This is a genomic window from Streptomyces albus subsp. albus, from assembly GCF_000719865.1.
In the GTDB taxonomy this organism is placed as follows: Bacteria; Actinomycetota; Actinomycetes; order Streptomycetales; family Streptomycetaceae; genus Streptomyces; species Streptomyces albus_E.
In genome coordinates this window covers 399,844-456,370 of sequence record NZ_JOID01000001.1, presented here as the reverse complement: position 1 = coordinate 456,370, position 56,527 = coordinate 399,844, and the positions used below count along the sequence as shown (strand labels likewise).

At 73.6% G+C, this 56,527-nt stretch carries 47 protein-coding genes and 3 pseudogenes (2 of these 50 running past the window's edge); 18 read left to right on the top strand and 32 right to left on the bottom strand.

The window, feature by feature from the left end:
* The 6 genes and pseudogenes from IF83_RS30990 to IF83_RS29725 all read right to left on the bottom strand — a co-directional run.
* Positions 1-689, bottom strand: the beginning of a protein-coding gene (locus IF83_RS30990) for a lipopolysaccharide biosynthesis protein (RefSeq protein ID WP_030542252.1). 3,952 nt of this gene lie to the left of the window's left edge; 689 of the gene's 4,641 nt are visible here — the first part of the coding sequence; it begins with the start codon at positions 687-689; its stop codon lies beyond the left edge, outside the window.
* Complete coding sequence (locus IF83_RS31525; protein ID WP_030542312.1) at positions 682-1,455, bottom strand: polysaccharide deacetylase family protein; 774 nt, start codon at positions 1,453-1,455, stop codon at positions 682-684. Before IF83_RS31525 ends, IF83_RS30990 begins: the two co-directional genes overlap by 8 nt.
* 288 nt (positions 1,456-1,743) lie before the next feature.
* Positions 1,744-2,808 (bottom strand): annotated as a pseudogene (locus IF83_RS0102045) (glycosyltransferase family 2 protein); the annotation flags it as partial.
* A complete protein-coding gene (locus tag IF83_RS0102040; RefSeq protein ID WP_030542251.1) occupies positions 2,805-3,665 on the bottom strand; it encodes a glycosyltransferase family 2 protein in 861 nt (286 codons plus the stop codon). The pseudogene IF83_RS0102045 and the gene IF83_RS0102040, both read right to left, overlap by 4 nt.
* Positions 3,666-4,040: 375 nt before the next feature.
* Positions 4,041-5,162, bottom strand: a complete 1,122-nt coding sequence (locus IF83_RS0102035) for a GNAT family N-acetyltransferase (RefSeq protein WP_030542250.1) — start codon at positions 5,160-5,162, stop codon at positions 4,041-4,043.
* A gap of 1 nt (position 5,163) precedes the next feature.
* Positions 5,164-5,562, bottom strand: a complete 399-nt coding sequence (locus IF83_RS29725) for a hypothetical protein (RefSeq protein ID WP_037678156.1) — start codon at positions 5,560-5,562, stop codon at positions 5,164-5,166.
* A 353-nt stretch (positions 5,563-5,915) separates the two neighbouring features.
* Here IF83_RS29725 and IF83_RS0102025 point away from each other — a divergent pair, with 353 nt between their 5' ends.
* Together IF83_RS0102025 and IF83_RS0102015 are read left to right on the top strand one after the other, a co-directional pair.
* Positions 5,916-6,719 (top strand): SGNH/GDSL hydrolase family protein, encoded by an 804-nt coding sequence (locus IF83_RS0102025; RefSeq protein WP_030542248.1) that lies wholly within the window; start codon positions 5,916-5,918, stop codon positions 6,717-6,719.
* Between the two features lie 367 nt (positions 6,720-7,086).
* Positions 7,087-7,359: a hypothetical protein gene (locus tag IF83_RS0102015; protein WP_030542247.1), complete on the top strand. Its 273-nt coding sequence runs from the start codon at positions 7,087-7,089 to the stop codon at positions 7,357-7,359.
* A gap of 79 nt (positions 7,360-7,438) precedes the next feature.
* Here IF83_RS0102015 and IF83_RS0102010 read toward each other — a convergent pair whose 3' ends face one another.
* The 4 genes from IF83_RS0102010 to hmgA form a co-directional block, all read right to left on the bottom strand.
* Complete coding sequence (locus IF83_RS0102010; protein WP_051722353.1) at positions 7,439-8,704, bottom strand: CaiB/BaiF CoA transferase family protein; 1,266 nt, start codon at positions 8,702-8,704, stop codon at positions 7,439-7,441.
* Between the two features lie 70 nt (positions 8,705-8,774).
* Positions 8,775-10,100: a type ISP restriction/modification enzyme gene (locus IF83_RS0102005; RefSeq protein WP_394297293.1), complete on the bottom strand. Its 1,326-nt coding sequence runs from the start codon at positions 10,098-10,100 to the stop codon at positions 8,775-8,777.
* 602 nt (positions 10,101-10,702) lie between these two features.
* The gene (locus IF83_RS0101995) at positions 10,703-11,449 is read right to left on the bottom strand and encodes a GntR family transcriptional regulator (RefSeq protein ID WP_030542243.1); all 747 of its coding nucleotides are present in this window, start codon (positions 11,447-11,449) and stop codon (positions 10,703-10,705) included.
* Positions 11,450-11,918: 469 nt separating this feature from the next.
* Positions 11,919-13,262: a homogentisate 1,2-dioxygenase gene (gene hmgA, locus IF83_RS0101990; protein WP_030542242.1), complete on the bottom strand. Its 1,344-nt coding sequence runs from the start codon at positions 13,260-13,262 to the stop codon at positions 11,919-11,921.
* 348 nt (positions 13,263-13,610) lie between these two features.
* Here hmgA and IF83_RS0101985 point away from each other — a divergent pair, with 348 nt between their 5' ends.
* The 3 genes from IF83_RS0101985 (at position 13,611) to IF83_RS0101975 (ending at position 18,993) form a co-directional block, all read left to right on the top strand.
* Complete coding sequence (locus IF83_RS0101985) at positions 13,611-15,836, top strand: molybdopterin oxidoreductase family protein (protein WP_030542241.1); 2,226 nt, start codon at positions 13,611-13,613, stop codon at positions 15,834-15,836.
* Positions 15,837-16,187: 351 nt separating this feature from the next.
* Positions 16,188-17,606 (top strand): aldehyde dehydrogenase family protein, encoded by a 1,419-nt coding sequence (locus IF83_RS0101980; protein ID WP_030542240.1) that lies wholly within the window; start codon positions 16,188-16,190, stop codon positions 17,604-17,606.
* 307 nt (positions 17,607-17,913) lie between these two features.
* Positions 17,914-18,993 carry a Zn-dependent alcohol dehydrogenase gene (locus IF83_RS0101975; RefSeq protein WP_030542239.1) on the top strand — a complete coding sequence of 360 codons (1,080 nt, stop codon included), beginning with the start codon at positions 17,914-17,916 and terminating at the stop codon, positions 18,991-18,993.
* A gap of 189 nt (positions 18,994-19,182) precedes the next feature.
* Here the strand turns inward: IF83_RS0101975 and IF83_RS0101970 are convergent, their stop codons facing one another.
* On the bottom strand, positions 19,183-19,926 hold the full coding sequence (locus IF83_RS0101970) for a VIT1/CCC1 transporter family protein (RefSeq protein ID WP_051722352.1): 744 nt from the start codon (positions 19,924-19,926) through the stop codon (positions 19,183-19,185).
* 199 nt (positions 19,927-20,125) lie between these two features.
* Between IF83_RS0101970 and IF83_RS0101965 the strand changes: the two genes are divergently transcribed.
* Positions 20,126-20,404: a metal-sensitive transcriptional regulator gene (locus tag IF83_RS0101965; RefSeq protein ID WP_030542237.1), complete on the top strand. Its 279-nt coding sequence runs from the start codon at positions 20,126-20,128 to the stop codon at positions 20,402-20,404.
* Between the two features lie 247 nt (positions 20,405-20,651).
* Here IF83_RS0101965 and IF83_RS0101955 read toward each other — a convergent pair whose 3' ends face one another.
* The 3 genes from IF83_RS0101955 to IF83_RS0101945 form a co-directional block, all read right to left on the bottom strand.
* Complete coding sequence (locus IF83_RS0101955; RefSeq protein WP_030542236.1) at positions 20,652-22,058, bottom strand: MBL fold metallo-hydrolase; 1,407 nt, start codon at positions 22,056-22,058, stop codon at positions 20,652-20,654.
* Positions 22,059-22,208: 150 nt separating this feature from the next.
* Positions 22,209-24,350, bottom strand: coding sequence for a SpoIIE family protein phosphatase (locus IF83_RS0101950; RefSeq protein ID WP_051722351.1), 2,142 nt, complete (start codon positions 24,348-24,350; stop codon positions 22,209-22,211).
* Between the two features lie 310 nt (positions 24,351-24,660).
* A complete protein-coding gene (locus tag IF83_RS0101945; RefSeq protein ID WP_030542234.1) occupies positions 24,661-25,338 on the bottom strand; it encodes a TetR/AcrR family transcriptional regulator in 678 nt (225 codons plus the stop codon).
* 107 nt (positions 25,339-25,445) lie between these two features.
* Here IF83_RS0101945 and IF83_RS0101940 point away from each other — a divergent pair, with 107 nt between their 5' ends.
* Positions 25,446-26,594, top strand: coding sequence for an acyl-CoA dehydrogenase family protein (locus tag IF83_RS0101940; protein WP_030542233.1), 1,149 nt, complete (start codon positions 25,446-25,448; stop codon positions 26,592-26,594).
* 213 nt (positions 26,595-26,807) lie between these two features.
* Positions 26,808-27,431 (top strand): TetR/AcrR family transcriptional regulator, encoded by a 624-nt coding sequence (locus IF83_RS0101935; protein ID WP_030542232.1) that lies wholly within the window; start codon positions 26,808-26,810, stop codon positions 27,429-27,431.
* Between the two features lie 32 nt (positions 27,432-27,463).
* On the opposite strand, the gene IF83_RS0101930 is transcribed toward IF83_RS0101935, so the two are convergent.
* Positions 27,464-27,925, bottom strand: a complete 462-nt coding sequence (locus IF83_RS0101930) for a MaoC family dehydratase (RefSeq protein ID WP_030542231.1) — start codon at positions 27,923-27,925, stop codon at positions 27,464-27,466.
* A 188-nt stretch (positions 27,926-28,113) separates the two neighbouring features.
* Between IF83_RS0101930 and soxR the strand changes: the two genes are divergently transcribed.
* Positions 28,114-28,587, top strand: a complete 474-nt coding sequence (soxR, locus tag IF83_RS0101925) for a redox-sensitive transcriptional activator SoxR (protein ID WP_030542230.1) — start codon at positions 28,114-28,116, stop codon at positions 28,585-28,587.
* A 71-nt stretch (positions 28,588-28,658) separates the two neighbouring features.
* On the opposite strand, the gene IF83_RS0101920 is transcribed toward soxR, so the two are convergent.
* Positions 28,659-29,276 (bottom strand): hypothetical protein, encoded by a 618-nt coding sequence (locus IF83_RS0101920; protein WP_030542229.1) that lies wholly within the window; start codon positions 29,274-29,276, stop codon positions 28,659-28,661.
* A 251-nt stretch (positions 29,277-29,527) separates the two neighbouring features.
* On the opposite strand from IF83_RS0101920, the gene IF83_RS0101915 reads away from it, so the two are divergent.
* Positions 29,528-32,377, top strand: a complete 2,850-nt coding sequence (locus IF83_RS0101915) for a penicillin acylase family protein (protein ID WP_030542228.1) — start codon at positions 29,528-29,530, stop codon at positions 32,375-32,377.
* 143 nt (positions 32,378-32,520) lie between these two features.
* Here the strand turns inward: IF83_RS0101915 and IF83_RS0101910 are convergent, their stop codons facing one another.
* Positions 32,521-33,804, bottom strand: a complete 1,284-nt coding sequence (locus IF83_RS0101910) for an exo-beta-N-acetylmuramidase NamZ family protein (RefSeq protein ID WP_030542227.1) — start codon at positions 33,802-33,804, stop codon at positions 32,521-32,523.
* 302 nt (positions 33,805-34,106) lie between these two features.
* On the opposite strand from IF83_RS0101910, the gene IF83_RS0101905 reads away from it, so the two are divergent.
* On the top strand, positions 34,107-34,700 hold the full coding sequence (locus IF83_RS0101905; RefSeq protein WP_030542226.1) for a TetR/AcrR family transcriptional regulator: 594 nt from the start codon (positions 34,107-34,109) through the stop codon (positions 34,698-34,700).
* 89 nt (positions 34,701-34,789) lie between these two features.
* Here IF83_RS0101905 and IF83_RS0101900 read toward each other — a convergent pair whose 3' ends face one another.
* The 4 genes from IF83_RS0101900 to IF83_RS0101885 all read right to left on the bottom strand — a co-directional run bounded on the left by IF83_RS0101900 (position 34,790) and on the right by IF83_RS0101885 (position 37,872).
* A complete protein-coding gene (locus IF83_RS0101900; protein ID WP_030542225.1) occupies positions 34,790-36,004 on the bottom strand; it encodes an acyl-CoA dehydrogenase family protein in 1,215 nt (404 codons plus the stop codon).
* A gap of 4 nt (positions 36,005-36,008) precedes the next feature.
* Positions 36,009-37,031: a phosphotransferase family protein gene (locus IF83_RS0101895; RefSeq protein WP_030542224.1), complete on the bottom strand. Its 1,023-nt coding sequence runs from the start codon at positions 37,029-37,031 to the stop codon at positions 36,009-36,011.
* Between the two features lie 110 nt (positions 37,032-37,141).
* A complete protein-coding gene (locus IF83_RS0101890; RefSeq protein WP_030542223.1) occupies positions 37,142-37,456 on the bottom strand; it encodes a DUF202 domain-containing protein in 315 nt (104 codons plus the stop codon).
* Entirely contained in the window at positions 37,456-37,872 is a 417-nt protein-coding gene (locus IF83_RS0101885) for a YidH family protein (RefSeq protein WP_051722350.1), read from the bottom strand. The genes IF83_RS0101890 and IF83_RS0101885 overlap by 1 nt, the downstream gene beginning before the upstream one ends.
* A gap of 354 nt (positions 37,873-38,226) precedes the next feature.
* Between IF83_RS0101885 and IF83_RS0101880 the strand changes: the two genes are divergently transcribed.
* The 3 genes from IF83_RS0101880 (at position 38,227) to IF83_RS0101870 (ending at position 42,833) form a co-directional block, all read left to right on the top strand.
* A complete protein-coding gene (locus tag IF83_RS0101880; protein WP_030542221.1) occupies positions 38,227-39,195 on the top strand; it encodes a hypothetical protein in 969 nt (322 codons plus the stop codon).
* Positions 39,196-39,262: 67 nt separating this feature from the next.
* Positions 39,263-40,831 carry an APC family permease gene (locus IF83_RS0101875; protein ID WP_051722349.1) on the top strand — a complete coding sequence of 523 codons (1,569 nt, stop codon included), beginning with the start codon at positions 39,263-39,265 and terminating at the stop codon, positions 40,829-40,831.
* A 169-nt stretch (positions 40,832-41,000) separates the two neighbouring features.
* The gene (locus IF83_RS0101870) at positions 41,001-42,833 is read left to right on the top strand and encodes an AMP-dependent synthetase/ligase (protein ID WP_030542219.1); all 1,833 of its coding nucleotides are present in this window, start codon (positions 41,001-41,003) and stop codon (positions 42,831-42,833) included.
* A 66-nt stretch (positions 42,834-42,899) separates the two neighbouring features.
* Here IF83_RS0101870 and glxA read toward each other — a convergent pair whose 3' ends face one another.
* The 5 genes from glxA to IF83_RS0101845 all read right to left on the bottom strand — a co-directional run bounded on the left by glxA (position 42,900) and on the right by IF83_RS0101845 (position 48,978).
* Positions 42,900-44,825, bottom strand: a complete 1,926-nt coding sequence (gene glxA, locus IF83_RS0101865; protein ID WP_030542218.1) for a radical copper oxidase GlxA — start codon at positions 44,823-44,825, stop codon at positions 42,900-42,902.
* Positions 44,813-46,810 (bottom strand): glycosyltransferase family 2 protein, encoded by a 1,998-nt coding sequence (locus IF83_RS0101860; RefSeq protein WP_078843062.1) that lies wholly within the window; start codon positions 46,808-46,810, stop codon positions 44,813-44,815. Before IF83_RS0101860 ends, glxA begins: the two co-directional genes overlap by 13 nt.
* An 848-nt stretch (positions 46,811-47,658) precedes the next feature.
* A complete protein-coding gene (locus tag IF83_RS0101855) occupies positions 47,659-47,847 on the bottom strand; it encodes a DUF397 domain-containing protein (protein WP_030542216.1) in 189 nt (62 codons plus the stop codon).
* A gap of 7 nt (positions 47,848-47,854) precedes the next feature.
* On the bottom strand, positions 47,855-48,046 hold the full coding sequence (locus IF83_RS0101850; protein WP_030542215.1) for a DUF397 domain-containing protein: 192 nt from the start codon (positions 48,044-48,046) through the stop codon (positions 47,855-47,857).
* Complete coding sequence (locus IF83_RS0101845) at positions 48,043-48,978, bottom strand: helix-turn-helix domain-containing protein (protein WP_030542214.1); 936 nt, start codon at positions 48,976-48,978, stop codon at positions 48,043-48,045. The genes IF83_RS0101850 and IF83_RS0101845 overlap by 4 nt, the downstream gene beginning before the upstream one ends.
* Before the next feature lie 436 nt (positions 48,979-49,414).
* On the opposite strand from IF83_RS0101845, the gene IF83_RS33560 reads away from it, so the two are divergent.
* Positions 49,415-49,579, top strand: coding sequence for a hypothetical protein (locus tag IF83_RS33560; RefSeq protein ID WP_158710974.1), 165 nt, complete (start codon positions 49,415-49,417; stop codon positions 49,577-49,579).
* A 30-nt stretch (positions 49,580-49,609) separates the two neighbouring features.
* Here the strand turns inward: IF83_RS33560 and IF83_RS0101835 are convergent, their stop codons facing one another.
* Positions 49,610-50,461 carry a helix-turn-helix domain-containing protein gene (locus IF83_RS0101835; RefSeq protein WP_030542213.1) on the bottom strand — a complete coding sequence of 284 codons (852 nt, stop codon included), beginning with the start codon at positions 50,459-50,461 and terminating at the stop codon, positions 49,610-49,612.
* A gap of 10 nt (positions 50,462-50,471) precedes the next feature.
* The gene (locus IF83_RS0101830) at positions 50,472-51,224 is read right to left on the bottom strand and encodes a DUF6879 family protein (protein ID WP_030542212.1); all 753 of its coding nucleotides are present in this window, start codon (positions 51,222-51,224) and stop codon (positions 50,472-50,474) included.
* Positions 51,225-51,587: 363 nt separating this feature from the next.
* Between IF83_RS0101830 and IF83_RS0101825 the strand changes: the two genes are divergently transcribed.
* The 3 genes and pseudogenes from IF83_RS0101825 to IF83_RS34480 all read left to right on the top strand — a co-directional run.
* Entirely contained in the window at positions 51,588-52,088 is a 501-nt protein-coding gene (locus IF83_RS0101825) for a hypothetical protein (protein WP_030542211.1), read from the top strand.
* 72 nt (positions 52,089-52,160) lie between these two features.
* Entirely contained in the window at positions 52,161-52,817 is a 657-nt protein-coding gene (locus IF83_RS0101820; RefSeq protein WP_030542210.1) for a class I SAM-dependent DNA methyltransferase, read from the top strand.
* Positions 52,818-53,151: 334 nt separating this feature from the next.
* A pseudogene (locus IF83_RS34480) lies at positions 53,152-53,479 on the top strand (hypothetical protein); the annotation flags it as partial.
* Here the strand turns inward: IF83_RS34480 and IF83_RS0101815 are convergent.
* The 4 genes and pseudogenes from IF83_RS0101815 to IF83_RS0101800 all read right to left on the bottom strand — a co-directional run.
* Positions 53,456-54,046: an SMI1/KNR4 family protein gene (locus IF83_RS0101815; RefSeq protein WP_030542209.1), complete on the bottom strand. Its 591-nt coding sequence runs from the start codon at positions 54,044-54,046 to the stop codon at positions 53,456-53,458. The pseudogene IF83_RS34480 and the gene IF83_RS0101815 sit on opposite strands and share 24 nt — an antisense overlap.
* Positions 54,047-54,366: 320 nt before the next feature.
* Positions 54,367-54,534: pseudogene (locus IF83_RS33990) on the bottom strand (nucleotidyl transferase AbiEii/AbiGii toxin family protein); the annotation flags it as partial.
* Positions 54,531-54,893 (bottom strand): hypothetical protein, encoded by a 363-nt coding sequence (locus tag IF83_RS0101805; protein ID WP_030542207.1) that lies wholly within the window; start codon positions 54,891-54,893, stop codon positions 54,531-54,533. The gene IF83_RS0101805 and the pseudogene IF83_RS33990, both read right to left, overlap by 4 nt.
* Positions 54,894-55,215: 322 nt before the next feature.
* Positions 55,216-56,527: the 3' portion of a DUF2599 domain-containing protein gene (locus tag IF83_RS0101800; protein WP_030542206.1), read on the bottom strand. It continues 677 nt past the right edge of the window; the window shows 1,312 of its 1,989 coding nt (coding positions 678-1,989); the start codon falls outside the window, past its right edge; the stop codon is at positions 55,216-55,218.

Genomic DNA, 56,527 nt, shown 5'->3' with positions numbered 1-56,527 from the left:
AAGACCAGCAGTGCCAGCGGCACCACGGACACCGCGATCGCGGCCACCCAGGAGACGAACACCCCGGCGGTCGGCAGCGAGGCGGCGATCAGCACCAGCAGGACGAGCTTCACCGCCGAGAACGCGGAATTGCCGACGGGCACCCAGAAGGCGCTCCGCAGCCCGGTCAGCACCCCGTCCTGGAGGGTGAGCAGGGACCACAGCACGACGGCGGCCACGAACCCCAGCCCGTTCAGCGTGCCGTGCAGAAAGCGGTACGAGGGCCCCCACACGTCCAGGGTCAGCAGGAAGACCAGCGCCGCGAGGGCCACCACCACGGAACTCGCCGCGTAGGTGCGCAGCACCAGCCTTCCCGTCGCCCGCCCCGCCACCGGGATGAAGCGCGCCATCGCCCCGGTGAGCGTCAGCGCGGTCAGCCCGGCCAGCAGTTTCATCGCGGCGATGGCCGCCGAGCCCTGGCCGACCGCCTCCTCGGTGTAGTACCGGGCGGCGGCCAGCCAGAAGCCGAGCCCCAGGACGGCGGAGATCCCGGTGTTCACCATCAGCGCGTACGCGTTGCGGAACAGCGGGCTGCCACCGGCCGGCCGCGGGAGCAGCCGCCGCAGCCGGCCCGGCCGGGCTTCGCGGGGGGCGTCCGGTCTCCGTCCGGTGCGCTCCCCCGCGGGGACGGTGGTGGTCGTGTCAGTCACCGGCGCGGGTCACCTTCCGGACAGCTTGCCGTGAGCGGCGGACCAGGGCGTACCCCTTCGTGAGGGCCCTGTCCCGGGCGAAGACGCGGCCCAGGGCCCGCCCCTCGACGAGTCGTTCGAACTCCTCGATCCCGGTGCTCCGGCGGACGGTGACCCGCCGCAGCGCGTACGGGCCCTGCCGCCGCTCCGCCGGCGCGTTGCCCACCGCGAGCGACTGCCGGAAGCCCGCCGCTCGCACGGCGTGCCGCACCTGTCTGCTGGAGTAGCCGTACGGATAGGCGAACGACACCGGGCACCGCCCCAGCTCCCCGGCGAGGAGGTCCCGGCAGTGCGCCAGTTCGGAGCGGAGCCGGGGCGCGGTGAGGGCGTCCAGCTGCGGATGGGTGTGGCTGTGCCCGCCGATCTCCAGCCCGGCCCGGGACAGATCGCGCAACTGGTCCCAGTCGAGCATGAGATCGAGGGCGCCCGGTGTCTCGTGCGCGCCGCGCAGCCAGCCGGTGGTGGCGAAGACGGTCGCGGTGAAGCCGTGCTCCCGCAGCGCGGGGAGGGCGTAGCGGTGCACGCCCTCGTAGCCGTCGTCGAAGGTGAGGAGCACGGGCCGGGGCGGCAGCGGCCCGCCGGACCGCCAGGCGTCCGCCAGCTCCCGGGTGGTGACGGGGGTGAACCCGCGGTCCGCCAGCAGGTCCAGCTGCGTCCGCAGTGCCCCGGGCGCGACCGACAGCCCGTACGCGGCGGGGGCGGGCGTCTCACCGACCGCGTGGTACATCAGGATCGGCACCGGTCCGGGCGGTCCCGGCGGCCCGGACGGACGGGGAGGCCGGCCCGGACCGCTCCGCCGCGGCCCGCTGCGGAGTCCGCCCGGGGGACGGCCGGCCGCCCCGCCGCCCCCGCCCCGGTTCCCGGCCGCGCTCCCGCCGGGCCGCGGACGCAGGAGTCCTCCCGCGGCCGCTGCCCGTTCGAGAGGGGTGCCGTTCGCCGCCCCGGCGCCGCCGGCCGGCTCGTCCCGTCCGCACCCCGTTCCGTGCCCCGAGCCGTGCCCCGAGCCGTTCAGCGAGCCGGGGCCGGGGCCGCCGGTTCCGGCGGGAACCGGTCCGGCCGCCGCGGCCCCCGCCGCTCCGCCCGCCGGCTGCCGGGGCAGTACGCGGCGCCGGACGGTGCCCACCGCGTAGCCGCAGGCGGCGGCGGCCAGGCCGGCGGCGATGGCGCCCGCCCGGCCCGCTCCGCCGGGCCGGCCCAGCAGGGCGTCCCGCAGCCCCCGCGCGAGGCCCGCGGGCAGGACCCGGGTGGCGTACCGGCGCTCCGTCTCCAGCCCGGCGCGGGCCCCCACGCTCCGGGTCACCTGGGCCTTCGAGAGGCCCTCGGCGTAGGCGCGGCCGCGGAAGTAGCCGAACTCCTCCCGGGCGGCCGGCACCTTGTGGTGGATCACCGCGCGGTCCTCCAGGAGCAGTACGGCGTCCGGCCGGGCCGCCGAGAGGCGGATGCAGAGCTCCGTCTCCTCGCAGCCCAGCGGCCGGGCGTCGCCGTCCCGCCCGATCCCGGTGGTGAAGCCCCCCGCCAGTTCGAACGCCTCACGGCGGAAGGAGGCGTTGCCGCCGAGGACGTTGCGCACCCGGGCCCGGCCGGGCGGCAGCCCGCGGTAGTAGCAGCCCACCACCCAGTCGAACTCCTCGGGGAACCAGGCGGGCCGGCGGCCGGACGCCCAGACGGGCAGTGTCCGGCCGCCGACCGCGAGCACGGCCGGATCGGCGTACGGGTCGGTCAGCCGGCGCAGCCAGTCCGGTTCGGCGACCGCGTCGTCGTCGAGGAAGGCCAGGATGTCGCCGCCGGCGGCGGCGATCCCGGTGTTGCGGCCGGCGGAGAGGCCGCGGGGGCCCGCGTTGGCGAGCACCCGCACCTCCCCGGTGTCCGCGTAGCGTTCGGTGAGCCGCCGCAGCAGTTCCGGATTGTGGTCGACCACCAGCAGCGTCTCGAGCGCCGGCCGGGACTGGCCGCGCACGGAGTCGACGGCCGCCAGGATGTCCGCCCAGCGGTCCTCGGTGTAGACGCAGATCACGACGGAGACCCGGAGCTCCCCGGTGTCCCGGGGGCCGCCGCCGTCCCGGGGCTTGTCGGTCCTCAACGGGCCTCCCTCCGGCCGGCCCGCATCGCGACCACGGCGGGATGGCGGCGGGACCGCCGGGAGGCGCGCTCGCCGAGGATCACCTTGAGCACCCGCAGCCCGTCCCGGACGGCGCGCAGATTGCTGTCGCCGTGGATGCGGTGGTACTCGTGGCTCGGGATCTCCTGGACTCTCAGCCCGGCCTTGACGACTCTGATGTTCATCAGGGTCTCCACCTCGAAGCCCGCGCAGTCGAGGTTGATCTCGTCCAGGCAGTGCTTCCAGAAGGCGTTGTAGCCGTAGCACAGATCGGTGTAGCGGGCCCCGAACTTGGCGTTGACGAGCGCGGTCAGCACCCGGTTGCCGAGCTTGCGGATGCCCGTCATGTCGTCCGTGCCGCCGCCGTTGGCGAACCGCGAGCCCTTGGCGAAGTCGGCGCCGGCCACCAGCGCGGAGACGTAGGCGACGATCTCGGTGCCGTCCGCCGAGCCGTCGGCGTCGACCATCACGATGATCTCGCCGGTGCAGGCGGCGAAACCGGTGATGAGGGCGTCGCCCTTGCCCTTGCCCCGCTGGGCGACCACTTTGACGTCGGGCCGGAGTTCACGGGCCACCCGTACGGTGTCATCGGTGGAATTGCCGTCGACCAGAACCACTTCGTGAATCCAGCCCGGCAGGGTCTTGAAAACGTACGGAAGGTTACCGGCTTCGTTCATCGCCGGAATGACGACGCTCACCGGCGGGGTGATCGCGAGATGACAGGAGACCGGGCGGTACCGGTCCGTTGTCCGGTCGTGGTGGTCCGGGTTGTCGCCGGCCGGTGACGGCGGACCTAATGGGTCTTCATCCGACCGGGCCGGGCGCAGAAATGAGCTCATTCGACTTTCCCTCTCGTCCGGTGGGCCGCCCGCCCCGCGGGGGCCCGGTGGTGTGTCCGGTTCGAAAGGGGGGTTCTCCCGCACGCGGCGGGACGGCACGGACCGCCCCAGGGCATGCGTGAGCTGTGTGACTACCACCGTGCGCGGCCCGTGCTCCGGCGGACTCCTGCGCCGCCGACACGGCACCCCCCTACCGCGCCCCGCTCCGGCGTCATCGCGGTTCCGGGCCCTCCCCTGAGCCGTTTACCGATGAACCGATGCGGGTGGTTGATAAGACCGTATGGACAATCGGGACCGCATGGCAAGTCCCCTAAGGCTCCCACCCCCTTCTCTGTTTTTTTGATCGTTCTTCCGCGCGGACCCGGGAAATTCCGGTCAGGAATCACGCGGATGTGATCGCCGGGCGCGGGAGCGGAATCTGCCGAACTCTCTGAGAATCCGATCGGTCGGCTTGAACAGTTCGGGTCGCGCGAGCACGGTATTGCGGAGCGCGCGCACCGGCGCACGCCGGGCGCGATGGCCCAGGGCCACCGGGTGGGGCCGGGTCACCCAGCCCTCGGAGACGGTGATCTCACCGGTCTTCAGCTCGTCCTTGTAGCGCTTCGCGCCCCGTCCGAGATCGATCAGCTCCAGTCCCTGGGCCGCCGAGCCCTCGGCCATCCGCAGATGGAGCACGAGCCCGGGTGAGAAGGCCCCGTACTCCGGGTCGTAGGCCGGGAACCAGCTGCTGAGCACGCGGCCGGTGCGCGGGCCGAAGTGCGCGGCCACCGGCCGCCCGCCCGCGTAGAGCACCGACAGCTGACCGCGGAAGCCGTCGGTGCGGGTGTGGAAGAGCTGGTCGACCAGCTCGGTGATCCAGGGCTGGGCGAACCGGTCGCTGCGCCCGGTCCTGCGGTACTGGGCGGACTTCCAGCGCATCAGGGTGCGCAGCGCCGCCGGATCCCGTTCGTCGTGGACGTAGGACACCTCGCCGGCCCGGCGGCCGAGCCGGCGCTCCTTGGCCAGGGTGGACTTGAGGAAACCGGGGGACGTGGCGCGCAGCCGGGCGAGGTACGCCTCGTAGCCCCGCCCCACCTCGATGACGGGGGACGGGAAGGAGGCGCCGACGCCGTCCGCGAACGGCTCCTGTCCCTCGACCAGATGGTCGAACTCCCAGACGGCCAGCCCGCAGGCGCGCAGCAGTTCCCGCGCGTCCCAGCGGAATCCCGGGCGGTGCACGACGCCCTGGCAGTCCGACACCCCGAGGCCCACGGCGCGGCCGACTCCGGCGGCGGTCCGCTGGAAGGGGAAGAAGGCCGCCGGGGCACCGCCCTCGCGCAGCACGGCGATCCGGGTGTCGCGCCGGGCGCGGCCCACGGCGAGCGCGAACTCCGGTGAGAGGAAGGGGTTGGCCAGCCCCGGCCGGCCGGCCGGCGGGCGGGACCGCGCCTGGAAGGCCGTCCACGCCGCCCGGTCGGCGGCCGTCAGCTCGCCGGGGCGGCAGACGCTGATGTCCACGTCAGAGGATCCGGCTTCTCGCCGCGGCGTGCTCCCGGTGGCGTCGCAGAGCGGCGTACAGGAGGAGGGCGGCGCTGACACCGGCGATCACGGTGATCCCGCCGCGCACCGTCCAGAGCCGCAGGGCCAGCATGCCCTGGGCGACCAGGACGTCGACGGCGATGGCCCCGGACACCGCGATCACCCAGCGGCTCAGCGGGTCGGTGCCGGTCAGCACGGCGGCGATGGCGGCCGCCGGAGCGGCGAGCAGGAAGAAGAGGGTGAACGGGGCGCGCAGCGGCGACTCCGAGCCGGTGAGGGCGAGCGCCGCTCCCAGCCCCGCGACCCCTGCGGCCGCCCCGGCCAGCAGCGGCCGGGCGGTCTCCCGTACGGACCGTTCGCGGTCACTCAGTGTCTGCATTGGCGACTTTGCCCCCCGACGCGCCGGATGCCGGGCTTCAATGTGGCGCAACCGGCGCAAGCCCGTCAAGGCGGAACGATCCTCGCGGGTCTGCTGGGACTGCTGACCGGAAAGTCATGATAGATCCCTTCACGCCGTCAGATCCCGGCCGACGGGGAAACTTTCACCCCCGGCACGCGCGTAGACCGGATGTTTCGGGGGGATGTCATATCCATGCCACGCAGGTTCGCCCCCACGGCCGGTTGCATTGTCTGAATTGACGTGACCCCGTCAAAAAGACTTGGCATGGCCACGACAGTTCAGCGCCACCGACTGCCCTGAATACCCCACAGATCCTGCTCCCCGGAGGTCCCGTGAGACTCTTCCGCCGTGCGGCCACCCTGTCCGCACTCCTTCTCTCCGCCGCACTGACCCTGACCGGCGCCGGCGCCGCCCACGCCGGCGAACAGGCCGCCACCGGATATGTCGCCCTGGGCGACTCGTACGCCTCCGGCCTCGGGGCCGGCAGCTACGACAGCGCGAGCGGCGACTGCAAGCGCAGCAGCAAGGCCTTCGGGCCCCTGTGGGCCGCCGCCAACAACCCCTCGTCGTTCCACTTCACCGCCTGCTCGGGCGCCAAGACCGGTGATGTGCTGAACAACCAGCTCGGCCCGCTCAGTTCGTCGACCGGCCTCGTCAGCATCAGCATCGGCGGCAACGACGCCGGCTTCGCCGATGTGATGACCACCTGCGTCCTGAGCTCCCAGAGCACCTGCCTCGACCGGGTCGCGGAGGCACGCGCCTACATGAACAACACGCTCCCCGGCAAGCTGGACCAGGTGTACTCCGCGATCAGGGCCAAGGCCCCCTCGGCCCGCGTCGTCGTGCTCGGCTACCCGCGTCTCTACAAGCTCAACGGCAGCTGCATCGCCGGGCTGAGCGAGACGGAGCGCTCGGCGCTCAACGCCGCGTCCGACAACCTCAACGACGTGACCGCCAAGCGGGCCGCCGACCACGGCTACGCCTTCGGCGACGTCCGGCCCACCTTCGCCGGGCACGAGATCTGCTCGGGGAGCTCCTGGATCCACAGCGTGACCTTCCCCATCAACCACTCCTACCACCCCACCGCCTCCGGGCAGTCGGGCGGCTACCTGCCGGTGCTCCGCTCGCTCGCCTGACGGGCCGGCGGATCACCTGACCCCCGCCCGCCGGCGGGACCCCGCTCGGGAGGGTCCCGCCGGCGGGCGCCGTCCGGTACGGACGTGCCGGGGCCCTCCGGGGCATGCCGGGCGCGCCGGGTGCACCGGGGCGCGGGCGGCGGCGCGCCACCGCGGCCACGCCCGCCGCCGTGCCGCGACACGCCGGGCGCGCACCGTCCGCCGCACACCGCGGCGGAGTGCCGCGGCGCAGGGCGGGTAGCCATCGGGATACGTCAACCGCCTTACCGGGCAGCCGAGTCAGGGATACGCGGATGCGCGGGTGACGTGCCGGGGCGGTAGGGTTAACCTGCCCGGGCCGGGTGCCCTCGTTTGGGTGGGGAGAGTCATGGAACAGATAACAATGCGGAGCAGGCCCCGAGTGCCTGCCATCAACTGCGGGAGCAGCGCGAGCAGTTCGCGTCTCGACCGCCATCTCGCCGTGCTGGCCGGCCCCGCCGTGCCGCAGCGGGAGACGGAGGAGGCCACCCTGCTGATGCGGGAACTCACGGCGCGCGACGCGCGGCACGCCACGTCGAGCCGGGGCGCGCGGGTGTCGCGGGTCTCGCTCTTCGCGCCGCTGCGGCGGCTCAAGCGGTCCCTCTTCGGCAACCACGGCTAGCCCCGCCGCCCCCGCCCACGCCCAGACCCCCGGTCCGTACCGCATCCGGCCCCGCCCGCGGACCCGACGGCCCGGGGGCTCAGCGGATCACGCCCTCCCGGCGCAGCGCCGTGATCCGCTCCTCCGGCAGCCCGAGCGCGCCCAGCAGCGTGTCGGTGTGCTCGCCGAGTGCCGGCACCGGACCCAGCCGCGGCGGCTCCCCGCCGGGCAGCCCGATCGGTGGCAGCAGCGTCCGCAGCGCGCCCACCGGTGACTCCACCTCGCGCCACCGGTCCCGGGCGGCCAGCTGCGGATGCCCGGCCAGCTCGGCCACCCCGTTGAGCCGGGCGCAGGCGATGCCCGCCCCCTCCAGCCGCGCCACCGCCTCCTCCGCCGTGAGCGCGGCGAGCGCCTCCGCGACCACCGCGTCGGTCCGGGCGCGGTTCCCCGTACGGGCCACATTCGTCGCGTACGCCGGGTCGTCCGCCAACTCCGGCCGCCCGAGCACCTGTTCAGCGAGCCGGCGCCATTCCCGGTCGTTCTGGACCGACAGCAGCACCGGCGTGCCGTCCGCGGTCGGATAGGCGTCGTACGGGGCGATGACGGCGTGTGCCAGACCGGTGCGGGCCGGCGGCGGGCCGCCGTGCATCCCGTGGTGCAGCGGATGCCCCATCCACTCGGCCAGCGCGTCGAACATCGACACCTCCACCGGTCCGCCCCGTCCCGTGGTGCCGCGCCGCAGCAGGGCCGCGAGCACGCCGGAGAAGGCGTACATCGCGGCGGCGATGTCGGCCGCCGGAATCCCCGCCTTGACCGGCTGCTCCGGGGTGCCGGTGACCGAGACCAGGCCCGCCTCGCACTGGACGAGCATGTCGTAGGCGCGCTTGTGCGCGTACGGGCCGCCGGGGCCGTAGCCGGAGATGTCCACGGCCACCAGCCGGGGGTGGCGCGCGCACAGCGCCGCCGCGTCCAGGCCCAGCCGGGCGGCGGCGCCCTGGGCCAGGTTCTGCACGAAGACGTCCGCGTCCCGGACCAGCTCCTCCAGCAGCTCCCGGCCGCGCGGGTCCTTGAGGTCCAGGGCCAGGGACTCCTTGCCGCGGTTGGCCCAGACGAAGTGCGAGGCCAGGCCGCGGGCCGCGGTGTCGTAGCCGCGGGCGAAGTCGCCGCCGTCGGGCCGCTCCACCTTGATGACGCGGGCCCCGAGATCGGCCAGCTGCCGGGTCGCGAACGGCGCGGAGACAGCCTGCTCGACGGCGACGACGGTGATGCCGTCCAGGGGCAGCGGCTGCGGCCGCGGTGGCGTCGGCTGCGGCGGGGGCAGCGGTGCCGTCGGCTGCGGCGCGGGGCGGTCCGGGGCGTTGTCCATGCTCACAGGTCCTACCCCGCGCCACGCCCTCCGCGCCAGAGGCAGTGATCTTGCTCACCACCGGCCGGCTCTAGAGCAGGGCGAACTGCCCGTTCGGGCCCTCCTCGGGGCGGTCCAGTACGGAGGCGGGGCGGCGGGCGGACGCGGGCGCCGGCAGGACGCCGCCGCGGCGCAGCTCCGCGGCGGTGAGGCGCGGGCCGGCGGCGAGCCGCTCCGCCAGCCGGCTCCGCTCCGGGCGGAGTTCGCCGAGCAGGGCCAGCACGGTGACCAGTTCGAGCAGTTCGGAGGTCAGGGCCGGCGGCCAGCCCGCAGGGCGGACCGCGCCCAGGGTGCCCGGTTCCGCTGAGGCCGTGCGCCGTTCGTACCACTGGGCGAGCACGGGGACGCCCGAGGCCTCGAACCGCCAGGCGGCCGGCGGCACCGGCGCGATCCGGCCCTCCCCGAGCAGCAGGGCCTCCTCCTCCGCGTCGTACACCGGTTCGCCGGGCAGGGCGTGCGGACCGGCGGGGAGCGCGGCGCGGACGTAGGGGCGCCGGCCGCCCGGGAGCTTCGGGCGGGCGTCCGGTGTCTCCCCGCAGCGCGCGCCGAAGGTGTGCAGCCAGAGGATTCTGCGGCCCAGGGCGACACCGTCCCGCCAGACCTCCGCCGACAGCGGCAGCGGCACGGAGCGGCCCTCGCCCCGGGGCCGGGCCGCGGCCGCCGTCCAGGCCAGCACGTCCACCGCGTCCACCGGGACGCCGAGCCGCTCCGTGAGCAGCTCCGTCAGCCCCGGCGCGAGGTTGGGCTCCCGGCCGCCGGGGCGGCGGAACAGCGGCCGGATGCGGCCGGGCCGGCCCGCCGGGGAACGGCCCTCGGGGAGCAGCGCGGAGAAGACCAGCGGCTCCTCCTCCGGGACGTCCGCGCCGCCGGGGCCGCCCGGGCCGCCGGCGCGGGCGGAGGCGGGGGAGCGGGGTGCGGCGCCCGGCTCGACCACGAACAGCTGGTGCTCGTCGGCGACCCGCCACAGCTCCGGCCGGGCCGCGTCCAGCAGGCGCTGGTCCGGGATCAGCCACTGCCGGTCGAAGGGCGCGTGCAGGATCCGCACCGGCTCCGGGCAGGGTCCGGTCTCCTCCGCGAGAGGGCCGGTGCCGCCGCCGTGGCCGGGCAGCTGGGGGAGGGCGGCGTGGAGCCCGCGGGCCCGGGAGGGCCGGAACAGCCGCTCCCGCTCGGCCCGGTCCTCGCTGCGCAACAGGCGGTCCCAGCGCGCGGTGAGCGTGCCGGGGTCGGGGGCCAGCGCCCAGGAACGCCCGGTGCGCAGGGGCGGGACCGACCAGGGCATGAGGTCGGCGAGCAGCGGGTTGTCCCCGGGAGAGGGGCCGGGCACGGCCGCCGCGGAAACCGCCTGTCGCGCCGTCACGCGGCCCCCCTCCCGTACGGTTCCCGTCGCCCCGCCGTGCCCTCGGCGGTCCCCGCCGCACCTCCGGCGGGGACCGGTTCGGTGCTCCGCGTGCTGTCCGGGACGCCGTGCGGCCCGGTGGCAGCGGGAGAGCCGTCCGGCCCGGGGCCGGCGATGCCTTGTGGCTCGGAGCGCGGTCCGGCGGCGGGCGCGGAAATGCGCTGCGGTGCGCCGGACACGGTGCGGGCGGAGCCGGTGCGGTGGCCGGCCGGGGAGGCCGTGGTGTCCCTTCGCGTGGTCACGCAGCCGCCCTCCCGTGCGGTTCCCGTCGCCCCCGCCGAGCCCGTGGCGGAAGCCCTTTCCGGGGCCGGGGCCTCCGGTCCGTACCCGGCTGTTCCGGGGCCGCGCCCCGTCGCCTCGCGGAGTACGGGGACCGCTGCCGGCCCGTCGCCGGGGCCGGGACCGCGGGGCCCGCCCGGTCGGCCATCGTAGTCGCGACCGCCGACATCATGGGGTCCAGGGGCGTCCGGGCCCGGCCGGGGAAGCCCCCGCGCCGGGCGGCCGGGCGGCATCCCGCTGTTCGGGCTCTTCCGCTCGGACGGGCAGGCGTGAACGCCCTCCGCTCAGGCCTCCACCGTCACCGTGAAGGAGAACCGGTCGCCCCGGTAGCGGATCCGGGCCACGTCCACGGCGCGGCCGGTCTCGTCGTACACCACACCGGTGTAGTGCAGGATCGGGCTGAGCAGCGGCACGTCCAGCAGCTTCGCCGTCTCCGGGTCCGCGAGCCGCGCCTCGACGGTGTCCGTGATCCTGCTGATCCGCACGCCCGCCCCGTCGCGCAGCACCTTGGTCATGGGCTGCCGCGCCAGGTCCGCCGGGTCGATGCGCTCCGCGATCTCCGGACGCACCGCGTTCTCCGCCCAGTTGGTGGGTTCGCCGGTCTTCTCGTCGCGGCGCAGCCGGCGGAACTCAACGACCTCCTCCAGGTCCGGGAAGTGCTCCGCCACCTCCGCCGGTACCGGCACTGGGCCGTGGCCCAGGAGCGTGGCGGTCTCGCCGGACTGCTGGGCGACGATGCTGTCCACCGAGCCGAGCAGCTGTACGGGCGCGCCGCGCCGGGCCGCGGGCTCGATGAACGTGCCCCGCCGGCGGTGCCGGCTGATCAGGCCTTCGTTCTCCAGCTCCTTCAGCGCCTGCCGCATGGTGAGCACGCTGACGCCGTAGTGCTCGGCGAGCCGGTCCTCCGGCGGCAGCCGCAGGGGCGCGGTGGGATGGCGGCCCAGTATGGAGGCGCGCAGTGACTGCGAGACCTGGTACCACAGGGGCAGCTTGCGGTTCAGGACCAGGGAGTCGGGCGAGAAGACGGTCACGGCTGCGGCTCCGGCGGGGTCTGCGGGACGGTCGTGCGGGACTGCGGGACTGCGGGACTGCGGGACTGCGGGACTGCGGGACTGCGGGACTGCGGGACTGCGGGACTGCGGGACTGCGGGACTGCGGGACTGCGGGGCGGTCGCGCTGGTGTGCGGGCGGTCGTGCGGGACGGCGGCGCCGTGGGACACAGGTGTACCGCACCGCGGCGCCGCGGTGGCCGGCGGTCCGGTCCGCGGCGGTCCGTTCCGGTCCGGTCCAGGCCGAAGGGCCGACGGGCCGACGGGCCCACGGGCGTACGGCGGTCCGGCGCGGGAGCCGGGGCCCGGCCCCGCGGGACACGGCCGGGCCGGGCCCCGTGCCGTGTCCCGCCGCCCGGGGCCGGCCCCGCGCCGTCCCGTACCGCAGGTCCGGCCCGCCGTCCCGTGCCGCAGGCCCGGCCCGCCGTCCCGTGCCGCAGGCCCGGCCGTCTCAGCGTCCGAAGTGCCGTTCCAGTCCGTCCCACACCCGGTCGTAGCCGCTCTGCAGATGGCCCGCGCCGAGGGCCTGCGCGGTCGCCGTCACCGGCCAGCGGGTTTCGAACATGAAGGCGAGGCCGTCGTCCACCTTCTGCGGTGTCAGCTCGGCCGCGCTCGCGTTCTCGAAGGTCTCCCGGTCGGGTCCGTGCGCGGACATCATGTTGTGCAGCGAGCCGCCGCCGGGCACGAAGCCGCCCGGCCCGGAGGTCTTGGCGTCGTAGGCGCCCTCGATCAGCCCCATGTACTCGCTCATCACATTCCGGTGGAAGTACGGCGGCCGGAAGGTGTCCTCGCCGACCAGCCAGCGCGGCGCGAAGACCACGAAGTCGATGCCCGCCAGGCCCGGGGTGTCGGACAGGGAGGTCAGCACGGTGAAGATCGACGGGTCGGGGTGGTCGTAGCTGATGCTGCCCAGGACGTTGAAGCGGCGCAGGTCGTAGACGTAGGGGGTCAGGGTGCCGTGCCAGGCGACGACGTCGAGCGGTGAGTGGCCGTACTCCGCGGCCCAGAGGTTGCCGCAGAACTTGTTGACGACCTCCACCCGCTCCTCGCGGTCCTCGAACGCCGCGGTGGGCGCCAGGAAGTCGCGCGGGTTCGCCAGCCCGTTGGCGCCGATCGGGCCCAGCTCGGGGAGGGTGAAGGGGCGCCCGTAGTTCTCGCAGACGTAGCCGCGCGCGGTGCCGCCGGTCAGCTCCACCCGGAAACGGACGCCGCGCGGGATCAGCGCCACGTGGCCGGGCTCGGCCCGCAGCCGGCCGAACTCGGTGTGCAGCAGCAGCCCGCCGCGTTCGGGGACGATCAGCAGCTCGCCGTCGGAGTCGGAGAACACCCGGTCGGTCATGGAGGTGTTGGCGGCGTAGAGGTGGATGGCCATGCCGGCGCGCTGCCGGACGTCGCCGTTGCCGCCGAGGGTCCACAGGCCGGCCACGAAGTCCGTGCCCGGGGCCGGGTCCGGCAGCGGGTCCCAGCGCAGCCGGTTGGGGTCGGGCTCGGTCCCGGCGAACGGGGCCGCGCGCAGTGCGCCGTTGTCCGTCCGGGCGAAGGGCGGGTGGGCCGCCGAGGGGCGGATGCGGTACAGCCAGGAGCGGCGGTTGTCGTGGCGCGGCTCGGTGAAGGCGCTGCCGCTCAGCTGCTCCGCGTAGAGGCCGAGCGGGGCGCGCTGCGGGGAGTTGCGGCCCACGGGCAGCGCGCCGGGCACCGCCTCCGAGCTGTGCTCGTTGCCGAATCCGGAGGAGTACGCCGGTGCCGCCGGCTCCTCGCCGGGGCCCCCGGCCCGCTCCGTGTGCGTCCCGCTCATGTCCGCTCCCGTCGTCCCGCTGTCCGCGTCCCGCCATTCCTGTGCTGAACCATAGGAATGGTGGTGCGGGCCCGTCAATGACCCGTGGGGCGCGGCGGGGCGGGTCGCTGGACGGGCCCGGACGCGGCCCGGACACGGGCTGGGCGTGCGGGGGGCACGGGTGCGTCGGCCGGGCGTGCGGCCGGTGTGCGGAGAGCGTGGTGCCGGCCGGGGCGGGCCGGACGTGCGGGGGCGTGGTCGGGCGCGCGAGGGTGCGGGCGCCGGGCCGGGCGCCCCGACCGCCCCGGCCCGCCGCCCGGCCCCCGCCTCCGGCACCGCCGGCCGCCCCATCCCCGACGGAGGGAACCGATGAGCCGCACCGCTCCGCGTATCTGCCCGCTCTGCGAGGCCACCTGCGGCCTCGTCCTCACCCTGGACGGCGACCGGGTCACCGCCGCCCGCGGGGACCGCGACGACGTGTTCAGCGCCGGCTTCGTCTGCCCCAAGGGCGCGGCCTTCGGCGGCCTGGACAACGACCCGGACCGGCTCGCCGAGCCCCTCGTGCGCCGCGAGGGGGGCCTGGCGGAGGCCGGCTGGGACGAGGCGTTCGACGAGGCCGCCGCCCGGCTGCGGCCGGTGATCGACGCCCACGGCCCGGACGCCGTGGCCGTCGTCCTCGGCAACCCCAACGTCCACACCATGGCGGGCGGGCTCTACCCGCCGCTGCTGATCGGGGCACTCCGCACCCGCAACGTCTACACCGCCAGCACGGTGGACCAGATGCCGAAGCACGTCTCCAGCGGGCTGATGTTCGGCGACGCCGCGGCCATCCCCGTCCCGGACCTCGACCACACCGCCCATCTGCTGCTGGTCGGCGCCAACCCCCTGGAGTCGAACGGGAGTCTGTGCACCGCCCCGGACTTCCCCGGCCGGCTCAAGGCGCTGCGGCGGCGCGGCGGCACCCTCACCGTCGTCGACCCGCGCCGTACCCGCACGGCCGCGCTCGCCGACCGTCATCTCGCGCCCCGGCCCGGCACGGACGCGGCGCTGCTCGCCGCGCTCGTCCAGGTGCTCTTCGCCGAGGGGCTCACCGACCTCGGGCGGCTCGCGGAGCACACCGAGGGCGTGGCGGAAGTCCGAGCCCTCACCGCGGAGTTCACCCCGGAGGCGGTGGCGGCCCACTGCGATCTGCCCGCCGAGGAGATCCGGGCCACCGCCCGCGAGCTGGCCGCCGCGCCCACCGCGGCCGTGTACGCCCGGGTCGGCGGCTCCACCGTCGAGTTCGGCACCCTGACCAACTGGCTGGCCGATGTGCTGAACACGCTCACCGGCAATCTCGACCGGCCCGGCGGCGCGATGTTCCCGCTCTCCGCCACGGCCCGCGCCCCCCGTCCCGCCGGTCCGGGCAAGGGCTTCGCCCTCGGCCGCTGGCGCAGCCGCGTCTCCGGGCACCCGGAGGCCAAGGGCGAACTGCCGCTCGCCGCCCTCGCCGAGGAGATCGAGACCCCGGGGGAGGGGCGGGTCCGCGCCGTCGTCCTCGTCGCGGCCAACCCGGTGCTCTCGGCCCCCGACGGGGAGCGCCTGGACCGGGCGCTGGCCACGGCCGACTGCGTCATATCCGTCGACCCGTATCTCAACGAGACCTCCCGGCACGCCCACGTCGTGCTGCCGCCGCCCCCGCCCTCCCGCGCCCCGCACTACGACTTCGCCTTCAACGCGCTGGCCGTGCGCAACCAGGTCCGCTACACCCGGGAGGCGCTGCCCCTCGCCCCCGGGCGGCCGGACGAGTCCGCGATCCTCGCCCGGCTCGTGCTCATCGCCGCCGGTCTGCACGGCGCGGACCCGGCCGAGGTGGACCGCACGGCCGTCGGGGGCGCGCTCGCCAAGGCCGTCGCCGATCCGCACGGGCCGGTGCACGGCCGCGAACCGGCGGAGCTGGAGGCGGAGCTCACCGGGCGCACCGGGCCCGAACGGCGGCTGGACCTGATGCTGCGGCTCGGCCCGTACGGCGACGGCTTCGGCGCCCGCCCGGACGGCCTCTCCCTGGCCAAGCTCCTCGAACACCCGCACGGCATCGACCTCGGGCCGCTGCGGCCCCGCGTCCCCGGGCTGCTGCGCACCCGCAGCGGCCGGATCGAGCTCTGCCCGGAACCCGTCGCGGCCGACATGCCCCGGCTGCGCCGCTCCCTGGACACGGCGACCGGCGAACTGCTGCTCGTCGGCCGCCGCCATCTCCGCTCGAACAACAGCTGGATGCACAACGTGCCCGCGCTGACCGGCGGCAGCAACCGCTGCACCCTCCAGATCCACCCCGCGGACGCGGACCGGCTGGGCCTGGCCGACGGGGCCACGGCCCGCGTGAAGGGCGAGGGCGGCGAGCTGGAGGTGCCAGTCGAGGTGACGGACGCGGTGCGCACCGGGGTGGTCAGCATCCCGCACGGCTGGGGCCACGACCGCTCCGGCACCCGGCTCTCCGTGGCCTCCGCCGCGCCCGGCGTGAACGTCAACCAGCTCCTGGACGGCAGCCGCCTCGACCCGCTCTCGGGCACGGCGGTGCTCAACGGCTTCCCCGTCCGGGTGGAGGCCGCGGGCTGAGCCCCGCGGGAGGCCGGTGTCCGGCGCGCCTCCGGCGGCACGGGCCGGGCGGCGCCGGCCGGCGGAGGCGGGGAGCTTCCCCGCCGGTCCTCCGGCGCGCGGACCGGTCCGCCGGTTGGGGGGCGCCCCGGTTCCGTTCCGCGTGTCCGGTCCGGGAGACTCCGGCTCCGTACCCCTCGTCCGCATCGGCGGGCCCGGCCGTGGGTAGGGGGCCGGGCCGGGTCCGGGAGCCGGGCGCGCGGGGAGGACGTGAGCCGTGGCACGTCCGCCCGTTCTGGCGCCGGAAAACTAACAGCGCTAGTTTGGTTCCCCGGATCACATACCGAGCAGTCTGTCCTGGAGGTCAAGGCGATGAAGGCCCACGACGGGATGTACATCGACGGCGACTGGCGGCCCGCCGCCGGGCGGGACACCATCGCCGTGGTCAACCCGGCCGACGAGTCGGTGATCGGCACCGTCCCGGCCGGCAGCGCGGAGGACGTGGACGCGGCCGTGCGCGCCGCCCGCGCGGCCCTCCCCGGCTGGGCCGCCACCCCGCCCGCCGAGCGCGCCGCGCACCTCAAGGCGCTGCACGCCGCGCTCGACGCGCGCCGCGAGGAGATCGCGGAGACCGTCACCGCCGAGCTCGGCTCCCCGCTGAAGTTCTCCCGGGCCGTGCACGCGGCGGTGCCGGTCGCGGTCGCGGGGAGCTACGCGGAGCTGGCCGCCACGCACCCCTTCGAGGAGAAGGTGGGCACCTCCACCGTCCTCTCCGAGCCGGTCGGCGTCGTCGGCGCGATCACGCCGTGGAACTACCCGCTGCACCAGATCGTCGCCAAGGCCGCCCCGGCCTTCGCCGCCGGCTGCACGGTCGTCCTCAAGCCCGCCGAGGACACCCCGCTCGTGGCCCGGCTCTTCGCGGAGATCGTGCACGAGGCGGGGCTGCCCGCCGGGGTGTTCAACCTCGTCACCGGCCTCGGTCCGGTCGCCGGGCAGGCCCTGGCGGAGCATCCCGGGGTCGACATGCTGTCCTTCACCGGCTCCACCGGCGTTGGCAAGCAGATCGCCGCCGCGGCCGCCGCGGCCGTCAAGCCGGTCGCCCTGGAGCTCGGCGGCAAGTCCGCGAACGTCATCCTGCCGGACGCCGACCTGGCCCGCGCCGTCAACGTCGGCGTCGCCAACGTCTTCGCCAACTCCGGCCAGACGTGCAGCGCCTGGACCCGGATGCTCGTGGACGCCGCCCGCTACGAGGAGGCCGTCGCCCTGGCCGCCGCGGCCGCCGCGAAGTACGTCCCCGGCGACCCGCTGGACCCCGCGAGCCGGCTCGGCCCCGTCGTCAGCGCCAAGCAGCGCGACCGCGTCACCGGTTACATCGAGCGCGGCGTCGAGGAGGGCGCCCGCCTGGTCGCCGGCGGCCCCGGGGCCCCCGAGGGCCGGGAGACCGGCTACTACATCCGGCCCACCGTCTTCGCCGACGTCACCCCGGAGATGACCATCGCGCAGGAGGAGATCTTCGGCCCCGTGCTGTCGATCCTGCGGTACGAGGACGAGGAGGAGGCCGTGGCGATCGCGAACGGCACCGTCTACGGCCTCGCCGGAGCCGTCTGGTCCGCCGACACCGAGCGGGCGGCGGCGTTCGCCCGGCGCCTGGAGACCGGGCAGGTCGACATCAACGGCGGCCGCTTCAACCCGCTCGCGCCCTTCGGCGGTTACAAGCAGTCGGGCGTGGGCCGCGAGCTGGGCCGCCACGGACTGGACGAGTACCTGCAGACCAAGTCGCTCCAGTTCTGACCGCCGCGCGGGCGGTACGGGTACGGCACGCCGCCGCGCCCGTACCGCGCCGCTCACCGGCACCGCACCTCCCGCACCGGCGGAAACCGGCCGCCCCGCGCCGCGGCCCGGTACCGCCGGAGAGCCGGCGGCACCGGCCGGGCCGGGGCCGGGGGCCGGAAAGCCCGAGATCCGGACCCCCCCGGGAGCTCCGGCCCCAGCACCCCCGCCGGCCCGAAACCCGGAAAGCCCGCACCCGAGAAGCCCCGGAAAGCCCCAGTCCGAGACCGAACAGTCCGCGCAGACCGAGAGACCGAGAAGAGCCGCCATGACCCGCGCCGTCGTGCTGCCCGCCGTCAACGCACCCCTGGAGATCACGGAGATCGAGCTGCCCGACCCCGGCCCCGGCCAGGTGCGGATCCGGATCGCCGCCGCCGGGGTCTGCCATTCCGATCTGTCCCTCTCCAACGGCACCCTGCGCCAGCCCGTCCCCGCCGTCCTCGGCCACGAGGGCGCGGGCACCGTGACCGCCGTCGGCGAGGGGGTCACCACCGTCGCCCCCGGCGACCCGGTGGTCGTCAACTGGGCTCCTTCCTGCGGCAGTTGCCACTACTGCGGCCTCGGGGAGCCCTGGCTCTGCGCCAACGCCCTGGCCGGCGCCGCCGTGCCGTACGCCCGCCGCACGGACGGCACCCCGCTCCACCCGGGCCTCAACAGCGCCGTCTTCGCCGAGGAGACCGTCGTCTCCGAGCGCTGTGTGCTGCCGCTGCCCGAGGGCGTCCCCCTGGCGGACGCCGCCCTCCTCGGCTGCGCCGTGCTCACCGGCTACGGAGCCGTGCACCACGCCGCGCGGGTGCGGGCTGGGGAGTCGGTCGCCGTCTTCGGCGTCGGCGGCGTAGGGCTCTCGGTGATCCAGGCGGCCCGGATCGCCGGGGCCGGGGAGATCATCGCCGTGGACGTCTCCCCGGAGAAGGAGGAACTCGCCCGGAAGGCCGGCGCCACCGACTACCTGGTCGCCGCCGACGACACGGCCAAGCGGATACGGAAGCTCACCGGCGGGCACGGCGCGGACGTCGCCGTCGAGTGCGTCGGCCGGGCGCAGACGATCCGCACCGCCTGGTCCTCGACCCGGCGCGGCGGCCGCACCACGGTCGTCGGCATCGGCCGCAAGGACGACCAGGTCTCCTTCTCGGCCCTGGAGATCTTCCACTTCGGCCGCACCCTCTCGGGCTGCGTCTACGGCAACTGCGACCCGGCCCGGGACCTGCCGGTGCTGGCGGGCCTCATCCGCGAGGGCAGCCTCGACCTCAGCGGCATGGTCACCGACCGCATCGGCCTCGACGGGGTGCCGGCCGCGTTCGACGCCATGCTGGCCGGCCGGGGCGGCCGCGCTCTGGTCGTGTTCTGACCGGGCTTCTTCTCCGGCGTGGCGCACGCTCCCCGGACAGGTGCCCCTCGGGGCCCGGAGCCGCCGGAACCCCGGCCCTGCCCGGCCGGGCTCTCCCGCCCGTCCCGTCCGGCTTCCGGAACCCCGCCGGGCCGGGGCCGCGCCGGCACCGTCCGCGCGGGTGCGGTTCCGCCGCGCGGACCCGCGGTCTCACCCCACCGCGGTGCCCATCAGCATCCCGATGGCATGGGTGACGGCCATCGCCGTGAAGCCGCCGGCGATATTGCGGACGACCGCGATCCCCCGCGGCGCCCCGCCCAGCGCCGCGCTGGCCCAGCCGGTCGCGGCCAGCGCGAGCAGCACCGTGCCGACCGTGACCCACAGCCGGACGGAGGCCGGTGGCAGCACGATGGCCAGCAGCGGCAGCAGCGCGCCCACCGAGAAGGCGGCGAGGCTGGCCCAGGCGGCGTGCCAGGGGTTGGCCAGCTCTTCGGGGTCCAGGCCCAGCTCAGCCTCCGCGTGGGCGGCGAGGGCGTCGTGCCGGGTGAGTTCCTCGGCGACCTCGCGGGCGAGCCGGGGGGAGAGGCCCTTCGCCTCGTAGAGTCCGGTGAGTTCGGCCAGCTCGGCCGCCGGTGTCTCGGCCAGCTCCCGGCGCTCGGTGGCCAGGGTGGCGCGTTCGGAGTCGCGCTGGGTGCTCACGGAGACGTACTCCCCGACGGCCATCGACAGGGAGCCCGCGAAGAGCCCGGCGAGACCCGCCACGAGCAGGGTGTCCGCCGCGTCGGTGGCCCCCGCGACGCCGACCACGAGGCCTGCCGTGGAGACGATGCCGTCGTTGGCGCCCAGTACGGCGGCGCGCAGCCAGTTGAGCCGTACGCCGAGGCCGGCCCGGTGCGGCTCGTCGTGCTCCGGTTCCTCCGCGTCCGGGGAGGGCGTGCCCAGTGGTCCGCTCATGGGACGCAGTATCGGAGAGCCGCCGCGGTGCGGCCACCGGGCCGCCCGGGGACAGCCCCGGTGGCGCCCCGGCCCGGGGGGAACCGCGTTCCGCGCCGGCGGCCGGTGCCGGTTCCGGCGCGACGCCGGCCCGGCCGTCCGGACACGGAACGCGGCCCATGGCGTAGAATACCCAAGGGGGTATCGAAAGGAGTAAGCCATGGAGCTGGAGATGGCGGCGGAGGACCTGAAGTCGGTCCTCAACCGGCTGCGGCGGGCCCAGGGCCAGCTGTCGGGGATCATCCGGATGCTGGAGGACGGCCGGGACTGCGAGGACGTCATCACGCAGCTCTCCGCCGTGTCCAAGGCGCTGGACCGGGCCGGCTTCGCGATCATCGCGACCGGGCTGCAGAGCTGCATGGCCGACGGCGCCGTCGACCCGGCGGACCGCGACGCGATGAAGCTCCGCCTGGAGAAGCTCTTCCTCTCCCTGGCCTGAGACCCTCCCGGCCGCCGGCCGGCTTCCGGGCCGGCCGCGTCACCGGACCGGGCCCCGGGCGGCACCGGGCGGCACCGCGAGGCGGGGCAGCCGGGACGGGGCGTCGCCCGGCCCGTCCGCGGAGCCCGCCGCACCCGGGCGCGGCGCGGCCCCGGCGTACCCGGGCAGCAGGCCGTTCCGCACGCCTGCGTCCGGTCCCGCCCACGGCGTTCCGGCCGCTGCCCGCCGCGGCCGGTTCCGGCCGTGGTCACTCCGCTTCCGGACGGACGACGCGCAGGCCGGCCTTACCGGCCGCGTCGAAGGCGTCGTCCACCGCCACCACCTCGCGGCCGGCCGCGTCCAGCATCGAGGCGGCGATCGCCGCGCGCATCCCGCTGGCGCAGTGCACCCACACCCGGCCCGGGGGCACCTCGCCGATGCGGCCGTGCAGTTCATGGATGGGGATGTGCGCCGAGCCCTCGACGTAGCCGTCGGCGCGTTCCGCGTCCCGGCGCACGTCCAGGACCACCACGTCCGCCTCGCCGCCCGCGCCGCCCGTGCTCCCCGCGCCGCTCCCGCGCGTCTCCGCCAGGCCCGCGAAGGTGTTCCGTTCGAAGGACCGCAGCCGTTCGCCGTCCCCGGCCCAGGAGCGCGGGTCGCCGGTGGCCGCGGCGGCCGGCCGGTCGATCCCGACCCGGGCCAGTTCCCGCTGTGCGCCGGCGAGCTGCTCCGGGCTCTCGGCGAGCAGGGTGACCGGCTTGCCCCACGGGATCAGCCACGCCAGATAGGTGGCGAGCTGCCCGTCCGCCTCGAAGTTGTACGACCCCGCCACGTGCCCGGCGGAGAAGGCCGTGCGGCTGCGCAGGTCCACCACCCACTCGCCGGCCGCCAGCCGCCGCGCGATCTCCCCGGCGTCCGCGGCCGCGGCGGGGGAGAGGTCCACCGGGGCCGGGCCGCGGGCGTTGAGCGGTCCGATGTGGGTGTAGTAGGCGGGGATGTCGTCCAGGCCGGCGAGCAGGCCGGCGACGAACGCGTCCACGTCCTTGCGGAGGACGTCGTTGCTCTCCCGCTCGGCGCCGATGGTGGTGCTGTCCCGCTCCGTCTGCGGCGAGGAGGAGCAGAAGCTGCCGAAGCCGTGGGTCGGCATCACCGGCACCTCGTCCCCGAGCTCCCGCGCCAGCCGCCGCGCCGAGGCGTGCTGGGCACGCGCCAGCTCCTCCGTCAGCCGCGGCTCCACGAGATCAGGCCGGCCCACGCTCCCGATGAGCAGCGAGCCGCCGGTGAAGGCGGCGGCCTCGCGGCCGTCCTCGGTCAGGACGTACGCGACGTGGTGCGGGGTGTGGCCGGGGGTCGCGACCACGCGCAGCGCCAGGCCCTCGTCCACCGGCAGGGTGTCCCCGTCGTGGACGGGCGTGTGCGGGAACGTCGCGGGCGCGTCGGCGGGCACCCCGTGACGGGCGCCGGTGATCCGGGCCAGCTCCGGCCCGCCGCTCACGTAGTCGTTGTGCACATGGGTCTCCACCACCCGGGCGATCCGCACACCGCGCCGTGCCGCCATGGCCACGACCCGGTCGATGTCCCGCGGCGGGTCGACCACCACGGCGGTCCGGGCCCCGCCGGCCAGATAGCCGCGGTTGCCCAGGCCCTCGGTCTCCACGATGTCCACGAAGTACACGGATGCCTCCTTCTCGGGTGCGCTCGCACGCGTACCCGGCGGCGGGCGTTTCAGCCACCGGCGGGCGGAGCCGGGGGTGCGGAGCCGGGGGTGCGGAGCCGTACCCGGGCGCCCGGGGCACCCGCCCGGGACGTCAGCCCGCGGCGCCCGTCAGCAGGGCCGCAGCAGCAGCAGCGCGACGTCGTCGGCGCGCTGGCCCCCGTCGCCGACCGGCTGGACCAGGGCGTCCGCGATATCGTCCAACCGTTCGAGGTCGGCCAGGGCGGTGACGCGCTCGGCCAGGGCGGCGACGGACAGCCCGATGTCCTTTCCGGGGGTCTCGACGAGGCCGTCGGTGTACAGGACGAGCAGGCTGCCGGCCGGTACGGCGACCTCGGCGACCTCGTACCGGGCTTCGGAGTCGATGCCCAGCAGCAGCCCCGGCGGCACCTGCAGGATCTCGGTGCCCTGCCCGGGGATGTGCAGCAGCGGCGGGAGATGCCCGGCGCTGGCGAGCAGCGCCCGGTGCCGGAACAGGTCGAGATGGGCGTAGAGGCAGCTGGTGAAGAGGCCCGGGTCCAGGTCGGTGACCAGCCGGTTGGCGCGGGTCAGCACCTCGTCCGGCGGTGCTCCGACGCTGGCGTGGGCGTGGACGGCGGTCCGTACCTGGCCCATCAGGGCGGCGGCCGTGACGTTGTGCCCCTGGACGTCCCCGATGAACGCTCCGGCGGTGACGGGGTCGAGCCGGATGAGGTCGTAGAAGTCGCCGCCGATGTCCATGCCGTGGGTGGCGGAGGCGTAGCGGGCCGCGATGTCCAGACGGCCTTTCATCGGGGGCAGGCTCTGCGGCAGCAGGCTCTGCTGGAGGCCCTGGGCGAGCCGGTGCTTGGCCTCGTACAGCTGGGCGCGGTCGAGGGCCTGGGCGAGCAGGCCGCTCACGGAGGTGAGCGCGGCCCGCTCCTCCGAGGGGAAGGGGTGCGGCTCCTCGTAGCCGACGACGCAGGTGCCGACCGGGCGCCCGGAGACGATGAGCGGGAGGAAGGCCCAGGCGTGGAACATCTCGTCCGGCGGGGGGCTCTCGGGGAAGACGCGCACCCGTTCCTCCGGCGTGGCGAGGAAGACAGGCGAGCCCTGGGCGAGGGCCCGGGCCACGGGGGCATGCCCGGAGACCGGCATGCCGTCGAAGTGGTCCAGTGTCGCGTCGGGGAAGCCGCGGTGGCCGGCCTGGTGCATCCGGCCGCCCTCGGCGACCATGAGGGCGAATCCGGCGGCCCCGAAGGCGGGCAGCAGATGGTCCGCCGCCAGATCCACGACCTGCCGCACCCCGGTGGCCTGGGTCAGCGCGCCCGCCAGGTGCATCAGCTGGTAGATGGAGCCCACGCGGGTGGGCTCGGCGCGGCCGTCGTCCTGCTTTCCGGGCTGCTCCGGGTGGTCCCCCACCTCGGTGGGGAAGATCAGCACGCTGATCCCGGTGGCGCTGGGAAAGAGCTGGAAGGTCAGCCACGTGTCGGGAGGGCGCCGGGCGGTGAACGAGGTGGGCTTGCGGCTGATGACGGCGGCACGGTAGCGGTCCTCGTACACCGGGTCGTCGAGCCAGGGCAGGGCCTCCCACGGCAGCGCGCCCATCAGTTGTTCCACGCCGCGGCCCACGAGTTCCGCGCCCAGGCGGTTGATGTAGGTGATGCGCGCGTCGAGCCCGAGGGCGCAGCACCCCTCGGGGAGGCGTTCGAGGAAGTCGGCCACCGCGAGGGGAGCGGAGCGGCCGGCGGGCGCCGGCACGCCGCCGGGCGTGGGCAGCACGCGGGTCGCGGCCAGGGGGCGCAGCGGCTTCCCCTCCTCGGCCGCGCGGTGGAGCACCCCGGCCATGTCGGCGGCCAGCTCCAGGATCAGCTGCCGTTCCTCGTCGGGCAGGTGCTCCTCGTGCGAGGCGGCCCAGAAGAGCAGGATCGTTCCGTGGCCGACGCCGTCGGAGAGCAGGGGCGCTGCCGCCAGCCGGAAGTCGTACGGCAGGATCAGCGCCGACTGCGGGTAACGGCGGGTCAGCTCGCCCGTGCCGCTGATCCAGACGAGGCGCGATCCGCGCATGGCGTCGCCCCCCGGGGTGGGGGCGCTCAGGGGGACCCGCGCCCAGGGGGCGATGAAGTCCAGCGGTACGCCGATCAGCATGTCCAGGCGCAGCGCGTCCTCGCCGGGCAGCGGCAGATAGAGGGCGGCGCCGTACGCGTCGGTTTCGTCAACGGCGCTCGTCAGCAGCCGTTCCAGCTGGAGTCTTTCCGGGCTGGAACGGATGGCCGATGGTCGCTTGACCGGCATGCGCTGGCTCCCGTCTCACCCGCGGGGCGGGGCGGTCTCCTCCGGGAGCCGCGGCGCGGACCGGGGACGGGCGGAGGGCGGGGCCGGTGTCGCGAGTCCGGAATGCCGGAAATCACTCATATCCGGATCGTACGCCGGGCCGGAGGCGGCGGCATGTGTACGGCCGGGGGCCGGATCGGCTACGGCGGGGCGTGCGCGGACGCGCGGTGAGGGGGCCCGGGGCGTGGGCCGGCGCGGACGCGGCGGCGGATTGGCCGCGGAGGCGCGGAGCGCGGCGGCGGGGGGCGGGGGCGCGCCCAAGCGGCCCCCGTCAGCTGGGCGGGCCGGCCGGCGCGGTGCCTGCCGGCCGGCCCGGGGCCGCGACCTGCTCGTACTGCAGCGCGAGCCCGTCGACCAGGGCCTGCAGTCCGGTCTCGAACGCGCCCTCGTCCACCCGCTGCTGGTGCTCGGCGAGCAGGTGGGCCTGCTGGAGGTGCGGGTAGTCCGCCGGGTCGTACGCGGCGGCGTCGCCGACGAAGCCGCGGGCGAAGGAGCCGAGGGCCGAGCCGGCGACGAAGTAGCGCATCAGGGCGCCGATCCGGGTGGCGTGGGCGGGCGGCCAGCCGGCCTCCACCATGGCGCCGAAGACCGCGTCGGCCATCTTCAGGCCCGCCGGGCGGCGCCCCGGCCCCTGGGCGAGGAACGGGACGATGTTGGGGTGGGCGGCCAGCGCCGCGCGGTAGGAGCGGCCCCAGCGCAGCAGCGCCGTGCGCCAGTCCTCGCCGCCGCCGAACATCGACAGGTCCACCTGGGCGACGACGGTGTCCGCCACCGCGTCCAGGATCTCGTCCTTGACCGCGAAGTGGTTGTAGAGCGACGGGCCGCTGACCCCCAGCTCCGCCGCCAGCCGGCGGGTCGAGAGCGCCGCCAGCCCGTCCTCGTCGATCAGCGCGAGCGCGGCTGTGACGATGCGCTCTCTGCTCAGCAGGGGCTTGCGGGGGCGGGCCATGCGCCACATAGTAGAGAGACGTAAAACTAGCAGCGGTAGTTAAAACCCGTTGGTAAAAGCAGGGCCGGTCACGGAGTTGCCCGGCCGAGGTGTTGAAGGAGCAGGTCGTGGATCTGGAGCTCTCCGAGGAGCAGGCGGCCGCACGGCAGCTCGCCCGGGACTTCGTCGAGCGGGAGATCGCCCCGCACGCCGCCGCGTGGGACCGCGCCGAGCGCGTGGACCCCGCGATTCCGGAGAAGCTGGGGCGGCTGGGCTTCCTGGGGCTCACCATCCCGGAGGAGTACGGCGGCTCCGGCGGGGACCACCTCGCGTACGTCCTGGTCACCGAGGAGCTGGGGCGCGGCGACTCCGCCGTCCGCGGCATCCTCTCCGTCTCCCTCGGCCTCGTCGCCAAGTCGGTCGCCGCCTGGGGCAGTGAGGAGCAGAAGCGCGCGTGGCTGCCGCGGCTGTGCTCCGGCGAGGCGCTGGGCTGCTTCGGCCTCACCGAGCCCGGCACCGGCTCGGACGCCGCCGCGCTCACCACCCGCGCGGTGCGCGAGGGCGACAGCTACGTGATCGACGGCTCCAAGATGTTCATCACCAACGGCACCGTGGCCGACGTCGTCCTCCTCTTCGCCCGCACCGGCGGCCCCGGCCACAAGGGCGTCAGCGCCTTCCTCGTCCCCACGGACACCCCCGGCCTGGAGCGCCGCGAGATCCACGGGAAGCTCGGGCTGCGCGGCCAGGCCACGGCCGAGCTGACGCTGACCGGGGTGCGCGTGCCCGCCTCCGCCCTGCTCGGTCCGGAGGGCAAGGGTTTCTCCGTCGCCATGTCCGCGCTCGCCAAGGGCCGGATGTCGGTGGCCGCCGGCTGCGTCGGCATCGCCCAGGCGGCCCTCGACGCCGCCGTGCGGTACGCGGGCGAGCGCGAGCAGTTCGGCCGGCCCATCGCGCACCACCAGCTCGTGCAGGAGCTGATCTCCGACATCGCCGTGGACGTCGACGCCGCCCGGCTGCTCACCTGGCGGGTCGCCGATCTGATCGAGCGCGGGCTGCCGTTCGCCACCGAGTCCTCGGTGGCCAAGCTCTACGCGAGCGAGGCCGCGGTGCGCTGCGCCAACAACGCCCTCCAGGTCTTCGGCGGCTACGGCTACATCGACGAGTACCCGGTGGGCAAGCTCGTCCGCGACGCCCGGGTGATGACCCTCTACGAGGGCACCAGCCAGATCCACAAGCTGCTCATCGGCCGCTCCCTCACCGGAGTCTCCGCCTTCTGACCGGGGGCTCGGCCTTCCGGCGGGCGAGGGCGCGCGGGTGGGCGCGCGGGGACGGGCGGGCTCCGGCGGCCGTGGCCGGCGGCCCGCCCGGCCCCGTCCGCCCGCCGCGTCGTCCCGCCCGCCTCCCCGCGCGCCCCTAAGCGCTTGCTCAGTACCCTGTAAGGTGTTCGCCGCCGGTGGAGATCCCGCCGGGCACCGGAGGAGCGGGGCGCGATGAGCAGCGAGGCGCAGCAGACCGAGGAGTGGGCGGATGTGACGCCCGACGCCGCCAGGCGGCTGGTGACGGCCGCCGTCGAGGCCTTCGCCGAGCGCGGCTACCACGCCACCACGACCCGGGACATCGCCTCCCGCGCCGGCATGAGCCCGGCGGCGCTCTACATCCACTACAAGACCAAGGAAGAGCTGCTCTACCAGATCAGCGGGGTCGGCCACCGGCTCGCCCTGGACCTGCTGGAGCGGGCGGCGGACGGCGCGGGCAGCCCCGCCGAGCGGCTGGCCGAGGCCGTGCGGTCCTTCGCCCGCTGGCAGGCCGAGCGCCACACCACCGCGCGCGTCGTCCAGTACGAGCTGGGCGCGCTCGGCGAGGAGCACCACGCCGAGCTGCTCGCCGTGCGCCGGCGGACCGACGGCGTGGTGCGCCGGATCATCCAGGACGGCGTCACGGCGGGCGACTTCGACGTACCGGACGTGAGCGGCACGGCCCTCGCGGTGCTGTCGCTCTGCGTCGACGTGGCCCGGTGGTTCAACCCGGAGGGCCGCCGCACCCCGGAGGAGGTCGGCGAGCTCTACGCGGACCTCGTGCTGCGCATGGTCGGCGCGGCCCGCCCGGGGGAGTGACGGGCGGCCCCGCGCCGGGGCCGCCGGAGCCGTCAGAGGTAGAAGCGCGTCACGCTCTCCGCGACGCAGACCGGCTTGTCGCCGCCCTCGCGCTCCACGGTGATGACGGCGGCCAGTTGGACGCCCCCGGCGACCTCGCTGACCTCCGCGATCCGCCCGGTGGCCCGCAGCCGCGAGCCGACCGGCACGGGGGAGGGGAAACGGACCTTGTTGGAGCCGTAGTTGATGCCCATCCGCACCCCTTCCACCCGCATCAGCTGCGGGACGAGGACGGGGAGCAGCGAGAGGGTCAGGTACCCGTGGGCGATCGTCGTGCCGAAGGGCCCGGCGGCGGCCTTCTCCGGGTCGACGTGAATCCACTGGTGGTCACCGGTCGCCTCGGCGAAGAGGTCGATCCGCTTCTGGTCGATTTCCAGCCAGTCGCTGTGGCCCAGCTCCTCGCCGACCGCGGACTTCAGCTCGTCGAGCGACGCGAACACCCGGGGCTCCGCCATCTCCATGACCTCCCAAAGACAGATACTAAGCGGTTGCTCAGCATGCTGCCCGGTGCGGCCCCTGTCAACGTCCCGGCCGCGACTCCGGGCGGGATCACACGGGCGGAATCGCACAACGGGGCCGGTGCCCGCCGAAGACCGGCGGCCGGTGGGCGGCCGCCCACCCGGGCCGCGTAGCCTTGGGCGGCGTGCCGCAGATTCCAGCAGGACTACAGGAACTCACGGTGGGGCAGGTCTCGGCGCGCAGCGGTGCCGCGGTCTCCGCACTGCGCTTCTACGAGGCCAAGGGGCTGATCGGCAGCCGCCGCACGGCGGGCAACCAGCGCCGCTACAGCCGTGACACGCTGCGCCGGGTGGCCTTCATCCGGGCCGCCCAGCGGGTCGGCATCCCCCTCGCCACCATCCGTGACGCACTCGCCGAGCTGCCCGACGAGCGTACGCCGACCCGCGAGGACTGGGCACGGCTCTCCGAGACCTGGCGCTCCGAGCTGGACCAGCGCATCGAGCAGCTCGCCCGGCTCCGCGACCATCTGACCGACTGCATCGGCTGCGGCTGTCTCTCCCTGGAGACGTGCGTGCTTTCCAACCCCGATGACATGCGCGGCGGTTACGGCAGCGGATCGGCGCTGCTGTCCGAGCGCGGGCGGGCGCGCGGCGGCTGAACGCTGTGGCGTGCGCCGCGCGACGCAGGGGCGGAGGGGGCCCGGGTCCCGGGCCCGTTGTCCGGGCCCGCTCAGCGGGCGGTGGCGGAGGCCGGCTCGGGCCGCCGCGAGCGGCGGGAGGCGGCGAGGGCCCGCTCGGTCAGTACCGGTTCCGGTACGACGATGCCGCAGTCCGAGCAGACGGGGCCGGAGCTGGGGACGTGGTCCAGGCCGCCGCGCCAGGTGATCCGGGGAGACTCGCAGACCGGGCAGACGGAGCCGGGCTCCGACTCCAGCGCCGTGATGATGCGCCGCAGCACATCCGCCAGCGGCGCCGCGGGATGGACCAGGGGGTCGTCGCACCAGGCCACCCCGCAGCCGCCCCAGGTGCACCGGTGCCAGTCGTCCAGGGCGCTCGGCTGCCGTATGCCCAGCCGTTTCTCCCGCTTGCGGCGCACGCCGAACGCCACGTCGTACGCCAGCCAGACCCGCCGGGCCTCCTCCAGCTCCGCCAGGACCTCGACCAGCCGGTCCGGCGCCGGCCGCCGGTCCTCGGTGCCGATCCCGGCCCGGCCGCACAGATGGTGCCAGGTCGCCCGGTGCCCGTACGGTGCGAACTTCTCCAGGCACCGGCGCAGCGCGGTGCGGCGCTGCTCGGGGGTCAGCCCGGGGTCACGCACCTGCTCGGCCAGACTTCTGAATCCTGCCATTCGCTTCCCACCTCCGTCGCTCGTGCTTCGGCGATGTGGAATGGACGTACCGCGACCCGAAATGGCTCCCGCTTCCGGGAGTTGGCCTGCAAACTGTCCGGTTGGGCGCTCTTGCGCCCCGGCTGCCGTTCCGTAAGGTCCCGGATACCGGACAGCGTTGACAGTTCATCGGAAAAGTTGACGTCAGCTCCCTTCCGCGCCCCTGTACCCGGCGGTAACCTCCGGCGCACCCCCCTTCGGAAGGAGCAGGAATGCGCCGGTGCCTCCCGCGTTCCCTCAGCCGCAGAGTCCCGCGTCCGCGCGGGGCTCTCATCGCGACCGCGCTGCTCGCCCTGGGCGCGGGACTGCTGTCCCCGCCCCCGCCCGCCGCCGCTGCCGGGGAGACCTCCCCCGCGGCCTCGTCGTCCGCCGCGGACGACTACTGCGGGGACCAGTGCTCCGACATCCTCCCGCCCGGCGCCAACGGCAACGCCACCCTCGCCGGGATCCTCGCCCACCGCACCCTCGGCACCCGCCCCGCGCACAGCTCGGACCAACTCGGCCCGTACACCGACCTCGTCGCGGGCTACCCCTCCCTCACCGACGCCTCCCTCACCGAGTTCTTCAACGACGCCTCCTTCGGCGTCCCCGAGGACCGGGTCGAGTCCGTCACCCGGCCCCGCGACGACGTGACGATCACCCGCGACAAGAAGACCGGCGTCCCGCACATCCAGGGCACCACCCGCGAGGGCACCGAGTTCGGCGCCGGATACGCCGCCGCCCAGGACCGGCTGTGGCTGATGGACCTCTTCCGCCACATAGGCCGCGGCGAGCTCACCCCCTTCGCGGGCGGAGCCGCCGGAAACCAGGGCCTGGAGCAGCAGTTCTGGCCGCAGGCCCCGTACACCGAGGCCGACCTCCAGGCGCAGATCGACCGGATCGCCGCCTCCGGCGAGCGCGGCGCGCAAGCCATGAAGGACGCCCAGGCCTACCTCGACGGCATCAACGCCTACATCGAGAAGTCCAAGAAGGGCCGCTACTTCCCCGGCGAGTACGTCCTTACCGGGCACGTCGACGCCATCACCAACATCGGCACCATCGAGAAGTTCGAGCTGACCGACATGGTGGCGCTCGCCTCCGTCATCGGCGCCCTCTTCGGCGGCGGCGGTGGCGGCGAGGTCCAGTCCGCCATCGCGCTGCTCGCCGCGCAGGAGAAGTACGGCACCGAGAAGGGCACCGCCGTCTGGGAGGCGTTCCGGCAGCGCAACGACCCCGAGGCCGTCCTCACCCTGCACGGCGGGGAGTCCTTCCCGTACGCCGGCAAGCCCGACGAAGCCCGCGGCACCGCCCTGCCCGACCCCGGCTCCGTGACCGCCGAGCCGCTGGTGTACGACCGCGAGGGCGCGGCCGTGAAGGACGCCGAGACCCCGGTGAAAGCGCCCGCGCACCTGCGGAAGCTGCGGAACCTCCACGACGACGGGGTGCTCCCCGCCGACCTGTTCGCCAAGCCGCACGGCATGTCCAACGCCCTCATGGTCTCCGGCGCGCACACCGCGAGCGGCAACCCCGTCGCCGTCTTCGGCCCGCAGACCGGCTACTTCGCGCCCCAGCTGCTGATGCTCCAGGAGCTCCAGGGCCCCGGCATCAGCGCCCGCGGCGCGTCCTTCGCCGGCGTCGGCATGTACGTCCAGCTCGGCCGCGGCCAGGACTACGCCTGGAGCGCCACCTCCGCGGGCCAGGACATCACCGACACCTACGCCGTCGAACTGTGCGAGCCCGACGGCTCCGCCCCCTCCAAGAACTCCGCGCACTACCGCGACGGCGACGCCTGCGAGCCGATGGAGAAGCTGGAGAAGCGCAACGCCTGGAAGCCCTCCCTGGCCGACTCCACGGCCAAGGGCTCGTACCGGATGCGGGTGTTCCGCACCGACTACGGCATCGTCACCCACCGCGCCACGGTGGACGGCAAGCCGGTCGCCTTCACCTCGCTGCGCTCCACCTACCGGCACGAGGCCGAGTCGATCATCGGCTTCCAGATGTTCAACGACCCCGGCTACGTCAAGGACGCCAAGTCCTTCCAGCGCGCCGCCGAGCACGTCAACTACACCTTCAACTGGTTCTACGCCGACTCCCGCGACACCGCCTACTTCAACAGCGGCAGCAACCCGGTGCGGGCGGAGGGCGTCGACGCCTCCCTGCCCGTGAAGGCCGGGAAGGCGTACGAGTGGCGGGAGTTCGACCCGGGCCCCAACACCGCCGCGTACACCCCGGCCGCCGAGCACCCGCAGTCGGTCAACCAGGACTATTACATCTCCTGGAACAACCGGCAGGCGAAGGACTACACCGCGGCCGGCTTCGGCAGCGGCTCCGTCCACCGCGGCGACCTGCTCGACACCCGCGTGAAGCGGCTGACGGAGCAGGGCGGGGTCACCCGCGCCTCCCTCACCCGCGTCATGGCCGAGGCCGGGGTCACCGACCTGCGCGGCGAGGCCGTGCTGCCCGTGCTGCTGAAGGCGCTGCGCGCCGGGGCCGTGAGCGACCCGGCGGCGGCCGAGGCCGTCCAGCGCCTGGAGTCCTGGGCGGACAGCGGCGCCAAGCGCAAGGAGACGGCGGCCGGTTCGCGCACCTACGCCCACGCGGACGCCATCCGGATCATGGACGCCTGGTGGCCGCTGCTCGTCGAGGCCCAGTTCGCCCCCGGCCTGGGCGAACCGCTCTACGAGGCGTTCCGCGCCAAGCTCCCGCTGGACGAGTCCCCGTCGGCGAGCCACGGAGCGACCGGCGGGCACGCGGGCTCCGCGTTCCTCGCCGGCTGGTGGAGCTATGTCGACAAGGACCTCCGCGCCGTCCTCGGCGAACCGGTCGCGGGCGGTCTGGAGGAGGAGTTCTGCGGCGGCGGAGAGCTCTCCGCCTGCCGCGAGGTCCTGCTGACGACGCTCACCCGGGCGGCCGCCGCCCCGGCCACCGAGGTCTACCCGGGCGACGACGACTGCGAGCCGGGCGACCAGTGGTGCTCGGACGCGATCATCCACCGTGCGGTCGGCGGCATCACGCACCCCGTCGTCCACTGGCAGAACCGCCCGACGTACCAGCAGGTCGTGGAGTTCCCCCGGCACCGCTGAGACGCCACAGCGCAGCCTCCCCGGGCGCCCGGCGGCGCCCCGGACCGCGCGCACGACGGGCGGCGGCCGGCATCACACCGGCCGCCGCCCGCCGGCGCACCCGGAAGCCCGGAGTCGTCAACTCCGCTCCGTGCGCGCCCCGTTCAGCCGCGGTACAGCAGATGTTCCGCGCGCACCCGCCGGAAGGCGGCCAGGTCCGCCCGCCAGCCCGCGACCACCTCGCCGGTGTCCGCTCCCCGGTCGATCGCCGTACGGACCCAGGTGCTGCCCGTCAGCTTGTCGATCCAGTGGTCGGAGCGCCAGGTGAAGCCGTCCCACACGCGCTTCGCGGTGACGAGCAGCCCGATCCCGGTGCGCACCGGGTCGAACGCCTCCCGGTCGTGGACGTGCAGCTGCACCCCGCCGGCCGTACGACCCTGGAACTTGGAGAAGACGGGCTGGAAGTACGCCTCCCGGAAGCGCACCCCGGGCAGCTCCAGCGCGTTCGCCGCCTCCGCCCAGCGGCGGTCGATCCCCTCGGCGCCCAGCAGCTCGAACGGCCGGGTCGTGCCGCGCCCCTCCGAGAGGTTGGTGCCCTCGAAGAGGCAGGTGCCGGGGTAGACCAGGGCCGTGTCCGGCGTGGGCATGTTCGGGCTCGGCGGCACCCACGGCAGCCCCGTCTCGTCGAAGAAGTCGCCGCGCCGCCAGCCCGACATCCGGATCACGTCCAGCTCCACCGCCCGCCCGGCCGCCTCCGGCACGAACTCGGCGTTGAACAGCAGCGCCAGCTCGCCCACCGTCATGCCGTGCGCCTGCGCGATCGGCTCCCGGCCGACGAAGGTGGCGAACTCCTTCTCCAGCACCGGCCCGTACGCGCCCCGCCCGGTGACGGGGTTCGGCCGGTCCAGCACCATGAACCGCTTGCCGGCGAGCACGGCGGCGACCATGCAGTCGTACATCGTCCAGATGTAGGTGTAGAAGCGGGAGCCGGCGTCCTGGATGTCGAAGACCACCGTGTCCACCCCGGAGGCGGTGAAGATGTCCGCCAGCGCCTGCCCGCTCTTGAGGTAGGTGTCGTAGACCGGCAGGCCCGTCGCCGGGTCCTCGTACCGGCCCTCGGAGCCGCCCGCCTGGGCCGTGCCGCGGAAGCCGTGCTCGGGGCCGAAGACGGCCGTCAGGTTCACCCGCTCGTCGGCGTGCATGACGTCCACCAGGTGGCGCACGTCGGCCGTCACCCCGGTGGGGTTGGTGACCACCCCGGCCTTCCGCCCCTCCAGCGGCGCGTACCCCGCCGCCGCGAGCCGGTCGAAGCCGGTACGGACCCGGGGGCGGCCGCGGCGCCCGGACCGGCCGCCCGCCGCCTCCACGCCCGCCGCGGGCGCGGCGGTGGCCGCCACCGCGCCGACGGCTCCCGTGGCCGCCAGCAGATTTCTCCGGGACAGGGACATCCAGCACCTCCGGGCTCGGCGTCGGACCGGGGCGCGGCGGCGCCGGCCCCGGCGATTGCGCTGTGCCCCCGCACGCTAACCCTCCGCGGCCCGGCGGGGAACGACCCCGGCCGGCGGGGGACCGTCCCGGGCCGCCGTCCCGCCGGTCCCGCGCCCCCGCCTTCCCGGGTGTCATACCGACCGGTTAGTGTGCGGTCCGGACCCTCCCGGGCTTCCCGGTCCGGCCGCACCCGGTGGAGGATGTCCTCTACAGTCGTCCGGCGATCCGCGAGGGGCGGGAGCAGAGAGGCAAGGTGGCGGTGATGGCCAGAACGACGGAGGGCAGCGGAGCACCCGTTCCGCAGCGGCTGCTGGCCGCCGCGACCCGCCTTTTCGCGGACCGGGGCTACGACCGGACGTCCGTCCAGGAGATCGTGGAGGCCGCGGGGGTGACCAAGGGCGCCCTCTACCACTACTTCGGCTCCAAGGACGATCTGCTGCACGAGATCTACGGCCGGGTGCTGCGCCTCCAGCAGGAGCGGCTCGACGCCTTCGCGGAGTCGGACGCCCCGGTCGAGGAGCGGCTGCGCGGCGCGGCGGCCGACGTCGTCGTCACCACCCTCGAACACCTCGACGACGCGACGATCTTCTTCCGCTCGATGCACCAGCTCAGCCCCGAGAAGAACAAGCAGGTGCGGGCCGAGCGCCGGCGCTACCACGAGCGGTTCCGCGCCCTGATCGAGGAGGGGCAGCGCACCGGCGTCTTCTCCACCGCGACCCCGGCCGACCTGGTGGTCGACTACCACTTCGGCTCGGTGCACCATCTGGCCACCTGGTACCGGCCGGAGGGCCCGCTCTCCCAGCAGGAGGTGGCCGACCACCTCGCCGACCTGCTGCTGCGCGCCCTGCGGCCGTAGCGGGACGCGGGAACCGGGCGGGCCCGGACCGGATCTCCGGTCCGGGCCCGCCCGGTTCCCGCGCGCGGTGTCCCGCGCCCGCCGCCGGCTCAGCGGTACCGCTTGATCTCCCGGCGCGCCAGTGAGCGCTGGTGCACCTCGTCCGGCCCGTCGGCGAGCTGGATCGTGCGGGCCGCGGCCCACAGCTCCGCCAGCGGGGTGTCCTGGCTGACGCCGGCCGCCCCGTGCAGCTGCACCGCCCGGTCCAGCAGGGCCACCACGGTGCGCGGCGTCGCGATCTTGATGGCCTGGATCTCAGTGTGCGCGCCCTTGTTGCCGACCGTGTCCATCAGCCAGGCCGTCTTGAGCACCAGCAGCCGCAGCTGCTCGACGGCCACCCGGGCGTCCGCGATCCAGCCCTGGACGACGCCCTGTTCGGCCAGCGGCTTGCCGAAGGCCGTACGGGACACCGCGCGCCGGCACATCAGCTCGATGCCCCGCTCGGCCATGCCGATCAGCCGCATGCAGTGGTGGATGCGGCCGGGGCCCAGCCGGGCCTGGGCGATGGCGAAACCGCCGCCCTCCTCGCCGACCAGGTTCGTCACCGGGACGCGCGCCCGGTCGAAGACGATCTCGGCGTGGCCGCCGTGGTGCTCGTCCTCGTAGCCGTAGACCTGCATCGCCCGGCGGACCTCGACACCCGGGGTGTCGCGGGGGACCAGCACCATGGACTGCTGGCGGCGGACGTCCGCGCCCTCCGGGTCGGTCTTGCCCATCACGATGAAGATCTTGCAGTCCGGGTTCATCGCCCCGGAGATGTACCACTTGCGGCCGGTGATGACGTACGCGTCGCCGTCCCGCTCGATCCGGGTCTCGATGTTGGTGGCGTCGGAGGAGGCCACCTCCGGCTCGGTCATCGCGAAGGCAGAGCGGATCTCACCGGCGAGCAGCGGCTCCAGCCACTCCTTGCGCTGCGCCTCCGTGGCGAACTGGGCGAGGAGCTCCATGTTGCCGGTGTCCGGGGCCGCGCAGTTCAGGGCGGTGGGCGCCAGCTGCGGGCTGCGGCCGGTGATCTCGGCCAGCGGCGCGTACTGGAGGTTCGTCAGCCCCGCGCCGTACTCCTCGTCGGGGAGGAAGAGGTTCCACAGCCCCTGCCGGCGGGCCTCGGCCTTGAGCTCCTCGACCACCGGGGGCATGTCCCACCGGGAGGCCAGGCCCGCCCGCTGCTCCTCGGCGACGTGCTCCGCCGGGTAGACGTGCTCGTCCATGAACGCGAGGAGTTTCCCGCGGAGTTCCTCGGTACGGGCGTCGAATGCGAAGTCCATGGGCTCAGCCTTCCTTCAGGGTGGTGAGGCCGTTGTCGATGAAGACCGGGACGAGGGCGCCGATGCGGTCGAAGCCCGAGCCGACGGTCTGGCCGAGGGTGTAGCGGTAGTGGATGCCCTCGAGGATCACCGCGAGCTTGAAGTAGGCGAACGCGGTGTACCAGGCGATCCGCGAGACGTCCCGGCCGGAGCCGGCGGCGTAGCGCTCGATCAGCTCCTCCGGGGCCGGGTGGCCGGGGGCGTCGGCGGTGGTGCTGATCGGCATCCCCGGCAGCGCGCGCTGCCCGCTGTACATCACCAGCAGGCCCAGGTCGGTCAGCGGGTCGCCGAGGGTGGACATCTCCCAGTCGAGGACGGCCCGGACGGAGTCGTCGGGGCCGACGAGGACGTTGTCCAGCCGGTAGTCGCCGTGGACGACGGCGGGCGCGGGGGAGGCGGGCAGCGCCCTGCCCAGGGAAGCGTGGAGCTCGTCGATCCCGGCCAGCTCGCGGTTGCGGGAGGCGTCGAGCTGCTTGCCCCAGCGGCGCAGCTGGCGGTCGAGGAAGCCCTCCGGGCGCCCGAAGTCGCCGAGGCCCACGGCCTCCGGGTCGACGGCGTGCAGATGGACGAGGGTGTCGACGAGGCCGAGCACCACCCCGCGGGTGCGCTCCGGCCCCAGCGGGAGCAGTTCCTCGGACTTGCGGTAGGGGGTGCCCTCGACGAAGTCCATGACGTAGAAGGGGGAGCCGATGACGGACTCGTCCTCGCAGAGCAGCACGGTCTCCGGGACCGGTACGGCCGTCGGGTGCAGGGCGCTGATCACCCGGTGCTCGCGGCTCATGTCGTGGGCGGTGGCGAGCACATGGCCCAGCGGCGGCCGCCGGACCACCCAGCGGGAGGTGCCGTCCGTGACCGCATAGGTGAGGTTCGACCGGCCGCCCTCGATCAGCCGGGCGGTCAGCGGCCCCCGCACCAGCCCGGGGCGTTCGCGGTCGAGATGGCCGCGGAGACGGTCCAGGTCGAGGCCGGGCGGGTGGTCCTTGCTCATCACTGCTCCTTGGGGGGAAGGGACGTCCCGCTTATCATGCCGACCAGTCGGTATGACGTCCATACCCGGACGGCACTTGACAGCCCGGCCGCCGCCACCGCGGCGCCGCGTCACAGGACCAGAAGGGTCCCGCACGCCGCCAGGGCGACGACACAGCCCGCCGCCAGTGTGACCGATCGTACGGACACGGCCTCGGGCCGCGCCCGGTCCAGGGCCCGGATCCGGCGGTGGGCGGCGGTGAGCAGGACGAGCCAGGCCGCGGCCGTCAGCGCCAGTGCCACGGCGGCGACGGGCCCCGTGTCCCCGTGCAGGGCCAGCCGGACGGCCAGGATCGCGGCCACCGTGCCCGCCAGCGTCGAGCGCCGCCAGGCGAAGCCGGTGCGCTCGGGCTGCGCCGCCGGGTCGCGCGCGACCGGGTCGGCCATCAGCCGGCCCAGCCGACGGCGACCGTGGTCACCATCACCGCGGAGACCAGGATCACCCCGGCGGCGAGGAAGGCGGGGAAGCGCGTGGACGGCAGGTCCTCGCCGCGCCGCATCGCCAGCTCCACCCGTACCCAGTGGTTGACCGCCCGCGCGGCCACCAGCGCGCCGCCCACCAGCAGGACGACGGCGACGGTGGCCCGCACCGACCGGTGCAGGTCCGGCAGGAACTGGGCGACCGCGAAGCCGCCGCCCACCAGCGCCAGGGCGGTGCGCAGCCAGGCGAGGAAGGTCCGCTCGTTGGCGAGGGAGAAGCGGTAGTCCGGGGTCTCGCCCTGGGAGCGGATGCGGGCGGGGGAGAACCACAGCCGCACGGCGGCGGCCGCCGCACGCACTTTTCCGAACCCGGTTCCGGCCATGCCCCCATCCAATCATCCGGGCCCCGGGAAACCTTCGAGGGGTGAAGGCGGGGAGTGCCCGGCCCGGGCGGCGGAGCCCTCCCCTCCGTCGGGAGAGGCCGCCGGCCTGCGGCTCTACACTTCCGGGGGCGGACGCCGGGCGGAATGGGTTGTCAACAAGATGTAAACAACCATCCGGTGAGGAAACGGTCCTCCGGGGACGCCTTGACGCGGAGTGGTGACTAACGGTTTGCTGTCTGTGATCATCGACCGGTGTTGCGGAGATCACGCCGCCGGCGGGTCCGCCAGATGCACGGACAAGTGCCCCATACCGGGCGGGAAGTGGCGTGTTGCCGTGGAGGAAGAAGCTCACGGATGACCCCTCCACCACCGCCACCGCCCCCGCTGGGCAGATCGCGCAACAAGGACGGCTTCGCCTTCGACCCCGCCCTCGACGACACGGAACTCGCCGGGGTCCGCGACGCGCTCGTGCAGGGCCGCTGGGGTGAGAGCCGCGCCCTGCTGGCCCGGACCGGCCGGGACTGGGACCGCCGCGGCCACCGGCTGGTCGTCCTCGGCATGGAGCCCAACAGCGCGGCCTGGGCCGAGGAGTGGCGGCTCGCCGAGCCCGACAGCGTGGACGCCGCCGCCCTGTACGCCTGCGCCAAGGTCTTCCGCGCGCTGCGGGGCAAGGAGGAGCCGGCCGCCGCCCGCGAGGTCTGCCGGGCCGCCGCCCGGATGTACCCCGCCGACCCGTCCCCCTGGCTGGCCCTGCTGATCCTGGCCCGGCACACCGGCACCGACGAGGAACGGCTGCAGATCTTCGACCAGGTGCGCGGCCGCCACCGCGAACACCACCACGCCCACCACCTCATGACGGCCTGCCTGGCCGAACACCAGCAGGGCGACCGGGACGACCCCTTCCACGAGGTCTACGACTTCGCCGCCTGGGCCGCCGAACAGGCCCCCGCCGACTCGCCCCTGTGCGCCCTGCCCGTCATCGCGCACACCGAGCGCTACCGCGTCCTCGCCCAGGCCGGCATCGAGCCGCGCGACCCCACGCGCTCGGATCACTGGAAGAGCCGCCGCGCCCGCCAGGTGATGAAGGCGGCCTTCGACTGGTGGCTGGAGTGGGGCTACGAGGAGCACCCCCGCCGCCTGGTGGACCTCAACTTCCTGGCGCACGCCAAGTACCACGAGGGCCGGCCCTGGGAGGCCGCCGCCCTCTTCCACCGCATCGGGCGCCACGCCACCAAGGACCCCTGGTCCTACCCGGACCGGGACCCCCGGAGGACGTACCGCGCGGCCCACGCCGCCGCCACCGGCGGGACGGACCTCCGGTGACCGGCCCTCCGCGCGCCTCGCACCCCCTCTTATCCAGCCGACACAACCGACCAGCGGGAAGGTGACCATGCCGACGGACAACGACTCCGGCATCAGCACGTACAAGGGCGAGGAACGGGCGCTGCGCGCGGACCGGATCGGCCTGGGCGGCCTGCTGCTCTCCGTTCTCGCGGCGAGCGCGCCCCTCCTCGTGGTCGCGGGTGTCATGCCCACCACATACGCGGTGATGGGCATCGTCGGACAGCCGCTGATCTTCGTCCTCCTCGGCGTCGTCCTGCTGCTCTTCAGCGTCGGCTACGCCGAGATGAGCCGCCATGTGCACAACGCCGGCGCCTTCTACGCGTACATCGCCCGCGGCCTCGGCGGCACGGCCGGGGCCGGCGCCTCCGTCGTGGCCCTCGTCGCCTACAGCGCCATGCAGGTCGGCATCTACGGCATCTTCGGCTTCGAGGTCAGCGGGCTCGCCGCCACCTATCTGGACCTGACCGTCGCCTGGTGGATCCCCGCCCTCGTCGCCGCGCTGATCGTCGGCGTGCTCGGCTGGCTCAAGATCGACCTCAGCGCCAAGGTGCTCGGCGTGCTGCTCGTCATCGAGGTCTGCATGGTCGTCATCTTCGACGCCGCGGCCATCGGCGACCCCGGTCCCGAGGGCCTCTCCCTGACGGCCTTCGACCCCGGCACCCTGGCCGGGGCCGGCCTCGGCACCGCGCTCTGCTTCGCCTTCGCGTCCTTCGTCGGTTTCGAACAGGCCCCCGTCTACGCCGAGGAGACCAAGCGCCCGCAGGTCGTCGTCGCCCGCGCCATGTTCCTCGCCGTCGGCTTCGCCGCCCTCTTCCTGGCCCTCAGCTCCTGGGCCCTCAACATCGCCTCGGGCCCCGCCCGGATCGTGGCGGACGCGCAGGAACAGAGCGCCGGACTGCTGTTCTTCCTCACCGAGAGCCGGCTCGGCTCCAACTTCACCGACGTCATGCACGTCTTCTTCGTCACCGGCATGTTCGCCGCCATGCTCAGCTTCCACAACGTCGTCGCCCGCTACGCCTTCGCCATGGGCCGCGAGGGCCTGCTGCCCGCCGCCCTCGGGCGCACCACCCGCGGCAGCGGGGCCCCCGGCACCGGATCGCTGCTGCAGAGCGCGGTCTCGCTCGCCGTGATCGCCGTCTTCGCCCTCACCGACGACAAGCCGCACGGCGACCCCACCGCGCCGGTGCTCAACCTCTTCACCTGGATGGGCAACGTCGGCGCGCTGGGCGTCATCACCCTGATGGCCACCGCCTCCGCGGCCGTCATCGCCTTCTTCGTCCGCCGCGGGGCCGCCCGCGCGCAGGCCTGGCGGCTCATCAGCTCGGGCATCGCCTGCGCCGCGATGCTCACGATCATCGTCTACACGGTGAAGGACTTCGACGTGCTGCTGGGCGCGGAGCCCGGCTCGGTGCTGCGCTGGGTCCTGCCCGGCATCATCGGCCTCGCCGTGACCGGCGGCCTCGTCTACGGACTGGTGCTGCGCTCGGTGCGGCCCGAGGTGCACCGCCGGATCGGGCTGGGGAACCAGGCGTTCCAGCTGGAGCGGACGGCCGCCGCGCGGGCGGACTCCGCGGACTCCGCGCCGCCCGCCGGCACCGCGGCTCCCCGCGGCTGAACCCGGCGGCTCCCCGCGGCCCGGGCCCCGGCCCGGGCCGCACCTCCGATCATCACTCTTTCGAGTGTTGAACTCGGGCCCACCCCTAGGCAGTCGAGGATTCCGAACGGTAACTTGCGCTCGCCGACGGCCCCGCCGCGGCGGGTACGGGTTCGAGAGAGGTGACGCGGTGCGCGAACTCAGCCTTCCGCCCCTGGTGCAGAAGCTCCGCACGGGAGGTCTCGCGGATTCCGTGTACGAGATCGCCGAAAGAGCCCCGGACCGGGTGCAGTTCTCCCGGCGCGAGGACGGCCCCGACGGCATCCGCTGGCTCCCCGTCACGGCCCTGGGCTTCCGCAGCGAGGTGACCGCCCTGGCCAAGGGCCTCATCGCGGACGGCGTCCGGCCCGGCGACCGGATCGCCGTGATGTCCCGCACCCGCTACGAGTGGACGCTCTTCTCCTACGCCCTCTGGGCCATCGGCGCCCAGCTCGTCCCCGTCTACCCCACCTCCTCCGCCGAGCAGGTGCACTGGATCCTCTCCGACACCCGCGCCTCCGCCGTGATCGTCGAGCACGCCGACGAGGCGATGACCGTCGGCGCCATCTGCGACGACCTCCCCGGGTTACGCCGCATCTGGCAGCTCGACGAGGGCTGTGTGCGGGAGCTGTCCGCGCTGGGCCGCGGCATCCCCGACGCCTTGGTGCACCGGATGCGCGCCGGGGTCAGCCCCGGCTCGGCGGCCACCATCACCTACACCTCCGGCACCACCGGCCGTCCCCGGGGCTGCGTGATCACCCACGCCAATCTGGCCTTCGAGTGCGACACCCTCATCGAGGGCTGGCGCGAACTCCTCGCCGAACCGGGCGAACAGCCCGCCGTGCTCGCCTTCCTGCCGCTGTCCCACATCTACGGGCTGATGGTGCAGGTGGCCTGCCAGCGGCACGGCGTCCGCCTGGGCCACCAGCCCGACCTGTCCGCCGCCGGACTCCTCCCCGCCCTCGCCTCGTTCCGGCCCACCTTCCTCTTCGCCGTGCCGTACATCTTCGAGCGGATCTACCGCACCGCCCGCCGGCGGGCCGAGGAGGCCGAGAAGCTGGAGGCCTTCGACCACGCCGTGGACGTCGCCATGCGCTACGCCGAGGCCGCCGAGCGGCGCTCCCTGCTCCGCGGCACCGGACCGGGCCCCGCGCTGCGCGTCCAGCACGCCCTGCACGAGCGCACCGTCTACGCCCGGCTGCGCGCCGTCCTCGGGGGCCGGGTGCGGCACGCCGTCTCCGGAGGATCACCCCTCTCCCGGGAGCTCGGGCTGGTCTTCTCCGGGGCCGGCGTCACCATCTACGACGGCTACGGCCTCACCGAGACCGCCGCCGCCGTCACCGGACACCCCATCGGCCGCCCCAAGTTCGGCACCGTCGGCCGCCCGCTGCCCGGCTGCGCCGTGCACATCGCGGAGGACGGCGAGATCTGGGTCCGGGGCGACAACGTTTTCGCCGGCTACCTCGACGACCGGCAGGGCACCGAGGAGGTCCTCCACGACGGCTGGCTGGCCACCGGGGACATCGGCCATCTCGACGAGGACGGCTACCTCCATCTCACCGGCCGCAAGAAGGACATCATCGTCACCAGCGGCGGCAAGAGCGTCTCCCCGCTCGTCCTGGAGGAACGGCTCCGCTCGCACCCGCTGATCTCGCGCTGCCTCGTGGTCGGCGACAACCGGCCGTTCATCGCGGCCCTGATCACCCTGGACCAGGAGGCCGTGGGCCACTGGCAGCGGCTCCGCTTCCAGCAGCCCATGGACCTGCGGGTGGTGGTGCGCCACGCCGAGCTCCAGGAGGAGATCCAGCGCGCGGTGTCCCGCGCCAACACCGCCGTCTCCCGCAGCGAGTCCATCCGCGCCTTCCGCGTCCTGCCGCACGACTTCACCGTCGCGGGCGGCCTGCTGACCCCCTCCCTGAAGCTCCGCCGGGCGGCCATAGTCAAGGCGTACGCGGCCGAGATCGCCGAGCTGTACAACCGGTGAGCCGGCCGGGCCCGTCCCGGGCCGGGGCCCGGCCGCCGCGGAGGGGGACGGCGGCCGGGCGGTCCGTCAGCGGATGTGCACCCAGCGGGCAACCGACGGCACACCCGCGGAGTCCGTGACGAAGAGCATGTACCAGCCGCGCGGCACCACCGTCGGGTCCCGGGGCACGGTCAGCGCCAGCCGCCCGCCGCGCCGCCGCTCCAGGCCCAGCTCGACGGAGCGCTGCTCGACGTCCGTGGTGTGCGTGACGGCGCTCGGCCGGATCAGCCGGGCCCGGGCCGGGCGCCGCGCGGACTCGACGGAGAAGACGGCCGTCTCCCCGCGCTCCGCCCGGTCCGGCCCGCCGGTGATCCGCGGCCGCTCGCCCCGGTGCAGATAGGGCGGCGAGAAGATCTCGACGCGCTGCTCGAACGTGCCCGGCTGGTTGTTCTCCGGGTCGGCGTAGAGCGGGTCGGAGCCGAAGGTGGCCACCCGCCCGTCGGGCAGCAGCAGCGCCTCGGAGTGGTAGTTGCGGCCCACGACCGGGGAGGCGGCGGGCCGGAAGGCGTTCTTCCGCGGCAGGTAGAACTGCGCCTTGTGGATGTCGCTGTCGCCCTTGCCGCGGTAGTCCTCGGAGCCGCCGGTGGTGAAGACGGTGTCGTCGGGCAGCAGCACGCTGGAGAGGTAGCGGGTGCCCTGCGGCAGATCGGGCCCGGGGGTGAAGCGCGGGTCCTTCCGCGCCAGATCGGCCACGGCGGTGCGCGCGGTGGACTTCGCGGACTCGCCGACGCCCCCGCCGCCGAGCACCATCACCTTCTGCTCCTGGGCGGGCGGCAGCAGCACCGAGGCGGAGGTCTCCAGCTGGTCCTGGTCGGCGAGGCCGGGCACCGGGCGGAAGGTGTTCTTCTCCACGTTCCACAGGCCCGGCGCGCGGCCCTTGTCGGCGGGGCCGTAACCGGCGTTGGAGCCGGAGTAGAAGAGGTCCCCGCCGCGGGTGAGGAAGAGCGCCGGATAGGTGGGGAAGTAGCGTTCCGGCGCGGGCGACCAGGTGCGGGTCTCCGGGTCGAAGATCTCGTTCTTGCCGGGGACGACCTGGCCGATCTCGTCCAGGCCGGAGACGGCGAGGACCCGGCCGTCCTCGAGAGTGGCGAGGGTCGGGTACCAGCGGGCCTCCGCCATCGGGTCGACCGGCAGGTACCGCTCGGCCACGGGGTCGAACTCGTAGGCCACGTCCAGGCCGTGGTAGTCCTGCTTGTCCAGGGTGAGGGACTGCGCGAGCCCGTAGACGTTCCGCCGGTCCGCGCCCCTCAGCCCGTCGACGGTGTACTGGTCGGGGCGCCGGGTGACCTGGCTCTTTCCTTTCCGCACCGCTTCGACGAAGACGCGCTCCTCGCTCGCCGTGACGGTGACCCTGCCGCCCTTGCGCTTCTTCTTCTCGGCGGCGGGGAGTTCGAAGGCCCGGGTGGTGCGGTACTCCTTGCCGTCCGGGGAGCGGAAGACGGTGCCGCGCGGGAAGTGGTGCGGCCGGTCCGGGTCCTCGTTCTTGACGAGCATTCCGCCGCCCGCGCGTTCGACCTTGCCGTCCAGCACCTCGTAGCGGGCCGTGCCGCCGGCCACCAGCAGCTTGCCGCTGGGGAGCTGGGCGTGGCCGGAGCAGAACAGGTCCTCGGGGGTGGGGATCAGCCGGAAGGTGTTCTCGGCCGGGTCCCACAGCAGCGTCTTGAAGGTGCCCGCCTCGAACATCTTCTCGTTGTTGCCGGACCCGGCGATCAGCAGCACCTTGCCGGTGCGCAGCAGTGCCGCGTGGATGGCGTTGACGCGGTATTTCTCGGGGACGCCGAGCAGCTCCCAGTGGCCGTACCGGGCCTTGTACTCCGGCTGTTCGATCTTGTAGGCGTGGTAGGTGCGCTCGGCGTAGCTGATGGCGGCGGGGGCGTTGAGCCCGGCGAGGGTGAGGAAGGCGGCCGCTCCGAGGGCCGTGGTGCGGAAGCGGGGGCTGATCAGATGGCGCACAGCGGGTCCTTCTCTGCGGGGGCGTCACGCTCCGCCGCCGGGGCCGCGGCGGCCTTCGCGCACGTCCCGGAGGCGGCAGGTACGGCGGCGGTTGCGGGGGTGGTTACGGGGCCGGGGGAGCGCTCCGGGCCGCGCCGGGAGGCGTCCGTCCCCGCCGGGCGCGGGGCGGAGCCCGCCGGGGCTTCCGCGGTCGGGGAGTCCGCGCGGGCCGCGGGCACGGCGGGCCGCGCGGCGTCCTCGGCCCGCGGCCGCCGTTCGCCGGCGGCCCAGACGAGCACGGGGGCGAGGCACAGGGCGAGGGCGAGTAGGGCCCAGGCCGTTATGGCGGCGTGGAGATGGCCGAGGAAGAGCGCGGCCACCACGGAGCCCCCGAAGACCAGGGCCCAGCAGAGGTGGATCCGGAAGGTGGCGAGCCGGTCGGGGCTGGCCGAGTCGCCCTTGGGCGTCACCACGAAGGAGCTCTTGCGGCGCAGCACGGCGTCGATCAGCGACTTGGCGTAGACGGGCGCGGAGAGCGCGGACATCGCCATGCCGGCGAGTCCGCCGGACCCCTCCGGCTCGTGCGGGGAGACGTTGTGCCGGCGGTTCCAGATGTAGAGGCCGATCTGCAGGGCGGCCGCGTCGCTGTACAGCATCAGCCAGATCTCGGCGGGAACGTGCAGGCCGGAGGCGCCGACGACGAGGAAGAGCACGCAACTCAGCGCGGCGAGAAGCCAGTTGAGAGCCGTCATCGGGTAATAGACGATCATCAGCGTGTAATTGAGCAGCCGCCCCGGGGAAAGGGAGAACGGGGCCTTCCAGAACTGTTTGAGAATCGTTTCGTAGGTGCCCCGGGACCAGCGGAGCTGCTGGGTGAAGAAATCCGTCCAGGCGGCCGGACCCTCGCCGACGGCGAGCACGTCCGGGGTGTAGACGGAGCGCCATTTCCGTCCGGTCTCCGGATTCCTGGCCCGGTGGATCTCGAAGCCGGTCGCCATGTCCTCGGTGATGGAGTCGTAGAGGCCGCCGATTCCCTGGATGGCCTTGACGCGGACGGCGTTGGAGGTGCCGACGAACATGGGCGAGCCATAGGCGTTCCCGGCCCGCTGGATCAGCGCGTGGAAGAGGAACTGCTGGCTTTCCGCGGCCTTGGTGACGGCGGTGTCGTAATTCCCGTAGACCTGGGGGCCGATGACGAAGGCGACGTCCGGGTCGCGGAAGTAACCGAGCATCCGCTCCAGATAGTTGGGGAGCGGCACGTGGTCGGTGTCGACGGAGGCGAAGAAGTCGTAGTCCCCGCCGTGGGCGTCCAGCCAGGCGTTGTAGTTGCCGTGCTTGGTCCGGGCGCGGTGCGGGCCGGAGGGCCGGTTCCACTTCTCGACGCCCTTGCGGGTGAAGTGGCGGACGCCGAGGCGGGCGCAGACGGCGCGGGCCGCCGGGTCGTCGCCCTCGTCGAGGAGCCAGACGTGCACGGTGCCGCGGTGCCGGACGCGGACGGCGGCCTCCAGGGTCCGGGTGACCATCTCGATCGGCTCCTTGCCGGGCACGAACGAGGTCAGGAAGGCGACCCGGGTACCGGGCTCCGGGGTGACGGGCACGGGGTCGCGGGCGACGAGCGTCGCGTGGGCGTTGGAGAAGACCGTGCACAGCCGGAAGAACTCGATGAGGCCGATGGAGACGAGCATCGCCGTGTCCGCGGCCGACTCCCAGCCGGAGACGTACGGGCGCTCCACCCAGTGGTCCGGCTGGAGCAGCCAGAAGAGGAGCAGCGCCGAGACCAGGGGGGCCGCGCAGAGCAGCAGGGTGGCGCGGATCCGGTGTGGTTCCTGGGCCAGCAGACTGCGGTAGGCCACCCGGTACGGCGTGCTTCCCCCGTCCGGGTCGGTGAGCGGCCCCGCGAGTCTGCTGTACCGCTCGTAATCGTAGGCCGGGGACACCGGAAGGGAATCGGGGACGGGCGATTGCGATTCCCCGGCCTTCGGGGTGACGGATTTCGGTGACGCCATCGGGGGCACTCCCGTGGGGCTTACTGGATGGATCGCGAAGGGCGATGACCCGGATGGCCCAGATTCTTCATGTCATCGACCGAGATGAGAAGGTAACAATCCCGCTCCGCATTCCTGCGGAAATGTGATGTTCGGCGCGCCATGATAATGACCCCGGAGAGGCGTCGGAGGCGATACCGGATGGAGTACCGGGAAAGTCTCTGAAGGCGGCGGAAACGGCTGCGCCCCGCACGGGAATTCAGCGGCGCGTTGCGCCGGAACGGGGCGGGGCGGGGCGGGAGATGAACGGGGGCGGGCGCTCGACGGGACGGCCGGTCACGGATGGCCGCTCGCGGAGGGCCGCGCAGGGGTGTCCGCCCCGGACGTCCGGAGCGGGGGGAGGGAGGCCGGATCGCGACCCGGCGGCGTCCGGGAGGGCGAGGACCGTACGGGTGGCTGTGGGGCTTCCAGAACCGCGGCCCGGTGCCCGTCGCGGAACCGCGGCCCGGTGCTCGTCCGGGCCCATGGTCCGGCGTGGTGTGGCGGCGGTAGTCGCCGCTGTCCTTGGTGTGCGCCCGGGAGTCTCAGCGCTGTGCGCCGGAAGTCTCAGACCCGTGGCGCCCGCCGTCCGGCCCTCGGGGCGGGCACGAGGAGCCGGCCGCCCGTCATGGCCACTGCGTCGCGGGGCGGCTATCTGCTGCAAGTGTCACTGTGGACCCAGGGTCACGTCACTCAGTCAGTCAGCCGACCGGTCCGGGGCGGACGGTGGAAGCTCTCGGGCCACGGAGGCACGTGTCGCGGGTGCGGCGAAAAGAAAAGTGTGCCGTCCGCCTCTCCGGTATCCCGGCGGCGGACGGCACACCAAACGCTCACTGTCCCGACGCGAACCCGAGGAAGGACGCCCATCCTTCGCGGCCGACGGTGAAGGCCGGGCGGGCCGTGTCCTTGGAGTCCCGTACGTAGACGGCCTGTTGGGTGTTCGCGACCTCCACGCAACTGTCGCCCTCGCCGCCGCTGTAGCTCGACTTGAACCAGGCGAGTTCCGTCTCACCGCGCATCAGCCGCTCACCGCTCCGACACGAACCCGAGGAACGACGCCCACTCCTCGCGTCCGACCATGAAGGCCGGGATGGTTACGTCCTTCGAGTCCCGTACGTGGACGCCCTGTTCAGCTATGGCCACCTCCACGCAGCTGTCACCCTGGGTGCCGCTGTAGCTGGACTTGAACCAGGGGAGTTCCGCCTTGCCGCTGTTCATCGCTCTCCTCGCAGTCGCTCCAACAGGTCCCTGGATTCCTGGGGGTTGAGGGCCTGCGAGCGCAGTGTGTCATAGCGTCGGCAGAGCAGACTCACCTCTTTCGGGTCGGAGATCAGCCGACCGTTCTGCTGGCCTTCGGAGTACCCGAGCCGCCGCCCCTCCGGGGTCTCCACAACCTGGACAGGTCCATCCAGGCACCCATGGAACTCTGATGCCAGAGGCACCACTTGAAGCGACACATTGCGGGGTGCCGTGACCTCAAGCACGTGATCCAACATGCTCGACTGCACCTGCGCACCGCCAAGCCTGCGTCGGAAAACCGACTCTTCCACGATGAAGCTGAACGGCACGGTGGGGCGGTCGCGCAACATCGCCTGCCGTTGCATTCGCGCGGTGAGCTGAGCCTCCGTCTGCTCGTCGGTCAGCAGCGGAATGCTGTTGTCGAACACGGCCCGCGCATAAGCCTCCGACTGCAACAAGCCCGGCACCAGCCGGTTCTCGTACGTACACAGACTCACCGCCTCCCGTTCCAATCGCGCCCACCGCCGGAACCAGGCCGCGAGCCCCGGCTCGCCCCGGGTGAGGTGGCGGGCGGCCTTCCGGAGGGCGCCGGTGTTGCCGAGGGCTGCCTCTGCCCGCTCCACGAACCTCGGGTCCGGCATCCGGCGTCCCAACTCCACCGACTCGACCGTGTGCTTGGAGAAGTGCACCCGGACGCCGAGATCCGTGCGGCTGAGCCCCGCGTGCTCGCGCAGCGCCTGGACGAACGCGCCGAACGTCCGCAGGCTGTCCGAGGGGCACGGCTCCCGCTCCCACTCCCCGGCCGGCCCCTGCTGCGGCAGGCCGACGTCTCCAGCCCCGGCTTCCCCTCCGGCTCCCGTTTCCGCCTCGTGCCCGGCCGCAGCGGCCGGGCCCCCTTCGACGATGTCCATCCGCCGCCCTTTCCTCCGTACCGGGCCGCGACCCTCCCCACGGCCCTCGTGCTCACCACTCAGCGTGACGGACATTTTCGCGCGCTGTCCACCCTTCGTGTCCGTACGTGCACGCCGCGTACGCATTCTGTACGGGCCCCGGCGCATACCCCCGTCCGCACGGCTCCGCCGTACCGGCGCCGCGAGCAGGGCGCGAGCCAGAAATGGACGCGCTACCAGCACATTTGAGCGACTGCCCGCCGTCCCCGCTCCCCGCTCCGCCCTCGCGCCCGGCCGCCCGTCGCCGACCGAGCCGCGTCCCCGGGGTACTGCCCACCACATCACGGAGCGTACTCGGAACAGCCCGGCCGCTCAGGACCGGCAAACCCGGCCGTCCACCCCGAGCAGGTCGCGCAGCGGGCGGCAGCAGCCCGAAAAGACAGGGGAACCGGCAGAGGTGACCCATGCCCGTCATCCGACGCCGGACCAGGAACAAGGGCACGACGTGCGCTACTTGAGCAGGCGCCGTGAGCTCGCCGCCGCCGACGGCCCGGCCGGGGCCGCCGCCCTCGGCGTGGCGGTCGTGGTGGTCCTGGCGATCCGCAGCCGTCTCAAACGCTGACCGCGCCCGCCCACGCGCACAGCAGCGGCGTCAACGCGGGTATAGGGCCCGGCGTGCCGAGTTGATGACGTTGCGGGCCTCGGCCCCGTGTACGGCCGACTCGCCGAGGGTCTGCCAGACCTTCTTGTACAAGGCGATGTTGTCGGCATCGTCCAGCCACAGTTCGGCGTGCCAGTCCTCGGCGACGACCAGCCGGTCGTCGAGCACCCAGAAGCCGTTGGCCGGCACGATCTTGACGGGCGCCGTGAAGGGGATGATCCCCAGCTCCACCGTGTCCATGCCGATCACGCCGCTCAGGCGGTCGAGTTGGCTCGCCAGCACCGAGGGCGGGCAGATCAGCGACCGCAATGCGGCCTCCCAGATCAGCACGTGCAGCCTGTGGCCGGACCGGTACAGCCATTCCTGGCGCTTCACCCGTGAGCGGACGGCCGCCTCGATGTCGCCGGCTCCGCCCAGCAGCTCCGCGTACCGCTGGACGACGTGCCGGGCGTACTCCGGGGTTTGCAGGAGTCCGGGGATCACCGACTCCTCCCAGAGCCACATCTCCGAGGTGCGATCGATCTCGGCGCTCAGCCCCTCGTGAAGGTGCTTGAAGCCGTTCGCCAGCGCTCGTCGCCAGGATCTGATGTGCGACTCGAACCCGGCCAGCCGGGCGGTGAGTTCGGGGTACGCCTCCGGCTGCCCCGTCGCGTCCGCCCACGCCCTCAGGTCCTCGGGAGTGGCCGTCTGCCTGCCGTTCTCCAGTTTGCTCACCTTGGAGCCCGGCCAGCCGAGCCGCCGCGCGAGCTGCCTGCCCGTGAGCCGGCCACCGGGACACGTGAAACGGAGTTCGCGCAGCCGCGCCCCCAACGCCGCCCGTGCCTGCTGGTAGTCAGTGCTCACCGTTCACGCGCTATTCCTTCGGGGCCACCTGCGCGGCGAACCGGTCGCGCGGGATCGCGTGGTGCATCGCCGCGTCGCGCACCATGGCGTAGCGCACGACCTCGGCCGGTTCGGTGATCAGCTCGATGTCGAGCAAGTTGTCCTCGTCGTCGAAGCGCAGCAGGGCGACCAGCCGTGAGTCGAAGATCCAGAAATCCTCGGCGGGCAGGCCGGTCCGTACGGCGTCCTCGCGCCACAGGTACCGGATGTCCTCGCCGACGGCGGCGTTGTGCCGGGCGTAGTCGAGCAGGAACAGCTGCTCCTCGGTGGGCGGGTCATCGGCGACGCGGACCCGGCCGACCGTCTTACCGTTGGCCGTCTGGGCCTTGATGTTGGCGAACCAGGGTTCGTCGGGGTCGCAGGGTGAGGAGCCGGTGGCCAGGAACGCCTGGAAGTCGGGGTCCTGCCGGTCCGAGGCGTAGCCGCGCCGCGTTTCCAGCCGCCAGGCGGTGTGCTCGAAGGTCTCGAACAGGCGGCGGAAGGTGGCCCGGTCGACGCGTTCCGGCACTCGCTCCAACTCCTTCGGTCCCCAGTTCACGAGCAGTTCGCGCGGCACGGCCACCGCTGCCTCGCCGGCTCCGAAGTGCCGGAGCTGTGCGAGGTCTTCGGGGTCGGTAACGGGTGTGCCCTGAACGATGATCTCGCCGGTGTCTTCGTCCGTGTGCAGGGCGGGGCAGCCGTCGACCTTGCTGTCTGTGCCGGTGAAGCGCAACCGACGAGTCATGAGGGCTCTTCCTTCCGCGGGTTCGGTCCCCTCAGCATCGCTGGGGAGTCCGGCCCGGCACCACGGGGACAGGCAGGGTGCGGGAGAAAACATCAGCAATCTCGGGCGCGCGGTGAGCAAATTCGCGAAAACAGCGTACCGCCGGTCAACGACTCGCCTTTAACGTCCTGTTCAAGGCGATCTGCTGTCCAGGTAACCGCCGGGCTCCATCCGAGCCCCCGGCTCCAGTGAGTAGCCCTCGCTGAAGCGGGATGTGCAAGTCGCCCGTGCCGCACTCCAGCCCAGCAGGGGCTGACAGGCGGGACGGGCTCGCAGCGGTATGGCACCACACGACCCTTCCCCGCATCTCCGAAGGAGTAGTTCATGACCGTCACACTCGACCGGCCCGTCGGCACCCGCACGCGGGATCCGAAAGAACTCCTCAACGCGGTCCAGCCCCGCGTCCAGCACCTGACGATCAACGTGCTGGACAGCGGCATGACCCTGTGGGACCGCGAGGTGGCCCTGCTGCTGCGCGACCACACGATGGTCCGCGACATGGCGCAACGCATCCTCGGCAACGCCGTCATGTACACCATCGGCTGCATGGAACATCCGGAGGTCCACCTCGGAGTCGGCAAGCTCGTCGACATCGGCGTTCACCAGCTCATCCTGGACACGCCGGTGTGGTGGGCCCTCTGCGACGTGTACAACGAGGGCCGCTACAAGCACCACGCACCCTTCATCGAGCGTCGCCGCGACGGCCTGTGCCTGCGCACGGCGGACTTCCTGACGTCCATCGGCTTCGCCGTCGACGCGGAGCTGTGGGCGATCGACGGCGCGGAATGCTCGCCGTGCGACAACAAGGTCCCCGACAGTCACTGAACCGTCCTGCCCTGGCCCCTGCCCTCGGTTCTCCGGTGGACAGGGGCCGTCCCCCTGTGAAGAGGAATCGCCTTGCCCGCACACCACGACATCGCCGCCGAGACGGAGCTGTGGGACACCTTCGCCGCCTCCGCCTTCAAGGAAGACGCGGAGCCGGGCTTCTGCTGGACCCAGTACGCCGGCCACGGGCCCGGCCCGGAGCTCCTGGGGAACCCGCGCTCCGTGCTGGAGATCGGCTGCGGCACCGGCCGCGCCCTCGCCCACCTCGCCCGGCAGGGCATCGCCGCCCGCGGCGTCGATCTGTCTCCGGTCATGGTGGAGAAGACCACCACCAAGTGGGCGGGTACCGGCGCGGAGTTCGTGTGTTCCGAAGTGCTGGCGTACCTGAGCGGGCACGAGGAGGTTTACGACGCCGTCTACTCGATCTTCGGAGCCGCCTGGTTCGCCGACCCGGGCCGTCTCTTCCCTCTCGTCCGCAGGCGGCTCCGACCCGGTGGCGTCTTCGCGTTCTCGCAGCCGCCGGCCATCCCCGGCGCGTACGGGCCGCAGGGCATGTATAAGGGCGGCTTCGCCGGAAAGGCGATGTTCACCTACCGCTACAGCTACCGCCCGGCCGTCTGGGAACGCCTGCTCACCCGGGCCGGGTTCGCCACGGCCGACGCACGGGTCATCGACGCGCCGCACCCCGGGCACATCGGGACACTCCTTGTGCGGGCGGTCGCTCCGTGAGGAGGGGCCGTGCGGTCAAGGGTGCGGATGCATCTCCAGAACCGCCGCATCACTCGGGGACGGCACAGGCGGTACACCATGGAGGTCACCGCCACAGCAACGCACCGGCGCCCGGACCGTCTGCTGTACGTGCAGTGGGTGTCCTCCGGGCAGACCGAGGGAGAAACGGATCTCATGGCAGTTTCCGCTGGCTGGGCACGCCGTCCCCCGACGAAGGGCGACGGCTGGCGGCGTGGACCCTCGCCAGAATGGGTGCGGCCCTGGCCGAGGACACACCGTTCGAGGCGCGGATCGTCCGCACGGACGACGAGGGCACCCGCACCGTCGAGGTGAGCGGCTCCAGCGCGCGGCCGCCCGTCGCCGACCGAGCTGCGTCCCCGCGGGCACTCCGCAACACATCACGGAGTGTGGCCATCGCCTGCGGCGAGGCCGATTCGGCGGCCGCCCGCCCTTCTTCGACGGGACAGCGAGGCATGCGAGCAGCGCAACTCTGTGGAGCGCTGGAGCGCTGCATCAACTGCCTCAAGCAGTGGCGCGGCCCGGCCACACGGACCGGCATGCGCGCGATCGTCCACCAGGGCGCGCTCGACCTCGCAGGCATCCTCATCCGGACGCGACGCCGGCCGGGAAGACAGAACCTAACGGTGAACAACAGGACTTGACGGAAGGGATGGCCCCCAGCCTGGCGGCAGGAGAGCCCACGAACCGAGGTCCAACCACTCCCCGAATCGAATGGGCCGGGCGCCACCGACGTGGTCCAAGGACAGCGGGACGATCCGGTCACAGGTGGCCCGTCCGTCCCACCAAACCGTGCCGGCCAGAGAGCCGGTCAAGGCCAACAAGGTGGAGAAGCCGCAACCGTGCTCCTGGATGACGACCGCACCGGCCGTTTTCAAGTCCTCGAACCTGTCGGCCTCGTCGTCCCAGGCACACCGGGCCTCCCGGTACGCGGCGTCGTCCTCGAACGCATCAGCCTGCGGCTCACGGGCCATCAGTTCGTGATCGGCCTCGGCGTAGGAGTCGGGATGCGGAAAGGGAATCGCCAGCAGCTCGCGTCGCCCCTCGTTGTTCCCGGCCCACCACCAACCACGTCCGGTCCGCTCGAGCCGGAGGAGCGCCCCGCCCGCGCTCACCTCGCGCAGATACGCGCGATACTCCCCGGGAAGGGACACACCGAGTTCCCGTTCGGCCTCGACGATCTCGGCTTCGGTCAGGGGCGGCTCCGTCATGGGGCGAGCCTAACCACCTCGTTCCGGTGGGGCGCTTCGAGAGCACGTCTTCGCCCGGATGAAGACCTGGAAGATCGTCCGTGAATGCCGCCCTCGGCTCGGCGGTGCGGTCCCGGCGGTCCTGGCGATCCGCAGCCGTGTCAAACGTTGACTGCGCCCGTCGGCGACGCGAGCGCCCTGCCGGAACGGCCGGTCCGCCAGACGGCTGCGCTCCCGGCCCTCCGGCGCCAAGTCGCAAGCGCCTATGACGACTTCGGCCGCGCCCCGCTCCCGCTGACGCCACGTGTGATCACGTCGGAGAAGAGGTGGGGCCCTTGTTCATCGTCCATCGGGGCATGGATCTCTGTGGCGACGTCGAGGTCACGGCTGAAGCGTTCGACCAGGCCGTGGGCTTGCACGGCGTATCCGCCGGTGAGAACCAGAGGATAGGGGGAGCCGAGGTCGAGGATGTCGGCAAGCAGACGCTCGTGGAGCGGCGTGAGCTTCACGCGGCGGTCGCGGTGGTCGCGGTGGTGCGGTGGAGCTCGGGGAAGGCGTCCTCCCAGACCTCGCGAATGCAGGGGCTGACCAGGCGACGCAGAACGGGCCACTGCTCGGCCAGCAGCCGGTGGTGGAGGAGAGCCGCCAGGTCCTCGCGCAGGCCCTCTGCGAGGACGGTCCGGTAGAGCGTCATGCGAGACTTCGGACGGTCCAGGCTGTAGCTCGTCCGCCCGGACCAGACGATGTGGAGCGGCAGGTCGACGGTGCCATCGACAGGGCCGGTCAGCTCCTGCAGTCGCTCGGGCAGCCTCTTGCGGTAACGGTCCCGCAGTACCTCGGCGCGGGGCGCGGTGGTCGTCGCGTCCATGCCTCCAGTCTCGCCGAGTGGATTCCCCATGGCAGCCACCGCGCTCTCCCTCGTCTCGGGCGGGCCCTCATCGTGGGCCACGGCAGTCTCCGGGGCTCCGGAGGGAGACGGCCAGGCCGGTTGGTCGCTGCCGCTGGACTACGACCGTCACCGGCTCGCCCCTGCCTCCGCGCGGCCATCACGACCTGGCTGCTCACTCGCAGCGGTACCGCCACGGAAACCGGCTCCGAGGGCTGCCGCACCGCGCGCACCGAGCCGGGCGGCAGGACGCCGACCGGAAACCTCGACGAACCCCGGTCACGGCCGCCCGGCCGGCCACCGGCTACCGGGACATGCTCATACTCGTGCGCTGCGCGGGTCGGGCCGCCGTGTCCCCCGTCAGGTCCAGGCGGAGGGCGGGCAAGGTGTCGAGGAGGTTGCCCACGGTGTCGCCGAGCGGGGCGGGGAGCTGGGGCAGGCCCGGGAGCCAGCCCGTGTCGATCACGGTGAGGCCGGTACGAAGGGGTTTCGGCTGCGCAGCGTCCAGGTCCCAGCTTGCCCTTGGGGTGCTGTCGTAGGAGGGGGCGGTGGGCGGGATCTCACCCTGGGAAAGCGGCCAGGTCACGCCGCGGAAGCGGCCCGACTCCAAGTAGCCGAGGAAGCCATGGGTCGCGGAGCGGCCCTTGACAGCGGCCTTGGCGTCCGGGGTGATCACCAGCCAGTCGAGGTCGGTGGAAACCATGGTGAGCCGACCGGTTGCGGTGGGCACGGAGAGCTTGACCGCCCCGGTGGGCGCAGTGGAGCCCGCCGTCGCGTATTTGGCCAGGGCGGTGAAGCCCAGGCCGTCGTCCAGGGTTCCGGCACCGGAGGCGAGACCGGCGCGCGGGTCGTAGACGACGACCATGCGCTCCGCGGCGTCCTTGCCGCCGTCGTCGTCGGTGACCTCGACGGAGACGGTGTCCATGCCTGCATGGTCGTAGACGTGGCTGCTGTCGCAACGGCTTTCCTTCGCAGGAAAGTTGGAGGTGCTGCCGTCGTCCCAGGTGATCTTGCAGGTGTGGGTGTCGTTGCCGCCGGGATCGGTGAAGGAGGCCGATACGGGGACCTCGTTCTCGACGCGGTGGACGTCCCAGTCCACGGGCACGGTCACGTCCAGCGTCGGGGCGACGTTGCGGACGGTGACGGTGGCGCGGTCGCTGACGGGCTGGTTGACGCCGTCGTCCGCGGTCAGCTTCACCGTGTACGTGCCGTCGTCGGTGCAGGTGAAGGTGGTGCGGGGGGCTGTGGGGTCGGCGAAGGTGCAGACAGCGCCCTCATCGACGTTGTCGCCCGGGGTGTACGTCCACTCCGTGGCAGGGGTGCCACCGTCGTCGGCGGCCGTGCCCTTGAGGGTGACTGCGGAACCCTCGTCGATGCTTACGTTGGGGCCGGCATCGACCATGGGGGCGAGGTTCTCGGGGTCGCCGCCGTCGATGGGCGGGCGGCTGTACCACCCCTGGTCCTCCGTCGTACCCCAGTTGCAGCCGTGGATGGCGATGTCTTCTGTCACCAGCTCCCAGTCGAGATTCGGACGCTCCGCCTCCAGGTCCCAGGTGTGGCCTCCGAGGATGCCGTAGGCGTTGAACCTGACATGGCACCACAGCTGCTTGTAGAGC

What these genes read in the sequence shown, in the direction of transcription:
- IF83_RS31525 (WP_030542312.1), bottom strand. Translation starts at nt 1,455, where the DNA reads ATGTACCACGCGGTCGGTGAGACGCCCGCCCCCGCCGCGTACGGGCTG.
- IF83_RS0102040 (WP_030542251.1), bottom strand. Translation starts at nt 3,665, where the DNA reads ATGAGCTCATTTCTGCGCCCGGCCCGGTCGGATGAAGACCCATTAGGT.
- IF83_RS29725 (WP_037678156.1), bottom strand. Translation starts at nt 5,562, where the DNA reads ATGCAGACACTGAGTGACCGCGAACGGTCCGTACGGGAGACCGCCCGG.
- IF83_RS0102015 (WP_030542247.1), top strand. Translation starts at nt 7,087, where the DNA reads ATGGAACAGATAACAATGCGGAGCAGGCCCCGAGTGCCTGCCATCAAC.
- IF83_RS0102010 (WP_051722353.1), bottom strand. Translation starts at nt 8,704, where the DNA reads ATGGACAACGCCCCGGACCGCCCCGCGCCGCAGCCGACGGCACCGCTG.
- hmgA (WP_030542242.1), bottom strand. Translation starts at nt 13,262, where the DNA reads ATGAGCGGGACGCACACGGAGCGGGCCGGGGGCCCCGGCGAGGAGCCG.
- IF83_RS0101985 (WP_030542241.1), top strand. Translation starts at nt 13,611, where the DNA reads ATGAGCCGCACCGCTCCGCGTATCTGCCCGCTCTGCGAGGCCACCTGC.
- IF83_RS0101980 (WP_030542240.1), top strand. Translation starts at nt 16,188, where the DNA reads ATGAAGGCCCACGACGGGATGTACATCGACGGCGACTGGCGGCCCGCC.
- IF83_RS0101975 (WP_030542239.1), top strand. Translation starts at nt 17,914, where the DNA reads ATGACCCGCGCCGTCGTGCTGCCCGCCGTCAACGCACCCCTGGAGATC.
- IF83_RS0101970 (WP_051722352.1), bottom strand. Translation starts at nt 19,926, where the DNA reads ATGAGCGGACCACTGGGCACGCCCTCCCCGGACGCGGAGGAACCGGAG.
- IF83_RS0101965 (WP_030542237.1), top strand. Translation starts at nt 20,126, where the DNA reads ATGGAGCTGGAGATGGCGGCGGAGGACCTGAAGTCGGTCCTCAACCGG.
- IF83_RS0101950 (WP_051722351.1), bottom strand. Translation starts at nt 24,350, where the DNA reads ATGCCGGTCAAGCGACCATCGGCCATCCGTTCCAGCCCGGAAAGACTC.
- IF83_RS0101945 (WP_030542234.1), bottom strand. Translation starts at nt 25,338, where the DNA reads ATGGCCCGCCCCCGCAAGCCCCTGCTGAGCAGAGAGCGCATCGTCACA.
- IF83_RS0101935 (WP_030542232.1), top strand. Translation starts at nt 26,808, where the DNA reads ATGAGCAGCGAGGCGCAGCAGACCGAGGAGTGGGCGGATGTGACGCCC.
- IF83_RS0101930 (WP_030542231.1), bottom strand. Translation starts at nt 27,925, where the DNA reads ATGGCGGAGCCCCGGGTGTTCGCGTCGCTCGACGAGCTGAAGTCCGCG.
- IF83_RS0101920 (WP_030542229.1), bottom strand. Translation starts at nt 29,276, where the DNA reads ATGGCAGGATTCAGAAGTCTGGCCGAGCAGGTGCGTGACCCCGGGCTG.
- IF83_RS0101915 (WP_030542228.1), top strand. Translation starts at nt 29,528, where the DNA reads ATGCGCCGGTGCCTCCCGCGTTCCCTCAGCCGCAGAGTCCCGCGTCCG.
- IF83_RS0101910 (WP_030542227.1), bottom strand. Translation starts at nt 33,804, where the DNA reads ATGTCCCTGTCCCGGAGAAATCTGCTGGCGGCCACGGGAGCCGTCGGC.
- IF83_RS0101905 (WP_030542226.1), top strand. Translation starts at nt 34,107, where the DNA reads ATGGCCAGAACGACGGAGGGCAGCGGAGCACCCGTTCCGCAGCGGCTG.
- IF83_RS0101900 (WP_030542225.1), bottom strand. Translation starts at nt 36,004, where the DNA reads ATGGACTTCGCATTCGACGCCCGTACCGAGGAACTCCGCGGGAAACTC.
- IF83_RS0101895 (WP_030542224.1), bottom strand. Translation starts at nt 37,031, where the DNA reads ATGAGCAAGGACCACCCGCCCGGCCTCGACCTGGACCGTCTCCGCGGC.
- IF83_RS0101890 (WP_030542223.1), bottom strand. Translation starts at nt 37,456, where the DNA reads ATGGCCGACCCGGTCGCGCGCGACCCGGCGGCGCAGCCCGAGCGCACC.
- IF83_RS0101885 (WP_051722350.1), bottom strand. Translation starts at nt 37,872, where the DNA reads ATGGCCGGAACCGGGTTCGGAAAAGTGCGTGCGGCGGCCGCCGCCGTG.
- IF83_RS0101880 (WP_030542221.1), top strand. Translation starts at nt 38,227, where the DNA reads ATGACCCCTCCACCACCGCCACCGCCCCCGCTGGGCAGATCGCGCAAC.
- IF83_RS0101875 (WP_051722349.1), top strand. Translation starts at nt 39,263, where the DNA reads ATGCCGACGGACAACGACTCCGGCATCAGCACGTACAAGGGCGAGGAA.
- IF83_RS0101860 (WP_078843062.1), bottom strand. Translation starts at nt 46,810, where the DNA reads ATGGCGTCACCGAAATCCGTCACCCCGAAGGCCGGGGAATCGCAATCG.
- IF83_RS0101855 (WP_030542216.1), bottom strand. Translation starts at nt 47,847, where the DNA reads ATGCGCGGTGAGACGGAACTCGCCTGGTTCAAGTCGAGCTACAGCGGC.
- IF83_RS0101850 (WP_030542215.1), bottom strand. Translation starts at nt 48,046, where the DNA reads ATGAACAGCGGCAAGGCGGAACTCCCCTGGTTCAAGTCCAGCTACAGC.
- IF83_RS0101845 (WP_030542214.1), bottom strand. Translation starts at nt 48,978, where the DNA reads ATGGACATCGTCGAAGGGGGCCCGGCCGCTGCGGCCGGGCACGAGGCG.
- IF83_RS0101830 (WP_030542212.1), bottom strand. Translation starts at nt 51,224, where the DNA reads ATGACTCGTCGGTTGCGCTTCACCGGCACAGACAGCAAGGTCGACGGC.
- IF83_RS0101825 (WP_030542211.1), top strand. Translation starts at nt 51,588, where the DNA reads ATGACCGTCACACTCGACCGGCCCGTCGGCACCCGCACGCGGGATCCG.
- IF83_RS0101815 (WP_030542209.1), bottom strand. Translation starts at nt 54,046, where the DNA reads ATGACGGAGCCGCCCCTGACCGAAGCCGAGATCGTCGAGGCCGAACGG.
- IF83_RS0101805 (WP_030542207.1), bottom strand. Translation starts at nt 54,893, where the DNA reads ATGGACGCGACGACCACCGCGCCCCGCGCCGAGGTACTGCGGGACCGT.